General features: G+C 54.3%; 64 protein-coding genes and 1 pseudogene (1 of these 65 only partly in view). 30 read left to right on the top strand and 35 right to left on the bottom strand.

The window, feature by feature from the left end:
- Both EK22_RS22310 and EK22_RS22300 read left to right on the top strand, forming a co-directional pair.
- Positions 1–66: the end of a phytanoyl-CoA dioxygenase family protein gene (locus EK22_RS22310; RefSeq protein ID WP_036254595.1), read on the top strand. The gene continues 603 nt to the left of window position 1, outside the view; only the last 66 of its 669 coding nucleotides appear in the window; its start codon lies off the left edge, out of view; it ends in the stop codon at positions 64–66.
- A 620-nt stretch (positions 67–686) separates the two neighbouring features.
- Entirely contained in the window at positions 687–854 is a 168-nt protein-coding gene (locus tag EK22_RS22300; protein ID WP_332248871.1) for a replication initiation protein, read from the top strand.
- A gap of 423 nt (positions 855–1,277) precedes the next feature.
- On the opposite strand, the gene EK22_RS22295 is transcribed toward EK22_RS22300, so the two are convergent.
- Positions 1,278–1,808: a helix-turn-helix transcriptional regulator gene (locus tag EK22_RS22295; protein ID WP_020159924.1), complete on the bottom strand. Its 531-nt coding sequence runs from the start codon at positions 1,806–1,808 to the stop codon at positions 1,278–1,280.
- A gap of 103 nt (positions 1,809–1,911) precedes the next feature.
- On the opposite strand from EK22_RS22295, the gene EK22_RS22290 reads away from it, so the two are divergent.
- Together EK22_RS22290 and EK22_RS25395 are read left to right on the top strand one after the other, a co-directional pair.
- Complete coding sequence (locus tag EK22_RS22290; RefSeq protein ID WP_036254591.1) at positions 1,912–2,598, top strand: cytochrome b/b6 domain-containing protein; 687 nt, start codon at positions 1,912–1,914, stop codon at positions 2,596–2,598.
- A gap of 98 nt (positions 2,599–2,696) precedes the next feature.
- Positions 2,697–2,957 carry a VIT1/CCC1 transporter family protein gene (locus EK22_RS25395; protein ID WP_369798246.1) on the top strand — a complete coding sequence of 87 codons (261 nt, stop codon included), beginning with the start codon at positions 2,697–2,699 and terminating at the stop codon, positions 2,955–2,957.
- Between the two features lie 128 nt (positions 2,958–3,085).
- On the opposite strand, the gene EK22_RS22280 is transcribed toward EK22_RS25395, so the two are convergent.
- The 5 genes from EK22_RS22280 to EK22_RS22260 are packed head-to-tail and all read right to left on the bottom strand — an operon-like array spanning position 3,086 to position 4,897.
- A complete protein-coding gene (locus tag EK22_RS22280) occupies positions 3,086–3,274 on the bottom strand; it encodes a hypothetical protein (protein ID WP_036254588.1) in 189 nt (62 codons plus the stop codon).
- Between the two features lie 50 nt (positions 3,275–3,324).
- On the bottom strand, positions 3,325–4,023 hold the full coding sequence (locus tag EK22_RS23390; RefSeq protein ID WP_051962033.1) for an adenosylcobinamide amidohydrolase: 699 nt from the start codon (positions 4,021–4,023) through the stop codon (positions 3,325–3,327).
- Positions 4,013–4,240: a hypothetical protein gene (locus EK22_RS22270; protein WP_036254585.1), complete on the bottom strand. Its 228-nt coding sequence runs from the start codon at positions 4,238–4,240 to the stop codon at positions 4,013–4,015. The genes EK22_RS23390 and EK22_RS22270 overlap by 11 nt, the downstream gene beginning before the upstream one ends.
- Position 4,241: 1 nt before the next feature.
- Positions 4,242–4,667, bottom strand: coding sequence for a type II toxin-antitoxin system VapC family toxin (locus EK22_RS22265; RefSeq protein ID WP_020159930.1), 426 nt, complete (start codon positions 4,665–4,667; stop codon positions 4,242–4,244).
- A complete protein-coding gene (locus tag EK22_RS22260; protein ID WP_036254583.1) occupies positions 4,652–4,897 on the bottom strand; it encodes an AbrB/MazE/SpoVT family DNA-binding domain-containing protein in 246 nt (81 codons plus the stop codon). Before EK22_RS22260 ends, EK22_RS22265 begins: the two co-directional genes overlap by 16 nt.
- A gap of 143 nt (positions 4,898–5,040) precedes the next feature.
- Here EK22_RS22260 and EK22_RS22255 point away from each other — a divergent pair, with 143 nt between their 5' ends.
- Complete coding sequence (locus EK22_RS22255) at positions 5,041–5,907, top strand: hypothetical protein (RefSeq protein WP_235209477.1); 867 nt, start codon at positions 5,041–5,043, stop codon at positions 5,905–5,907.
- A 490-nt stretch (positions 5,908–6,397) separates the two neighbouring features.
- On the opposite strand, the gene EK22_RS22250 is transcribed toward EK22_RS22255, so the two are convergent.
- Complete coding sequence (locus EK22_RS22250; RefSeq protein WP_036254581.1) at positions 6,398–7,186, bottom strand: OBAP family protein; 789 nt, start codon at positions 7,184–7,186, stop codon at positions 6,398–6,400.
- A gap of 564 nt (positions 7,187–7,750) precedes the next feature.
- Between EK22_RS22250 and EK22_RS22240 the strand changes: the two genes are divergently transcribed.
- The 6 genes from EK22_RS22240 to EK22_RS22215 all read left to right on the top strand — a co-directional run bounded on the left by EK22_RS22240 (position 7,751) and on the right by EK22_RS22215 (position 13,844).
- Positions 7,751–9,109: an HD-GYP domain-containing protein gene (locus EK22_RS22240; protein ID WP_036254577.1), complete on the top strand. Its 1,359-nt coding sequence runs from the start codon at positions 7,751–7,753 to the stop codon at positions 9,107–9,109.
- Between the two features lie 197 nt (positions 9,110–9,306).
- Positions 9,307–9,969: a helix-turn-helix transcriptional regulator gene (locus EK22_RS22235; RefSeq protein WP_152565199.1), complete on the top strand. Its 663-nt coding sequence runs from the start codon at positions 9,307–9,309 to the stop codon at positions 9,967–9,969.
- 209 nt (positions 9,970–10,178) lie between these two features.
- Positions 10,179–11,234, top strand: a complete 1,056-nt coding sequence (locus EK22_RS22230) for a hypothetical protein (RefSeq protein ID WP_036254573.1) — start codon at positions 10,179–10,181, stop codon at positions 11,232–11,234.
- Positions 11,235–11,781: 547 nt separating this feature from the next.
- Positions 11,782–12,126 (top strand): YceK/YidQ family lipoprotein, encoded by a 345-nt coding sequence (locus EK22_RS22225; protein ID WP_036254679.1) that lies wholly within the window; start codon positions 11,782–11,784, stop codon positions 12,124–12,126.
- Between the two features lie 273 nt (positions 12,127–12,399).
- Positions 12,400–13,005, top strand: a complete 606-nt coding sequence (locus tag EK22_RS22220; protein ID WP_036254571.1) for a hypothetical protein — start codon at positions 12,400–12,402, stop codon at positions 13,003–13,005.
- 554 nt (positions 13,006–13,559) lie between these two features.
- Positions 13,560–13,844: a hypothetical protein gene (locus EK22_RS22215; RefSeq protein ID WP_036254569.1), complete on the top strand. Its 285-nt coding sequence runs from the start codon at positions 13,560–13,562 to the stop codon at positions 13,842–13,844.
- Between the two features lie 28 nt (positions 13,845–13,872).
- Here the strand turns inward: EK22_RS22215 and EK22_RS22210 are convergent, their stop codons facing one another.
- The 10 genes from EK22_RS22210 to nifH form a co-directional block, all read right to left on the bottom strand.
- The gene (locus tag EK22_RS22210; RefSeq protein WP_020159944.1) at positions 13,873–14,091 is read right to left on the bottom strand and encodes a Nif11-like leader peptide family natural product precursor; all 219 of its coding nucleotides are present in this window, start codon (positions 14,089–14,091) and stop codon (positions 13,873–13,875) included.
- An 83-nt stretch (positions 14,092–14,174) separates the two neighbouring features.
- Positions 14,175–15,146 carry a hypothetical protein gene (locus tag EK22_RS22205; RefSeq protein ID WP_051962032.1) on the bottom strand — a complete coding sequence of 324 codons (972 nt, stop codon included), beginning with the start codon at positions 15,144–15,146 and terminating at the stop codon, positions 14,175–14,177.
- A 2-nt stretch (positions 15,147–15,148) separates the two neighbouring features.
- Entirely contained in the window at positions 15,149–15,925 is a 777-nt protein-coding gene (locus EK22_RS22200) for a 4Fe4S-binding leucine-rich repeat protein (protein ID WP_036254567.1), read from the bottom strand.
- A gap of 12 nt (positions 15,926–15,937) precedes the next feature.
- Positions 15,938–16,204: a DUF6129 family protein gene (locus EK22_RS22195; RefSeq protein WP_036254563.1), complete on the bottom strand. Its 267-nt coding sequence runs from the start codon at positions 16,202–16,204 to the stop codon at positions 15,938–15,940.
- Positions 16,201–16,896: a dinitrogenase iron-molybdenum cofactor biosynthesis protein gene (locus EK22_RS22190; protein WP_036254560.1), complete on the bottom strand. Its 696-nt coding sequence runs from the start codon at positions 16,894–16,896 to the stop codon at positions 16,201–16,203. The genes EK22_RS22195 and EK22_RS22190 overlap by 4 nt, the downstream gene beginning before the upstream one ends.
- A gap of 4 nt (positions 16,897–16,900) precedes the next feature.
- Positions 16,901–17,101: a 4Fe-4S binding protein gene (locus EK22_RS22185; protein ID WP_020159949.1), complete on the bottom strand. Its 201-nt coding sequence runs from the start codon at positions 17,099–17,101 to the stop codon at positions 16,901–16,903.
- An 11-nt stretch (positions 17,102–17,112) separates the two neighbouring features.
- The gene (nifT, locus tag EK22_RS22180) at positions 17,113–17,331 is read right to left on the bottom strand and encodes a putative nitrogen fixation protein NifT (protein WP_020159950.1); all 219 of its coding nucleotides are present in this window, start codon (positions 17,329–17,331) and stop codon (positions 17,113–17,115) included.
- Between the two features lie 102 nt (positions 17,332–17,433).
- Entirely contained in the window at positions 17,434–19,005 is a 1,572-nt protein-coding gene (gene nifK, locus EK22_RS22175; protein ID WP_036254559.1) for a nitrogenase molybdenum-iron protein subunit beta, read from the bottom strand.
- Positions 19,006–19,206: 201 nt separating this feature from the next.
- Positions 19,207–20,691 carry a nitrogenase molybdenum-iron protein alpha chain gene (gene nifD / locus EK22_RS22170; protein WP_036254558.1) on the bottom strand — a complete coding sequence of 495 codons (1,485 nt, stop codon included), beginning with the start codon at positions 20,689–20,691 and terminating at the stop codon, positions 19,207–19,209.
- Positions 20,692–20,788: 97 nt separating this feature from the next.
- The gene (gene nifH, locus EK22_RS22165; RefSeq protein ID WP_020159953.1) at positions 20,789–21,664 is read right to left on the bottom strand and encodes a nitrogenase iron protein; all 876 of its coding nucleotides are present in this window, start codon (positions 21,662–21,664) and stop codon (positions 20,789–20,791) included.
- A 630-nt stretch (positions 21,665–22,294) separates the two neighbouring features.
- Between nifH and EK22_RS22160 the strand changes: the two genes are divergently transcribed.
- From EK22_RS22160 to EK22_RS22145, 4 genes are all read left to right on the top strand, one after another.
- Positions 22,295–23,158, top strand: coding sequence for an SIR2 family protein (locus EK22_RS22160; RefSeq protein ID WP_036254556.1), 864 nt, complete (start codon positions 22,295–22,297; stop codon positions 23,156–23,158).
- A gap of 328 nt (positions 23,159–23,486) precedes the next feature.
- Positions 23,487–24,416: a CDF family Co(II)/Ni(II) efflux transporter DmeF gene (gene dmeF, locus EK22_RS22155; protein ID WP_027147369.1), complete on the top strand. Its 930-nt coding sequence runs from the start codon at positions 23,487–23,489 to the stop codon at positions 24,414–24,416.
- Between the two features lie 389 nt (positions 24,417–24,805).
- Positions 24,806–25,903, top strand: a complete 1,098-nt coding sequence (locus tag EK22_RS22150) for a tryptophan 2,3-dioxygenase family protein (protein ID WP_020159956.1) — start codon at positions 24,806–24,808, stop codon at positions 25,901–25,903.
- Positions 25,884–27,083 (top strand): aminotransferase class V-fold PLP-dependent enzyme, encoded by a 1,200-nt coding sequence (locus EK22_RS22145; RefSeq protein WP_020159957.1) that lies wholly within the window; start codon positions 25,884–25,886, stop codon positions 27,081–27,083. The genes EK22_RS22150 and EK22_RS22145 overlap by 20 nt, the downstream gene beginning before the upstream one ends.
- A 218-nt stretch (positions 27,084–27,301) precedes the next feature.
- On the opposite strand, the gene EK22_RS22140 is transcribed toward EK22_RS22145, so the two are convergent.
- The 6 genes from EK22_RS22140 to EK22_RS22115 form a co-directional block, all read right to left on the bottom strand.
- On the bottom strand, positions 27,302–27,766 hold the full coding sequence (locus EK22_RS22140; protein WP_020159958.1) for a VOC family protein: 465 nt from the start codon (positions 27,764–27,766) through the stop codon (positions 27,302–27,304).
- 137 nt (positions 27,767–27,903) lie between these two features.
- Positions 27,904–28,326: a YciI family protein gene (locus tag EK22_RS22135; RefSeq protein WP_020159959.1), complete on the bottom strand. Its 423-nt coding sequence runs from the start codon at positions 28,324–28,326 to the stop codon at positions 27,904–27,906.
- Positions 28,327–28,438: 112 nt separating this feature from the next.
- Positions 28,439–28,831, bottom strand: coding sequence for a YciI family protein (locus tag EK22_RS22130; protein WP_020159960.1), 393 nt, complete (start codon positions 28,829–28,831; stop codon positions 28,439–28,441).
- 82 nt (positions 28,832–28,913) lie between these two features.
- Complete coding sequence (locus EK22_RS22125) at positions 28,914–30,167, bottom strand: RNA polymerase sigma factor (protein ID WP_020159961.1); 1,254 nt, start codon at positions 30,165–30,167, stop codon at positions 28,914–28,916.
- 278 nt (positions 30,168–30,445) lie between these two features.
- A complete protein-coding gene (locus EK22_RS22120; protein WP_036254555.1) occupies positions 30,446–32,710 on the bottom strand; it encodes a PAS domain S-box protein in 2,265 nt (754 codons plus the stop codon).
- A 116-nt stretch (positions 32,711–32,826) separates the two neighbouring features.
- Positions 32,827–33,570, bottom strand: coding sequence for an FAD-binding oxidoreductase (locus EK22_RS22115; RefSeq protein WP_051962031.1), 744 nt, complete (start codon positions 33,568–33,570; stop codon positions 32,827–32,829).
- A gap of 159 nt (positions 33,571–33,729) precedes the next feature.
- Between EK22_RS22115 and EK22_RS22110 the strand changes: the two genes are divergently transcribed.
- Positions 33,730–34,740, top strand: a complete 1,011-nt coding sequence (locus tag EK22_RS22110; protein WP_036254554.1) for an ornithine cyclodeaminase — start codon at positions 33,730–33,732, stop codon at positions 34,738–34,740.
- Here EK22_RS22110 and EK22_RS22105 read toward each other — a convergent pair.
- Positions 34,665–35,588, bottom strand: coding sequence for an arginase (locus EK22_RS22105; RefSeq protein ID WP_235209476.1), 924 nt, complete (start codon positions 35,586–35,588; stop codon positions 34,665–34,667). The genes EK22_RS22110 and EK22_RS22105 overlap by 76 nt on opposite strands.
- A 153-nt stretch (positions 35,589–35,741) precedes the next feature.
- On the opposite strand from EK22_RS22105, the gene EK22_RS22100 reads away from it, so the two are divergent.
- A complete protein-coding gene (locus EK22_RS22100) occupies positions 35,742–36,032 on the top strand; it encodes a hypothetical protein (RefSeq protein ID WP_036254552.1) in 291 nt (96 codons plus the stop codon).
- A 390-nt stretch (positions 36,033–36,422) separates the two neighbouring features.
- The gene (locus EK22_RS22095; protein WP_036254550.1) at positions 36,423–37,427 is read left to right on the top strand and encodes a cytochrome-c peroxidase; all 1,005 of its coding nucleotides are present in this window, start codon (positions 36,423–36,425) and stop codon (positions 37,425–37,427) included.
- A gap of 68 nt (positions 37,428–37,495) precedes the next feature.
- Here EK22_RS22095 and EK22_RS22090 read toward each other — a convergent pair whose 3' ends face one another.
- Together EK22_RS22090 and ppx are read right to left on the bottom strand one after the other, a co-directional pair.
- Entirely contained in the window at positions 37,496–38,770 is a 1,275-nt protein-coding gene (locus EK22_RS22090) for a YfiM family lipoprotein (protein ID WP_036254548.1), read from the bottom strand.
- A 9-nt stretch (positions 38,771–38,779) separates the two neighbouring features.
- Positions 38,780–40,279, bottom strand: a complete 1,500-nt coding sequence (ppx, locus tag EK22_RS22085) for an exopolyphosphatase (RefSeq protein WP_027147372.1) — start codon at positions 40,277–40,279, stop codon at positions 38,780–38,782.
- A gap of 141 nt (positions 40,280–40,420) precedes the next feature.
- Here ppx and EK22_RS22080 point away from each other — a divergent pair, with 141 nt between their 5' ends.
- Complete coding sequence (locus tag EK22_RS22080; RefSeq protein WP_036254545.1) at positions 40,421–41,350, top strand: ABC transporter ATP-binding protein; 930 nt, start codon at positions 40,421–40,423, stop codon at positions 41,348–41,350.
- Positions 41,347–42,111 (top strand): ABC transporter permease, encoded by a 765-nt coding sequence (locus EK22_RS22075; protein WP_036254542.1) that lies wholly within the window; start codon positions 41,347–41,349, stop codon positions 42,109–42,111. Before EK22_RS22080 ends, EK22_RS22075 begins: the two co-directional genes overlap by 4 nt.
- Positions 42,112–42,300: 189 nt before the next feature.
- Here the strand turns inward: EK22_RS22075 and glp are convergent, their stop codons facing one another.
- The 9 genes from glp to EK22_RS22030 are packed head-to-tail and all read right to left on the bottom strand — an operon-like array spanning position 42,301 to position 47,881.
- Positions 42,301–43,560, bottom strand: a complete 1,260-nt coding sequence (glp, locus tag EK22_RS22070; RefSeq protein ID WP_036254539.1) for a molybdopterin molybdotransferase MoeA — start codon at positions 43,558–43,560, stop codon at positions 42,301–42,303.
- Positions 43,557–44,420 carry a sulfur oxidation c-type cytochrome SoxA gene (gene soxA / locus EK22_RS22065; protein WP_036254537.1) on the bottom strand — a complete coding sequence of 288 codons (864 nt, stop codon included), beginning with the start codon at positions 44,418–44,420 and terminating at the stop codon, positions 43,557–43,559. The genes glp and soxA overlap by 4 nt, the downstream gene beginning before the upstream one ends.
- Positions 44,383–44,694, bottom strand: coding sequence for a thiosulfate oxidation carrier complex protein SoxZ (gene soxZ, locus EK22_RS22060; protein WP_020159974.1), 312 nt, complete (start codon positions 44,692–44,694; stop codon positions 44,383–44,385). The genes soxA and soxZ overlap by 38 nt, the downstream gene beginning before the upstream one ends.
- A gap of 1 nt (position 44,695) precedes the next feature.
- Entirely contained in the window at positions 44,696–45,166 is a 471-nt protein-coding gene (gene soxY / locus EK22_RS22055) for a thiosulfate oxidation carrier protein SoxY (RefSeq protein ID WP_020159975.1), read from the bottom strand.
- Between the two features lie 30 nt (positions 45,167–45,196).
- The gene (soxX, locus tag EK22_RS22050) at positions 45,197–45,541 is read right to left on the bottom strand and encodes a sulfur oxidation c-type cytochrome SoxX (protein WP_020159976.1); all 345 of its coding nucleotides are present in this window, start codon (positions 45,539–45,541) and stop codon (positions 45,197–45,199) included.
- Positions 45,538–46,170, bottom strand: a complete 633-nt coding sequence (gene thiE, locus EK22_RS22045; protein WP_020159977.1) for a thiamine phosphate synthase — start codon at positions 46,168–46,170, stop codon at positions 45,538–45,540. Before thiE ends, soxX begins: the two co-directional genes overlap by 4 nt.
- Positions 46,170–46,949: a bifunctional hydroxymethylpyrimidine kinase/phosphomethylpyrimidine kinase gene (locus EK22_RS22040; RefSeq protein ID WP_020159978.1), complete on the bottom strand. Its 780-nt coding sequence runs from the start codon at positions 46,947–46,949 to the stop codon at positions 46,170–46,172. Before EK22_RS22040 ends, thiE begins: the two co-directional genes overlap by 1 nt.
- Positions 46,950–46,951: 2 nt before the next feature.
- The gene (hemJ, locus tag EK22_RS22035) at positions 46,952–47,377 is read right to left on the bottom strand and encodes a protoporphyrinogen oxidase HemJ (RefSeq protein WP_020159979.1); all 426 of its coding nucleotides are present in this window, start codon (positions 47,375–47,377) and stop codon (positions 46,952–46,954) included.
- A 3-nt stretch (positions 47,378–47,380) separates the two neighbouring features.
- Entirely contained in the window at positions 47,381–47,881 is a 501-nt protein-coding gene (locus EK22_RS22030; protein ID WP_020159980.1) for a peroxiredoxin family protein, read from the bottom strand.
- A gap of 95 nt (positions 47,882–47,976) precedes the next feature.
- Here EK22_RS22030 and serA point away from each other — a divergent pair, with 95 nt between their 5' ends.
- The 10 genes and pseudogenes from serA to EK22_RS25065 all read left to right on the top strand — a co-directional run.
- On the top strand, positions 47,977–49,560 hold the full coding sequence (gene serA, locus EK22_RS22025; protein ID WP_020159981.1) for a phosphoglycerate dehydrogenase: 1,584 nt from the start codon (positions 47,977–47,979) through the stop codon (positions 49,558–49,560).
- Positions 49,557–50,198, top strand: a complete 642-nt coding sequence (locus EK22_RS22020) for an HAD-IB family phosphatase (protein ID WP_020159982.1) — start codon at positions 49,557–49,559, stop codon at positions 50,196–50,198. The genes serA and EK22_RS22020 overlap by 4 nt, the downstream gene beginning before the upstream one ends.
- A 68-nt stretch (positions 50,199–50,266) precedes the next feature.
- On the top strand, positions 50,267–51,022 hold the full coding sequence (locus EK22_RS22015; RefSeq protein ID WP_020159983.1) for a YebC/PmpR family DNA-binding transcriptional regulator: 756 nt from the start codon (positions 50,267–50,269) through the stop codon (positions 51,020–51,022).
- A 51-nt stretch (positions 51,023–51,073) separates the two neighbouring features.
- Complete coding sequence (gene ruvC, locus EK22_RS22010) at positions 51,074–51,574, top strand: crossover junction endodeoxyribonuclease RuvC (RefSeq protein WP_027147374.1); 501 nt, start codon at positions 51,074–51,076, stop codon at positions 51,572–51,574.
- Positions 51,571–52,170, top strand: coding sequence for a Holliday junction branch migration protein RuvA (ruvA, locus tag EK22_RS22005; RefSeq protein ID WP_020159985.1), 600 nt, complete (start codon positions 51,571–51,573; stop codon positions 52,168–52,170). The genes ruvC and ruvA overlap by 4 nt, the downstream gene beginning before the upstream one ends.
- Complete coding sequence (ruvB, locus tag EK22_RS22000) at positions 52,167–53,201, top strand: Holliday junction branch migration DNA helicase RuvB (RefSeq protein ID WP_036254532.1); 1,035 nt, start codon at positions 52,167–52,169, stop codon at positions 53,199–53,201. Before ruvA ends, ruvB begins: the two co-directional genes overlap by 4 nt.
- A 138-nt stretch (positions 53,202–53,339) precedes the next feature.
- Complete coding sequence (gene ybgC / locus EK22_RS21995; RefSeq protein WP_020159987.1) at positions 53,340–53,741, top strand: tol-pal system-associated acyl-CoA thioesterase; 402 nt, start codon at positions 53,340–53,342, stop codon at positions 53,739–53,741.
- Positions 53,731–54,408, top strand: a complete 678-nt coding sequence (tolQ, locus tag EK22_RS21990) for a protein TolQ (protein WP_020159988.1) — start codon at positions 53,731–53,733, stop codon at positions 54,406–54,408. Before ybgC ends, tolQ begins: the two co-directional genes overlap by 11 nt.
- A complete protein-coding gene (gene tolR / locus EK22_RS21985; RefSeq protein WP_020159989.1) occupies positions 54,405–54,851 on the top strand; it encodes a protein TolR in 447 nt (148 codons plus the stop codon). The genes tolQ and tolR overlap by 4 nt, the downstream gene beginning before the upstream one ends.
- A gap of 7 nt (positions 54,852–54,858) precedes the next feature.
- A pseudogene (locus tag EK22_RS25065) lies at positions 54,859–55,514 on the top strand (protein TolA); the annotation flags it as partial.

Raw genomic sequence — 55,514 nt, 5'->3', positions numbered from 1 at the left:
CGAAGGATATTGCACTTCGAATATTCAAGCTACAAATTGCCGGAAGGCATAACATGGTCGGCATAATGGCTTCTAATCCTGCAATCAAGCGGCTGCACAAAATCCTGCATGTCTATGAAATAATTCTCGGTACGGCGAAGAATCCTGTTCAATTGGGCATCAACAAGGCGTAGCCGTTCAACGGGTAAATGGATAAATCGGCGGCAAGGTCAAGGCCTGCTGCGGATAAACAGGTCGGCGCCCGATCGCATCAATATTTGGAGAAGTGCGGTATTGAAATTATTGGTCTGATGGCGTTGCCGGCAGGCATCATTTTTCAGGACGATAGGCGTAGCTGGCCCGTGAATTACCCGCACGATTTTCAGGTCCCCGGTCAGCATGTTGGACAATGCGAACAATAGAGCAATGCAGTTTTCTACCTACCTCCCGCATAATCCCCATGGATGGGGTGAATGCAGAGAAATGACGGGATCATTTCCTGTCCCTGGGGTCGTCTATGTCCTCTGTGGTTAGGATCTGGCTAAAAATGACTTCCTGAAATTGGAATCTTGCATGGGATGTGCCGACGACAGGAGGCGCATCCTATGTTTAAACAGGGACATTATTGACGACCAAATCCTAAGTACAGGCTGAAGCACGTCGACAGGTTCGAGAGCGTCCATTCGATCCGCTTGTATGAATTGTTAGTGCAATGGCTGAAGAATCAATTCCAGGTTAATGATAAATATGGCCGGATAGGGGATTTGAAAAAGCGAGTGATCGATCCGGCCATTGAGGAAATCAACAAACATTCCAATCTATGGGTGGCCTATGGTCAACGCAAGGTTGGGCGCACGGTAACGTATTTTCGGTAGCCAAGACAACAATTGACTGAGGAAGAAATAAACCGGCAGGCTAGGGCTGGAGAGACGAGGTCAGCTATGATTGCCCGTTTGACGGGAACGTCTGTAGCTGAATTTGCCAAACCCGGCGAGACATTTGACCAGGTTCTTGAGCGGAAAAGGAAATTGGCTGAAGTTAAGAAGTAATTGCGGTAAACGGTCAGGTATGTGCCATGACCCGACCCTCACTAGTTTCTCATGAACGACTGGTCATATTTTGAGAGCGGCCACTCATTAAGTGGGAGAATGGATGGCTTACAACTTTGAAGTAGTGGATGAGGAAGTCATGAAATTAAAAGACACAAATTTTATTCATTTTACGCTCCATCGAGCTTAATTACTTCAACCGTATTAATTACCTGTTTTTGTAGACTATGAATTGACTGTTAATTTTTACTATTTCTGACGTGGCAGTAGCAAATCTTCCAGAAAAAAAGCGGATAGCTCAGTGCGTCCTGTCACCCCGGATTTCCGGTAAATCGCACGGGCCTGGTCGCGTACGGTACGCTCGCTTGCGTTGCGCACATGCGCAATTTCACTATGGCTGAGGCCTTTTAACATCAGCATGCCGATTTCCGCTTCAGCTGGGGTTAGTTGCCAGCTATCAAACTGCTTTTGAATCTGTACAGCCAAGCCCGCGATAAGCTCACGATTTGCCTCACGCCACTGTTGAGCCTGTTGATTTGCTAAGGCCAAATCCTGGGTCAGCAAATTGATTTTGGATTGTGCAAATTGATAATAAAGCCGACCAAAATAAACAATACCCGCCAGAGAAAGCATCAGAATTAGCACTTCAGTGAGCAAATGCGTCCAAGGAACGCCATCCCGATAGTCACCAAGAAAATCAAGTGTAATCAGTACAAAAACAAACAAACTGAGAGCGGTAGCCCATTGGCTAAACTGTTTGTTATCGTTAATAAATGCCATAAATAACCGCCTATACGTCGGATGACGGATGCCAAAAAAGCAAGTTTAACGCAATATTAGACTTCACTTAATTTGTAACCGACAACTGATCCGGAGAAATACTATGACAAATGATAACAAAACCTTAAAGGTATGGGAGCCATTGATCCGTATTGGGCATTGGACTTTAGTGATTGCATTTTTTACGGCTTATTTTACTGAAGATGATTTCATGTCCCTACATGTGTGGGCAGGTTATGTCGTGGGGGCTTATTTACTCATTCGAATACTGTGGGGTTTTGTAGGTGGAAAGTACGCGCGTTTCAGTAATTTTGTCTATTCCCCGGTTAAGATTATTGGGTACTTGAAAAATATGATAACGCGAAAGCCGCAGCATTATATTGGTCATAACCCCGCTGGCGGTGCCATGGTGATCGCATTGTTATTCAGTTTGTCTGCAACTACCTTGACGGGTTTGAAATTGTACGCCGTGGAAGACAATAAAGGACCCTTCGCCATCTCCGAAAAACAAACCCTGACACAAATACAGGCATCTAGCCTGATTTCCGTGGCCAAAGCGGAAGATGACGAGAATGAAGGTGAAGAATCCGTGCTTATTGATCACGAACAAGAGACTGATAAGCAAGGTGAAGAGTATTGGGAAGAGCTACATGAGATTTTCGCTAATTTGACGCTATTGTTAGTGTTTTTACACATTTTTGGTGTTGTCGCTTCCAGTTACATCGATAAAGAGAAACTGGTTAAAGCCATGTTAACTGGAAAAAAAGACATCGATAATACTTACCAATAATACCCTTGTCCATAATGCTAAAATTCTAAAGGAAAGGAACTCATTTGAGACATTCTGAATTACATCGTGCACATCGTATCGGGTGGTTACGCGCAGCCGTGTTGGGCGCCAACGGTGGCATCGTCTCAACATCGAGTCTTGTGATTGGTGTCGCTGCCGCCCATGCCGACCTAAGGCGGGAAGAGCGAGAACTGGCGGAAAATCACCATCATGAGGTGCATGAACTAAAGGCCATTTATATCGACAGGGGACTCAAACCGGAACTTGCTCAGCAGGTTGCAGGGCAACTTATGGCCCACGATGCCTTGACAGGACCAGAGATCGGGGTCAAGTCTTGCAATCAAGCAACTGGATGCTGATTTGAACGAGAGGTATGACAGTCGCCTTTGTTTCGTCAAACCGACGCTCGAAATTTTGCGTTATATGACTCCTTAGGGTCGATAAGCCAGTCAACTTAGAAAAGCAGAGCTCAGTTCGCCCTACGGCTTTAATAATATGCAAAGAACCTGTCGGCAATATCGCCATTTATCCCTTCCCCATGGCGGATATCATGGCAAACCTTTAATTCCGGATGCCGTTTCAGCCAGGCTTTGAACTTGGCAAGGATGCCTTTGGTTTCCAGTTCCGGAACGGTGCAGTTGAACACTTCGCTGAGCTGGGTTGTGATACGGTACATGGGCTTTTTACTGAACAATTATCCGGGTTGCTTGATGGCAATAGGATAGATCATGTGGCTGCCAATTCCCAGCGGATCGAATCCGTCACAGCCTCGATCACTAATTGACCGATGACCTCGCCCATGAGTACGTGCTTGCCGCAAAATTCAATGCGAGGCTGTCCTGCTTCCGGGCAGGCCATGATTATGGCATCGGTACCGGTGCCCGTGGCAATGGCATGGGAGACAGCGCTTTTGATGGCAGCGTTTTGCAAGGCCGCGGCCTTGGCTTCGGTGGCGATCATGATGGCTTCGACCATGGCGGAAGGCGTAAACCGGGCGGTGCTGACCAGCATGATATTGATGGTATCGTGGTCCAGGCAAACCGGCTGCAGCGTTCGCCACTCCGCCGGATCGCCGGCCCGTCGGGCGTTGGATAGGCCGGTAGTGACCAACGCCATGACATCGACGCCTTCCATCCTGCGCTGCCGGATGCGCAGCGATTTCATCGAGGCCGCGGTCATCATGCCCGCCGCCGTGCCTTGCCAGCCTTGCTGAAGGCAATAGCGGGCCAGCGTCATCGCCGGCTCTTCATCGGTACAAGCCGCTTTGGGCACTTTCAGATTGACGATGTGATCCAATGTCTGGAAGCCGCCATTCAAGACTGCGCAACTCAGTGCGTTGAATGGCCTGCCGAACGCCAGGTGAACATGACGCGCTGTTTGATCAAAGCCTATCTGCGGCGGAAAAATAATGCTCTTATCGGGCAATCCGGGCCTCGCTGAAGCCAGTCTCGAACAGCACCCCCACCGCCGCATCCAGGCGCTTAAATATCCGCACTTGGCCGCGCGCGGTCTCCAGTACGGGGTTAAGCTTGTGCCTGCCGGCCAGCGTGACGGTCCAGCCTTCGCCGGCATCGTGTTGCTTGATAACGGGAACCTCCAGAGCACCCGCTTGAAACAGTAGTTCAGCTTCCTTCAGGTTCACGTCAGTTCAGCCCGTCGGTTGACTCGGGCAGGATCAGGTCCACGCTCGGGAAGTAAGTGCTGAAGCGGCCATTGTCGCGCGAGACCAGCCGGTAGCCGGCCACGGCGGCATGGGCGCCGATGAAGAAATCGGGCAGCACGTTGCCTTTCCGGCCCTGGCGCCGGCGGTACTGCAAGAAGGCCTTGCCGGCCAGGAACAGCGCCTCCCGGGGCAGGGGCCGCATGGCGAAGCCCAGATGCTCGAACAGGGCCTCCACCTCTTCGATGCGCTCAAAGCCGACCGAGCTCTCGGCGTAGACGATCGGGTTGATGACCAGCGTGTTGTCCCGGTCCAGCCTTTCCAGCGTCGAGGCGCTCCATTCGAACCAGGCGCTGTCCGGGGCGGCCAGGTCGGTGACCACGCAGCTGTCGATCAGGACGACGGCCATGACTCGCCCCGCGTCAAGGCCATGATTTCGTCGGTGCTCATGGTCGGCTTGGCTTTATGGTGGGCGGTGCGGAAGCGGCTGGCTTTCTTGCGGCGGGACTGGGCCTTGGCGATATACCAGCGCCCGTTTTCGTCCTGAAGGAACTCGATCTCGGTTTCGGCAGGCTGGATGCCCATGCTTTCCCGGACATTCTGGGGAATGGTGACTTGGCCCTTGCTGGTGACGCGCATTGCGATTTCCGGTTAGTTGGTAATACCTGAATAGTAATACTTCTTTGTAGGTCAAGTAAAGTTTTAAGCGATCGTTCCTGTTGTTGCATAATTTTATTTTTGTTATAACAAAACTTGATTTTTGTGTTTTCAAAAAGATACTTATGAAAAGAATCGCGGGGTGGGGCAAGCTCAACGACGAGGACGCCCTGACCGCCAAGGTGGACGTGCTGGCCAGGACGCAGCGCTACAAGCAGGTATGCCGGCCCGAAAGAGCAGGATCTGCCGGCGGAATACCACGGCACGCCGCCGGCGGCAATCGACTGGCAGGCGATCAGGAACCGCGTCAACCGCATGAGCATGCGCGACTTGACGCAAGCGATCATCCCGGCTTGCTGTCGCCGACGCAAATGGCCTTCTGGCTGATCATTTTCGACCATGCGCAGGTAGCCGGCTGCGCCTCCGAGAAAAAGATCCGCGTGCGCAAGCTGTGGTGGAAAATGAGGGAGGTCCCCGTCAAGCCCTTGCCGCCGGACGTGATCCGCGAGATCGTCAGGAAGTACATCGAGGCCAAGGGCATTTTGATCGAGTCGCCGGAGCTGTACATTTCCCGCGTCGTCAAGCAATCGGGCGGCGTGCCGCAGGCGATCCATGACATGCTGGACGAGTCGGGCAAGGAGCGCATCATCGACAAGCGCAGGGTTAGGGAAATGCACCACGAGATCGGGGTCCGGTATCTGGACTTCGCGCCCATGGTCATGATCGTCGGGGCGCTGATCATCTCGATGCGCTATGGGGGCATGGGCACCGGCGATAAGACGCTGTACATTCTCGGCGGCATGGGGGCGGCGCTGTTTCTGACCTTCCGCTACTTCATCTTTAAAGGCGTGGGGCGGCAGTCGTCTGATACCGGAACGGCGTCAATTGAATACCAAAACGGTACCAATCATATGCCCCTAATTTATACCACTGATGTTACGCAAATCATTGCCTTCGGCATTGGTAGTGTCGAATTCACTTGTGCCCTTTAAAGTACTTGTGCTCCAAAGGGCTGTTCGACCCGAGGCAATGCTGACATGCTGGCCTTGACACGCCGTGCGCATAGTGCGAATAAATTCGCACCTACAATTTTCTGATTTATTCCATGCTCATTACTAAGCAGACTTTGCCTTTCCTGAATACCAGATTTAGAAGGCCGCTATAGTGCAGTAACTATCGTTCGCTGCTTCGGCCCGGCCGTCGAGTTTGGGTCGGCTCCGGTCAGTCGATATAGCTCACGTTGAAGCCGATTTTTTACATCCGGATTAAGTCACTGATATTACGCATCAGTTGAATTGCGACGGGTTTAATAAAGTATCGCCAGCGCGACGGTAAACTGTAGGGTCGAATTAATTCGACCCGAAACGCTTTCTCGAAGTATGGGCATTAATAACAAAACTCAATTTTCACAACAGTCGTTGCTTTCAGGTAAGGGTGATTGCTCCTTACTATTGCGTATAGCATTTGAATAGTGAGATGAGGCTATTTCAGCCTCGCGGCCTTTTTATCCACGACACCGGGAAGGTCGCGTGTAGGTCGTGGAAATTTGCCTTTCAGCGCATCAACGCCGGACTGCGGCTTGGCCAGCGCTTTCAATTCAGCACGCTGACGGCGTTTCTCGCTAGTGCTGATCCCCATCCTTTGATCCCGCTGATCGACCAGGCCGGGCATATCCTCGCCGTCCCGGTTGAACGACCATTCCAGTGTCGGTTCGCCCAGCGGCATCCGGTCGCCGGTTGCGCCAAACGGGGCAGAGTTCCAGACATGCCAGGTCTTGCCGTAACTGTTCATTTTGCCTTCCATCAGCTCCATTTCGGCCGCGCCGGGAATGCCGGGCGCTACGAGTTGCCCGGACAGGATCTCGTAATTATGCGGGTGCCAGTATTTTTTCTCTTTTTCGGGCAGGGACTCGAACAGCGCTTCTGAAATAATATATTCAATGCCGATCAGGTTTGCCTGCCGGGTATTGCCGTCGAACAGGACGCACTGGGCGAAATCCTGATTAACCTGGCGGCAGAAATGATGAGCCTCCATTTGATGCGCCGGATCTTCCTTGGAGGCATGGAAACCATCCAGATAGATGTTCATGGGCTCTAAAGGCGAGTCGGTCTGTAACATCGCGGCCCCCGCCTCGAGTACTTCGGTTTTGGTCTTTTTTTCCTCGCCGAGCGGAACCAGGGGCGGGTTGGCCGACGAACTACAGGCTCCCAGCAGGCTGGCGGTGATGAGGGTAAGGGTCATGCGAGAAGCGGAATGAAGCTTTGGTATCATCGATTTCTCCTCTTCCTATGTGCGCAATTGGCCGTCAGTCCGGGCTGGGCTGAACGGCCGTCTGGCTGGCGGATACGGCAAGGACAGAAATTAACGGTCTCGTAACCGGTTGAGGCGAGCATTTCCGGCCCTTGCCCAGCGTTGCGGCTGGTTGGATTCTATTATCAGCGGCTTTTAGCTGTTTGAGCCGTTGGATAGGCTTCGTTCATGCAAGTTCCGCCTCGCAAAGAAGGCGCCTCGGCCGGATGCCGAGCTGATTTTGCGCAAAAAACCTGCTGGCGTCGGCAACCACACCGCGTACAATGAAGCTTGACGCCTGTTGGATGCCAGCCAAAAATTCTTTAAATCGGCACTATGCATGCTGGAGCGGGCGGGCATTTCCCTGCCGCCAGTGCCCGCTTCCCGACAATTTCAATCCGGCCTTATGTAAGGCGGTAAGAGGTAGGCAATGATGACTGAAACCTGGCCAATAGTAACGATAATGGCGGATGCCCGTTCCGCGAAGCGGCGCAGTCTGGCACCGGCGGTATAAAACATCCGGCATTCGGCGGTCAGGACGGCGGTATGAGCGATTCGAAAATCAGAGTGAGCAAGGGCAATCAAGCCATGGCCGACTCGGAAGCCGTGCTGGCCACAAGCCGGTTCATCCATCGGAAAATCCTGGTTCGGCTGTTTCTCGGATGGCTGTCGCTCAGCCTGGTGATCGGCGGTCTGTTCCTGTGGCTGGAACTCGAACGTATCAAGCAGTCCGTCCACGAACTCGCGCTCAGGGAATCGGCGATATTCAACGGTGAGTCCGCGCACAATCTGGATCGGCTCGACTCCGCGGCTTACCAACAGTTGATGGATCTGGCGCGGCAACTGGTCAATCAGCATTTTCTGGTTGTCGAGCTGTATGACCGCAATAAACAGCTCAGGCTGGAAATCATCAGGCCGGGACATGAGCTTGCCGAACAGGACATCAATCGCTATCGCCACCGCTTTCCAAAGGTGGGTGAATTTTCCCACGAGTTTCATTACATCCGTGGTGAATTGCTGCTGGTCATCCTGGTGCCTTTGCGTGATGCACGGGATTCGCTGGCCGGTTATTTCGAGGGGGTTTATCAGGTCGACCGCGAGACCCGGGATTCGATCATGGAAGATCTGGGCCGCAGATTGGTGTTTGTCACCCTCGGCATCACCTTTACGACGCTACTGATGTATCCGATTGTGCTGACACTCAACCGGGGGCTGATCAAACTGTCCGGCGATCTGCTAAAGGGCAACCTGGAGCTGATAAGCGTGCTCGGTTGTGCCGTTGCCGAGCGCGACTCCGCTACCAACAGCCATAACTACCGGGTAACGTTGTATGCGTTGCGACTGGGTGAGGCGATCGGGCTCTCCCGAGAACAAATTCACGACCTGATCACAGGCGCGTTGCTGCACGATGTCGGCAAGATCGGCATCCGCGACCCCATCCTGCTCAAACCCGGCAAACTGACGCCGGAAGAGTTCGAGATCATGAAAACCCACGTGCCGCTGGGCGTGGAGATTCTAAGCAAATCGAGCTGGCTGGAGGGGGCGAGGGATGTGGTTGAATTTCACCATGAGCGATACGACGGCAGCGGTTATCCGCAAGGACTCCGAGGCGAGGCAATCCCCCTGAATGCGCGGATATTCGCCATCGCGGATGTGTTCGATGCCTTGACTACCAAACGCGCTTACAAGGAACCGTGGCCGGTGCTCGATGCCATCGCCAGACTCGAACGGGACAGCGGCAGTCACTTCGATCCGCGGTTGGTGCAGGTTTTCGCGACCATCGCGCCCGGTCTTTATCAGGAAGTGAGCGGTCTTGATGCGTACCGGCTGGAGGCGATGCTAAGGCGCCGCATCGCCCGGTATTTTCTGGCTACCGCCATCGGAGCCGGCGTCAGGGATGCCTAGGCATTATTCGTGAGAGGCGGGTTGATAGCAATCAATTGATCATCATGTTTTCTGATCGGCTGTCGGCTTTTGTTTTAATATCCGCTGCCACCGACATTCTGCATCTTTGCTTTCTGGTACTCTTCGGACTGTGCAAGAAACAGGGCATTTCCATAGCGGGAAATGGCAGTACCCATAGCACTATAGGAGACTTTGGAGTGACTATTTCCACGTTCAAAGCCGAACGCCGTGAGTTGCCGCGCCGGATTGCGGACCGAGCCGCTAACGATTTGTACAAGACCTTTTCAACCGCGCATTGCCATTCGTGCCTGGAGCGCGCGGATGATGCCGTGCTGTTGCTGGATAATAGAAGGCGGGTCATGTATGTCACCTCGCAAGCGGATCAAATTATCAGGCGTTCCAGCATACCGTTCATGTTGCAGCCGAAATTCAGCCTGCCGCCTTCGCATAATGCTGCCCGCTTCGCGGCTTTCGTAAACGGGGAAGAGACCGAACCGGGACCGCTTATCCTGCTGCTGTCCGGCGAGCAGGACCGGGACAGGCTGCTGCTGACCTGCTTTCGCCTGCCCGAGTCCTCACTTCCGAATATGCCTGTGGCCCGGTATAGGGTCACGCTGCGGGACCCGAATCATTATCATGCCAGGCAATGGCATTTTTTCACCGAGCAATTCAATCTGACGCATGCCGAAGCCCGGATCTGCCGTGCGCTGTCGGATGGTTTGACGCTCAACGATTACTGCGCCCATTGGCGCGTCGCGATCAGCACCGCGCGCAGCCAGCTGAGCAGCGTGTTCGCCAAAACCGCCACGCGGGGGCAATCCGATCTGTTGCGGCTGATTTATTTGTTCATGCGGGCATAGACCGATGAATTTCTCCTCCATTTGAAGGATGCGCGGCGTTAGCGTCAGCCGATAAACTGCGCTCGCTTATTAATAATCTGACGGCTGGCCCGTGGGGGGCGGGATATGAAGGGTTTGAGTGTCGTGCCTGTCTCTTCGTCCCGCTTGCCGCGGCCTTTGAGTAATTGAATTGACAGGGATTGTTCCAAACCAAGGCTTTTGGAGGAAAGATGAAAGAGGTAAAACACACCAGACTGGCTATGACAGCCATGACATCCATTTTGGCGCTGGGGCTCGGCAGCGGAGCTATGGCTGCTGAACCGCAAGAAGGTACTGCAAGTGCCAGGATATCCGACGGAGGCATTACGCCATACATTATTTTTCCAGACAGAGCAGGAGAGTTAAACAACGGAGGTAACCGGACTTGCGAGGGTGTAGGCGACGCTTTTTTTGGCAACGTCAATTACTACAGTTGTAGTAGCGCCAGAGCTAACTATAGTGAGACAAGTGACACGTTCGATGCTACCTTCACTGACGTCAGCGGAAATCCGGGCTGCGATAGCAATGCGATCGATGTGACTGTTACCGATGGCACTTCGGTTGCCTTTACCGCGAATCCGGACGGTGTTGGCGCGGCGATTGTAAAGGGCGGCAATGACGCCAATGTCTACGTGTATGACCCGCAAAAGAACAGCGATTCCGGCCTAACATCTCCGGTGAACGAAAGCGGGAATCCGGCTGGGCTGAGCAATCTGACCTTCTGCTGGAACCCGGTTGGCCAGGAGACGGAATGTTTTGAAGATGAAACCGCCTGGGCTGCCGGGGCCAGATATACGCCCAAAGGCAACTGGGCGACTTACACGTCGTATGAAGGCGTTGCTAAAACAGTCACGTTATTTGCCGGCCAGACCATGGAGGCGGGCACCGTTCAGTTCTCCGAGCCTAATGCGGGGGGGCTTGTAACTATTACGATCACCCTCAATGAAGGCTGGCGATTCGCGCTTAATCCCGCAGGTGAGAATGAATTCGGCTCTGTATACGATAATAATATCAAGGTTCAGGATTACGCGACCGCACCGAGCGGCAATCCAGCCCCCGGCCTGTTCCAATGGAAGACGATCGCCGAAGGGCAGACAGGCAGCATTACTGTGAACGCCAACAATTTTTATGGCGTGCATGTGGATGTCGAGCACCAGGTCGACTGTCCGGTACCTGAAACGCCCGAAGCATCCACAAATCCGACTACATCCTCAACGTCCATGTCATTTTCAAGTTCCGGGCAGTAACCTTTCAAACCGTAAGGCGGATTCGCGTTAGCAATCCGCCTTGAACGGAGCGCACCCAATCGACCCTCGCCCGGATTTTTCCAGGCGAGGGTTTTCTTTTGGAAGTGCTTTGGTGTTCGGCTTGAATAGCGCCGGGTTGGCAAATCCAGCTTTTCGAAGCCGCCCCTGCCGGGCTTTATCAGATGGAACTCCCGGCCTGAAATTTCACATTCACCATGACATCGCTCAATTTTTAATGGATCGCATCGAACTGACACCGTGACTGACCGGTCTCATAAAACAGATAATCGTGCCCTGGTTCAGGACAGCCGCTGGTCGCGCCTCGGGATAGTAATTAGTCAGCCTTGTTCTGACGAGTAAAATTTGCAGAGTATTCATATAGTGCGAATACCCTGAAGGGCATAAATGAATTCGCACCTACAATTTACCCGTCATGATTAAATTGACTGAGTCCTATGTTCCGGATGGCCTGATTCCGGTCGACTTACGCTGTAAGTTTGGCTGGTCCGCAAGGGTATCACCTCGATTGGTTGAAAGGAAAAAAGCGATGAAATCCAATGTTGGAAGATGGGTTGTGGCGGTAGTCCTGAGCATTTTTTTATCCGGTTGCTCAAGCATACGCGCGAGGGATGAAATCTCCGGCCAGGAATGGACAGCCTATCCCGGCGTTCAGCAGGACCTGAAAGAAACGGGCGAAATCTTTACCGGGAAGCGGTCGGAGCCGGGATGGATTCAGGGATTGATAGCATCCATGCTGATCGTCGACCTGCCTTTCTCGATCGTCTTCGATACGCTTGTGGCGCCCTATGATGTGTACCGCATCTACAATCCCGAGGCATTCGAGGAGGCGGACGAACCGCCGGACCAGCCTGAGGACCTGGACGCCGAATAGGGCATGCGCCACATGCTCTGGGGCACAAGTATCCAGAGAGCATAAATAAATTCACACCTGCAATTTACCCGTCATAAATTGACGGACCCTCCCTTATCCGACGCGACCTGATAAAACCACTGAAATCAGAGAGGCGGGCAGTATGCAAACGCGGAATCCGCGCGTGATGATTTGAACAAAACAGCCGGCATTGATGACTAACAGTCAGAGCTGATTTCCCTGCTTGAGTGCGCTGAATAATTACATAAAATTAATGTTATTGGGAGAGTCATCATGAGAAAAGCCTGGGCCATATTGTTAGCCTTTATTTCCGCAAGTTCCTCCGCATACGCCGAAACACCGGTTTCCCTTCCCGATTTCCTCTCTCCGGTCATTCTCAATGAAGCCATGCTGGATTTTGTTACCGCTGGCGCTGTTTCATCAACGATGATGACCAACGCCTTTGCCTCGGGGCTAACGCATGCGGCGGCAAAAACGGATGTCATGACCTCTGCCGACCGGCGAGGCATCTGGCAAACCGCGGGCAAGGGCGTTTCAGTCGCGCAGGCCGATGGCCTGGCATTTGCCGAAGGGACAGGTGTTTCCAGCGCGGACACAACCGGAGTCAGCATTGGTGGTTCAGCCATAGCCTTCAGCGATACAGCCGACGCTTATATTTCCGTGCGGACCAAAGCCATCGATACGCGAAATGCTGAAATCGCCATTGGGCATGTCCGTGCAATCGCCTGTTGCGGAGCGGATACCGATACCAGCGTGCAGGCTACAACCTTTACAGGGCAGGATTTTAATGCAGGGCATATCACCCTTAAGGAAATCAATACGCCACGGTTATCTTATTCTTTAGGCAATGCGGTGATTGTTTCGGTTTCGCATCCGTAGGCTGATGTATCAAGGATTTGGTCGTCAATAATGTCCCTGTTTAAACATAGGATGTGCCGACGCCAGGAGGCGCATCGTTCGTGGGCGATGCGCTTCGCTGCGCCGCCTGGAGCGCCTGCTTTTGGCCGGCATATCCCATGCAAGATTCCAGTTTCAGGAAGTTATTTTTAGAACACTGCCCGTGCATCACAGGCCTCGAACACAGGTACGAGACTGTGAAAGTATTCAATTTAAAAGATTTAACCACGAAGGACACGAAGCACACGAAGTTTTAAGTTATTGATTAATTTTATTTTTTCTTCGTGTCCTTCGTGATCTTCGTGGTGAATAAGGCTTTTTATGACGCTTTTCACTAATTCTTTCACAGTCTGGTACGCACTGCGTACCCTACGGGTTTGCCTTTCCGGCAGCATGCGCCAAACGGGATAAAAAACATGCCCGACATCGGACAGGGATTCAAATCGAGTCTTTCAACGTTGTAATGCCGGGTTCCGCTAAAGCGTCATTCCCGCTATCATGGGTTTTGCCTTTGTTTGTTTTTGAGAGACGCGCGGATGCGAGATAAACGTAAAACTCATCCTGAGGCCTCATCGACCCGTTTATTTGACCGGTTGGCTGTTTCTTATCTGAGTGGCGTCGTGGCTTTTATGACGGGTGTTCTGGTCTGGGGCGCACTGGCCGGCTTTAACGCCTTGGGCATATACGCGCCGCCTCTGCCATTCGGCTTTGTGGTGCTGTTCACTATTGCGGTGGGCATTCTCGGTTTCTTTCTTAAAGAAAACCTGGTGTTGACGGTGCTCGCCAAACTATGGCGGTTTCTTGGAATGATGTGGAGATAGGGCGGCCGAGTGGCCGCCCCGTTGCCGTTTAAACCCTGAGCAAGGCCTTGCACATTCTTTCGGAAAGCTGGTCTTCCGTGAATTGCGGCTCGTTGGGTGGATACAGTTCCACTTCATCCAGTTCGAAGCCGTATTCTTTGGCCAGGTTGAGGATTTCCTTCAGTTTCATGCAGGCAAGTAACTTGTCCTTTAATTCAGGGTCAGCTTTCGCCTTTTCTGAAAATGCTTTGATGTCTGCAATTGCCATTGTGTTTTTCTCCTATTGAAGATGATGATTGTGAGTGCTGGCAAGCACTCGGTATAAAAAATCGTTCCTGTTTCCAGCCCGGCCTATACGCTATAAGGCATCTCTATCCAGTCTTTGAGCACGGCGGCATCGCGCGCGGGCAGATAGGCGAAATCGCCGCTGATGTCCTGGAACACGGCGATGCCGGTGCGAGGGGAGACCAGTTGGCCTTTCAGCATGTGAAAGAACCAGGCAAACGGGTAGCCGGCTTGTCGGTCGAAGCGCTTTAACGTGTTGTTGAGAGCATTGCCTTTCTTGCCCGCGACATCGTCCAGCCGGGGGATGTTCTTGTTCTGGGTGTTGAAGATTTCCACGCTGATGATCTGCTCGCCGAAGCGGCCGGTAGTCTGGCGCGGGCGGATGATCCAGTCGTCGGAAAACACGGCTTTTTGGCCGGCGCTGCTGCGGTTCCAGTCGTGCATGAAACGCTGGGCCGGGTGTTCGTCGGTGTGGTATTTATTGATTTCATCCATGAAAACCGGCACGTCGGTTTTACGTCGATAAGTGTAACGGGCCGTACCAATGCTGAATGTCTGCAGCCATTCAGGCTCCAAAGGATCAATAAATTCTTCCAGATCTTCCGGCGGCTTGCGCGGGCTGACCAGCAACCGGTCGGATACTTCGTACGTCTTGTCGATTTCCAGCTGGATGAAATCCTCGGCTTTGCTTCCGGTCTGGATGACGACGTACAGGGTGTTGCCGGTCTGCCGGGTGGCGATCAGGTTTTGTGCCAGCGTGTGATCAATCAGGGTTTGCAGGTCCCGGCCGCATTCGATGAAGGTGCGCTCGGCCCATTCGATCAGGTTGGCGGCAATGCGCTTGCCGGTGATGTCGACGATGCCGCCCAGGCGGTACCATTCTTCGCCGGTCGTTGCCAGGCGTACCGGATAATCGGGTATCAGCTCCTGGATTTTGGCCAGCAGGAATTCGTCGTCGGGCAGGGTGGTTTTGCAGATTTTCGCAAGCTGCTGCCCATCCAGTTGTGGTTTGTCGAAGTGCAGGGGTTGCTTGGACATGCTTAAACTTCCGGTTTCTTATTCCCACACGCAGCCTGGGAATACTGGTTTAGTCGTTGTTGCGCGGCCTCCCGGACGTCCGGCTCCGGATCGTTCAGCAGGCCGGTCAATGCTTCCGGGGTCACGCGCTGGGCAGCCGTGTAGCGCACGACCCAGTCGGGATCTTCGAGCAGGATAACGGCATCGGCGGGGCTCATGCGCTCTGCGACGATGCGCCGGACATCCGGAGCTTCGTCGTTCGCCATCAGCCCCAGGCTGACTTCGGGCAGACGTTCGGCGACGATTTTGCGCACTTGCAGGTCTCGATCGCGGATAAAACGGAACAGGCGGCCCTGCGGCAGTCTTTTGGCGATGGTCAGCCGGACGATATAGTCCCGGTCCTCGGCCATTTTTTCCAGGTCCTCGGGCGCGATGCGGTCGGCGACGGTCATCCTGACTTCCCGGTCCGGGTCGTCGATCAGCTGGTGCAGTTGGGTGACGGGCAGGCGATAGGCCACCGCGCGCCTGACGACTTCGTCTTCGTCATGGATCAGTTCGACCAGTGATTTTTGCGGTGCATAGCGCACGGCGATGGCGCGCCGCTCCCAGAATCTGTCGTGCAGATAATGTTCGGCATAAATGGGGTTTACCCTGAAAAAACGGTCGATCTGCCGGCCGCTCTGGGCAAGCACGCAGGTATCTCCGGGCATGCAGCGGCCCCTGAGCAGCGTTTTGCCGCGGAAGGGGCACAGGCTGCAATCAGCGATCGGAAGCGTGACGGGAGTATCGCGGTCGGACATAGGCGGGCCTGGCTAATCGGGTATGATTTCGGCGACGACGATGCCGGTGGCTACGTCATGGTTATTGGTCAGGCACAGGCAGTGATCGCGCCCGTCAACCAGGTAAATATTGAAATCGTCACGCTCCAGTACCGGTTCGTTATTGGGCAGGTCATCATCCATGCAGTAAGTGAAATGAACGCCAGGGTATTCCTGCCTGAGCGCGGAAAGCGCGATTTCATCGACGCCCATTTGGGCAATTTTTTCGGCAATTTCGCGGGTTTGTTCAACGGTTATCATTCGCTAGCTCTCCTTTCGAATCGAATGCGGTCGGTGGCTTGCACACCCATGGCTTTCGCCAGCCAGGGCGGCGGCGTCTCGGCCAGGACAGCTTGCAGTTTGTTTATCACGGTAGGGATTTCATCGCGTCCGGCCAGCTTGATCGGGTGGATGCCAAGCTTGACGATTTTGGCGGCGGCGGGTCCGCCGACCGAGGCGACGTACAGTAACTGGCAGTCTTTGATCAGTCCGGCGCGAAAAACGTTTTTATCCTCGACTTCGAAGCCGTCCGGCATGGCTGTGTCGCGCAGGTCGATCAGCCGGCTTTCGTCGGCATTGACCTGGTAAATTATGAATCGGGTGCAGGAGCCGAAATGGCCGTCGATATGAATGCCGTCGTCGCTGGCGCAGGCGATGCGCACGGAGCCTGGCATATCGCCATCGGCATAGGCTTCGGTTTCAGGCTCGGCCGGCACTCCCTTGAGCGCGGCTAACCCCCGTTGCAGCACGCTGTCGTCGAAACCTGATAATTCGCCGTCGCAAAGCGTCTTCATATCGGCGATGGTCAGCGCCGCAATTTTTTCTTCATCAATGGGCTGGCCTGCAAACGCAGTCAGTGCGATCAACAGGCGTTTAATGTCGGTACCGGGCATGGCGCGTGCCGCCAGCCCGATACGCAAAGCCAGATCCCGTGAAATCGCGTTCCGGCTCATGGTCTTACGCCGTCAGCGGCAGGATGCAGTTATCAATCGGGCAGACTTTGACGCATTGCGGCTTGTCAAAATCGCCTTCGCATTCGGTGCAGGTTTTGGCATCGATTTTAAAAACAACGGCGCCTTCGGAAATGGACATGGTCGGACAGACCGGCTCGCAGTCGCCGCAGGAAATACAGTCAGCTTCAACTATATATAAGGCCATGGTTAAACTCCTCAATCATCTATACGTTTTGCACGTAGGGTAATAGGAAAGACAGGTGGCACGTCCATCGGCTCGAAGTAGTATTTCGAGCCGTCACTGAGCACGACTTCGCCGCCCCATTTGTCGGGGCTGTCGAACTCGACCGATTCGGCCACTTCTTCCAGATCTTTTTTGGGTACATAGAAGACCAGTTTGCCTTCTCCGTTTTTCTTCAACATGACGCTGGGCATCAGAGTCTCCGTTTAATTTAGGTAGGTCGGGTTAGCGTAGGTAGCGTAACCCGACACAATTGGCATGGATTGTCGGGTTACGCTACGCTAACCCGACCACAATTAACGGATCAAATCGTAGTTGTAGTCCGTGGTTCCCATGCCTTTGGTTTCCTTGTCCAGTTGCTCCAGCACGGCATTCACCAGCGTGGTCAGCATGTAGATGGCGCCTTCGTAACCCAGCGTCGTCATTCTGTGCAGGTGGTGACGGTCGAAAATCGGGAAACCGATGCGGATCAACGGCACTTCGTGCTCTTCGCCTTTGTAGAAGGTGTCGCGCTGGATGAACTTGCCGTAGGAGTTGCCGATCATGAAGTCCGGTTTGTTAGTGAACATCAATGAACGGAAATGCCACAAATCCTTGCCGATATGAACCTGAGTGTTGACACCGTAAGGTGATTCGGCCAGCATTTTGTTCATGGCTTTTTGCCAGCGTTTGTTGGCATGGTTGCACAGCACATCGCTTGGTTCGGCGCCTACTTCGAGCAGGAACTTGGTCATGCCCATGACGAAATCGGCGTCGCCGTACAGGGCGAATTTCTTGCCGTGCAGCCAGGCGTGCGAGTCGGTCATCATGTCAACCAAGCGGCCGCGTTCCAGTTCCAGTGAAGCGGGGATCGGCTTGCCGGTCAGTTCGGAGACTTTCATCAGGAACTGGTCGGTCCATTCCAGGCCCATCGGTATGTTGATGGCGGTAGCCGGTTGATGCCAGGTGTTCTGTACGAACTTTTTGGTTTTGTCCAACTGCCAGGGTTGCAGCAGCAAGGTGTCGATGGCGTTGGGCGCATCCTTGATTTCATCTTGCGTGGTGCCGCCCGCGTACATGCGGAAGGTGCCGTCGGCCGGCGTGTCGAGCACTTCGGAAGGGTCACTCAGCAGCGAGTAGTCGACGCCCATTTCCTTCATCATGCGGTGGATGACGCGGAAGTTGCCCAGATAGGTTTCAAAGCCGGGGACCAGGTTGATCTTGCCGTTGGAGCCGACTTGCTTGTCATCCATGTAGTTCAGGGTGAAATAGCGTGCCATGCCCTCGAACATGTTGTCCCAACCGGTGGTATGACTGCCGACGAAGCTGGGCGTGTGCGCGAAAGGCGTCGGATAATCCTGTTCGACATGGCCGGCTTTTTTGGCGTTGTTGATGAAGGCGTTCAAGTCGTCACCGATGACTTCCGCCATGCAGGTGGTCGATACGGCAATGATGTCGGGGTTGTACAAGGCTTTCGCGTTTTCCAGGCCGGCCATCATGTTTTTCTGGCCGCCGAACACGGCCGCGTCTTCGGTCATGGAATCGGATACGCAGGCAACCGGTTCCTTGAAATGACGGTTGAAGTAAGTGCGGAAATAAGCCACGCAGCCTTGCGAGCCATGCACATAAGGCATGGTTTTCTCAAAACCCAGTGCGCATAATACGGCGCCCAGTGGCTGGCAGGCTTTCGCGGGGTTGACGGTCAGCGCTTCACGATTGAAATTGAGTTCTTGATATTCCTTGGTGGTCGTCCACTCGAATACTTCGTCAATTTGTTCCTGTGGATGGCGTTCTTCGTAGAGCGCGCGCTTGTTGGACAGGTTATCCTTGTATTCATCGTTTCTGAACAAAGGATAACTCGGTTGTATGTTTTCGACTTCTTGACTCATGATAATCTCCTACGCGCCACTAATCTGTGGACGACGTGTTGAAGGATGGCGGTCAAGTGAGGAGACTTGACCGCCAGCTAACATTGTTGGGCTGTTAAAACGCTTGCAGCCGTAGAGTACGCATCCATGGCCTGGCGGCTATCGCGTACCAGTTGATAAGGTGGGCAATACCTGAGGAGCATTGCCTACCCTACCTCCGTATCAAGCGCTGGCAGCCACTGCTACCGCATCGCTTTCCGCTGTTTTCCAGGGCACTTTCACTTGCTTCCAGCACGGGTTGTTCAAGGTCATGTCCATATCGCGGGCGAAGATGGCGAAGCCGTCATAACCGTGGTAAGGGCCTGAATAATCCCAGGAGTGCATTTGCCGGAACGGAATGCCCATTTTCTGGAAGATGTATTTTTCCTTGATGCCGGAGCCGATCAGGTCAGGTTGTACTTTCTTGACGAATTCCTCGAACTCGTAGCCGGTGACATCGTCGTAGAGCAACGTTGCATTGCCCATTTCCTTGATCGTGCGGTCATAGTCGTCGTTATGGCCGAATTCATAACCGGTGCCGACCACTTCCATGCCTAGGTCTTCATAGGCGCCGATCACGTGGCGAGGGCGCAGGCCGCCGACGTAAAGCATGACGCGCTTGCCTTGCAGACGTGGCTTGTATTTAGCGATCACAGCGTCGTATTCAGCCTGGTATTTGGCGATAACCTTTTCCGCGCCGGCCTGGATGGTCTCATCGAAGTGCGCGGCGATTTTGCGCAACGATTCGGCGATTTTGGTTGGGCCGAAGAAGTTGTACTCGATCCAGGGGATGCTGTACTTTTCTTCCATGTGCCGAGCGATGTAGTTCATCGAACGGTAGCAATGGATCAGGTTCAGTTTGACCTTGGGTGTGTTTTCCATTTCCGCGATGGTGCCGTCGCCGGACCATTGAGCGACAACGCGCAGGCCCATTTCCTCGAGCAATGTGCGTGAAGCCCAGGCATCGCCGCCGATGTTGTAATCGCCGATAACCGCCACGTCATAAGGGGAGACTTCATAGCCGGTTTCCTTGCCTTCGTTACCGTCGAGAACCCAGTCACGAATGGCGTCGTTGGCGATATGGTGACCCAATGATTGCGATACGCCGCGGAATCCTTCGCAACGCACTGGAACAACGGGTTTGCCGATTTCCTTGTTGGCTTTTTTAGCGACCGCTTCAATATCGTCGCCGATCAAACCGATCGGGCATTCCGACTGAATGCTGATGCCTTTGTTGAGCGGGAACAGTTCCTCAATTTCATTCATGATCTTCGCGAGCTTTTTATCGCCGCCGAACACGATGTCTTTTTCCGTGAAATCAGAGGTGAAGTTCATGGTGCCGAAGGTATTGACGCCCGTGGTGCCGACGTAATAGTTACGACGGCCGGCGCGCGAATACTGGCCACAGCCGACCGGGCCGTGGGAGATGTGGATCATATCCTTGATCGGGCCCCAGACCACCCCTTTTGAGCCGGCATAAGCACAACCGCGGATAGTCATGACGCCAGGTTGGGATTTACGGTTCGAGGTGATGCATTTGTTGGATTTTTCAAGCGACTGGTCGTTGACCGCTAAATGCTTGGCGCGGTCTTTCTTCGCTTGTTCCGGATAGACTTCAAGCACTTCCTGTATGAGCGCTTCGGTCTCTTCTCTTGTCATTGCTGCCATGTTGTTTCTCCTACTTATGCCGTGGGCAATCCCCCAACAGACAAGTTTTAGGACTGGAGAGCGGCGGCACCGCCCTCCAGTATTTCGTGACGGATTTTTACGCTTCTGCTACCGCGGTTTGGCCGATGATAGACTCGTCTTCTTCGTCCATCAGACCGAATTCCATCATTAACTCTTCCAGTTCATCCATGGAGATCGGTTGCGGAATAACGAGGTTTTTGTTATCGCGGATTTTCAGCGCCAGTTGACGGTACTCGTCGGCTTGTTTAGCTTTTGGATCGTATTCGATAACGGTCATGCGGCGGATTTCAGCGCGTTGCACAACGTTGTCGCGTGGTACGAAGTGAATCATTTGCGTGCCGATTTTTTCGGCCAGCGCCATGATCAGTTCGTCTTCACGAGCCGTGTTGCGAGAGTTGCAGATCAGACCGGCCAGACGCACGCTGCCTGAGTTGGCGTATTTAACGATGCCTTTGGCAATGTTGTTGGCTGCGTACATGGCCATCATTTCGCCCGAGCAAACGATGTAAATTTCCTGCGCCTTGTTTTCACGGATTGGCATGGCAAAGCCGCCACACACAACATCCCCAAGAACATCATAAAAAACGAAATCGAGTTCATCATCATAGGCTCCTTCTTCCTCGAGGAAGTTAATGGCCGTGATTACACCGCGGCCGGCACAGCCGACGCCGGGCTCAGGGCCGCCTGATTCAACGCATTTGACGCCGCCGAAGCCGACTTTCAATACATCTTCCAGTTCAAGATCTTCAACGCTGCCGGCTTCAGCCGCCAGACTCATGATGGTTGTTTGCGCTTTAGAGTGCAGCATCAAGCGTGTAGAATCGGCTTTCGGGTCGCAGCCGACGATCATCACTTTGTTGCCGGCTTCTGCAAGCGCGGCGACCAGGTTCTGTGTTGTAGTGGATTTACCAATTCCACCTTTACCGTAAATTGCACATTGACGTAATGCCATGATTTTCTCCTTACATAGAACGTTGTTGTTGGTTACGCAAGAGATAATGAGCAAAGCCCGTGCCAAACGCTAAAAACAATAATATGTTGTTGATTTGACAGTAAAAAGTCGAGTGCTTGGCAGATTGTGCCTGCGTTGTATTACGGACATTTTGTAGGGTTTATGTCGGCTTGTTCACAGTGGCGCGTTTGTAGCGCGGCTGACGCCTTAGCGGCAATTTGGCCTTGAAGCCTTCGCTCCGATATCCCTTCAGGTGAAGGCCGTTTCCGTGGGCGCGATGCCTTTAGGGTACACATCGCGACTTGCCGGGCGATTTTGATCGCGATGCAGGCATCGCCCGTACCACCGTTACCCGCATTTAGAAAACAAGGCCATTATTCAATGACCAATCCTGAACGGGTCGGCATAACCATCTGTCTGTGACGTAACGTCTGGTATTAAAAAAAGAAAAATGGACAATTTGTCGGAAATGTCGGGAACAGCACAATCGGTGTTGAATGCAGAGGCGTTATTAAACAACCCTGAAGGCAATAAGTGATTGTTATTTATAAGGTCGGGAGTGTTTGGCGGCAATTGGAGTGATTTTTGCTTTAGTTACGGACATACCTATCAGTCATAAAGGAGTTAACCATGTCTTCCGATGTATTTTCCGAAATATTAAGCGGTCTTTACGATAATAAAGTCGTGCCTTATTTAGGCCCCGGCGTGCTTTTTGATGCCACCAATAAGGCAACCGGCGAGCCGATGCCGGCCGACAGCACCAGCCTGATTCTGGCCATGAACAATGGCCAGCCCATGGCGCCCAAGCTTATGTACGAATTTCCCAGGGCGGCCATGAATCAGGAATTGAAACGGGGCAGGAATTTTCTGGGCCAGTTCCTCACCAAGGTTTATGGTGAAACGGAATGGACGCGCGCCACTTTGCATGATTGGCTGAACGAATGGCGGCCGGCTTATGTGATCGATATCAATCGGGATACTCAGTTGCAGGACAGCTATGCCGACGAGGAACATACGTTGATTACGGGCATAGCAAGAATCGCGGCCCAGCCGAACCGTTATAAGCTGTACCATTATGATGGCAGCGATTATTTCGAAATTCCGGAAGAACAAGTCGATCGGCGCTTGCCGATTTTGTTCAAGCCGATGGGCACGCCCAGGCCCGAGGCCAACTATATTGCTTCGGATGCCGATTATGTCGATTACATCACCGAACTGATGGGCGGCTTCGCTATCCCCGAGTTCCTTAAGGAGTACCGCAAGCAGAAGCAGTACCTGTTGATCGGCATGCCTTTAAACCGCGATTCCGAGCGCATGGTCATGAGCGATATCGTGTATGCCGCGGCCGAGCCTAAAGGCTGGGTTTTAAACAAAAATCCGACCGACAAGGAAAAACGCTTCTGCAAGAAAATGGGCCTGGAAATTATCGATGCCGGTGTGGAAGACCTGCTCGATGCGGCCGGTTTTCTGGCGCCTTATAAAAAAACGGCTTAGAAAGCGTTCGTGATCTTCGTAGTGAATAAGGCTTTTATGTTGTTTTTACTCATTCTTTTATAGCCCCGTTCGCGGGCGAATCCGCCTATCTAAGTATACAAAACGACGCAAGGCACAGAGGGTGAAGTCCCCCTGTGCCTTGCGTCGTTTTTTTATAAGGCTTGCGTGGCAATCGTTAAAAATTAATGATTATAAATCATAAGGGTACTGTTTATCGTTCAAGCGGGTCTTGACGCTGATGCCTGAAAAATTCATAGTGAGGTTTAATCTTTATCACCGGCAGCGATTGCCGGTTGTTCAGTCGTTATCAGAAAACAGGTATATCAGCATGCATGCTCGCGCACTTAAACTCTTGCAGCATCATCATGATTTTGCAGTGATTCATAAAAAAGGCGAAAGACGGACCAAACAGGTACTCGTTCTTACCTTCCTGACCATGGTCGTGGAAATTACGGCCGGCACGGTGTTCGGGTCGATGGCGCTACTCGCCGACGGTTGGCACATGGGCACGCACGTGGCCGCTTTCATGATTACGATCATCGCCTACCGCTATTCCCGCGTCCATGCCCATGACGATACTTTTGCCTTCAGTCCCGGCAAGGTAGGGGTCCTGGGCGGTTTCGCCAGCTCTATTGCATTGGGCGCCGTGGCCCTGATGATGATCGTCGAGTCGACGGAACGCCTGCTGGAACCGCGCATCATCCACTTCGATGAAGCCATTGCCGTCGCGGCTTTCGGTTTGATGATCAACCTGATCAGCGCCTTGTTGCTGCGGGACCATCATCACCATCCTCATGGTCATGCTCATCATCACGATCAAAACCTTAAGGCCGCTTATATGCATGTGCTGGCCGATGCGCTCACGTCCGTGCTGGCCATCATCGCGCTGGTATCTGGGAAATATTACGGGTGGAACTGGCTGGATCCGGTCATGGGTATGGTCGGCGCGTTGGTTATCGTGCGCTGGTCCTATGGTCTCATGAAAGAGACCAGCCCGATCCTGATCGATGAAAGCATCGATGCCCGCTATAAAATAGCGGTCAAGAAAAAAATAGAAAGCGACGCCGATAACCGCGTGTCAGACCTGCATATCTGGCGTGTGGGCCCCAACCACTTCGCCATCATTTTATCGGTGGTCTCGCACACGCCTAAAGCCCCGCAATATTACAAAGCGCTGCTGAAGGATTTCCACAAGCTGTCGCATATTACCGTTGAGGTCAATAAATGTTACGGGGATGATTGCATAGTCGAGGAATAATGCGTTGCCGGGATGAATGGATTTGGCCCGGAACGCCCCGCTTAGTAATGGGCATGAAATAAATCAGGGAATTGTAGGTGCGAATTCATTCGCACAGTGCGAATACCCTAAAGGGCACAAGTACCCATAGGGCATAAATGAATTCGCACCTACACCGGAAATTCTCCGCGCACTTGAGGAAGTTATTTTATGCGCGTTCCTTAGCAGGTGTTATAACATTGCAAGGCATGCCATTTCCATAATTCGCCGACTCAGTCTGATTCCGAAAAGGTGCGCGCTGCGCACCCTGCGTTAACGATTGCCCAAACCGGAACCTATTCGTTCAAACAACGGCCAAAGCGTTAACGATACCAGAGGTTCGAGATTCCCTATTCACGGGTAAGGCTATTATGAAAATCCATCCCCCGCTTTATTACGGCGACTATCTGCAACTGCCCAAAATCCTGAATGCCCAGGCGCCTGAAAGCGCGAAATACGGGCAAGAGGTTCACGACGAGACGCTGTTCATCGTGATTCATCAAACCTACGAACTCTGGTTCAAGCAGATCCTGCATGAGCTGGATTCCATCCGCCAGATCATGGCCCGGCCGTTCGTGCCCTCCACGGACCTGTACATCATCAATGCCCGCCTGAAAAGAGTCACGACCATTCAACAGATTTTGATCGATCAGATTCAGGTCATGGAAACCATGACCACGCTGGATTTCATGGAATTCAGGGATTATCTGGTGCCGGCTTCCGGTTTTCAAAGCCTGCAGTTTCGTCTGGTGGAGGCGGCGTTAGGCATCAGGCCTGAACACCGGATGGATATTGAAAAGCAGTTCATCAATTCCCGCCTCAAACCGGAAGACAGGAAAACGCTGGCACAGGCGGAAAACAACACCAGTATCTTCGAGCTGTTGGAGGAGTGGCTGGCGCGCATGCCTTTTTCGCAATTTGAAGGCTATGATTTCTGGGGCGAGTATTCGCTGGCCGTGCATAAGATGCTCAAACAGGATTATGAGATCATCTTGAACAATCCGGGCCTGGACGAGCCCTTGCGGGCGATGGAGCTGAAAAACCTGGAAACGACGCGCGAAACCTTCGCGACACTGCTGAATGCCGATAAATTCGCCGAACAGCGGGCGCAGGGCAAAATCAGGCTGTCGCAGAAAGCGATGCTGTCGGCCGTGTTCATTTTTCTGTACCGCGATTATCCGGCCCTGCAAATGCCTTTTGAAATTCTCAGTGCTCTGGTCGAGGTGGATGAAAAGTTCACGACCTGGCGCTTTCGCCATGCGCTCATGGTGCACAGGATACTCGGCATTAAAATCGGAACCGGCGGCTCTTCGGGGCATGAATACCTGAAACTGACGACGGAAAGAAACCGCGCGTTTCTGGACCTGTTCAATCTGGCTACCTTTCTGATGCCCAAATCCATGGCGCCGGCATTGCCCGGGGCCATTAAGGACCAGCTGGATATCGTCTATGACGCTTTCCAATCCTAAGCGCTACTACAGGCGTTTTTTGCAAGGCCATGCGGGGAAACTGCATTTTCGCGCCCATTCCCATCATTTCTGGCCCGATGTCAGCCGCGAGGCGCAAATCGCCTGCTGGGACGACTGCGCCAGCCTGAGCGATGAAAAATGGGGCAGGATTTTTTCCGAGACGCTGCCGAAAACGCAACGCCACATCGCGAGAATCCTGGGCCTGAAAGATACCCGGCAAATCGCCCTGGCACCGAACACTCATGAGCTTTCCGTCCGGCTGCTGTCGCTTTTCCTGGGCCGGACACATTTAAAGATACTTACCACAACCAGCGAATTTCATTCCTGGCGTCGGCAATTTCTCAGATTAATGGAAATTCCCGGAATTAGCATTCATCAGGTTGATGCGGCGAATTTTCCTCGGGAGAGAGCCGCTTTCCTGGACGGCATGCGTTCAGCGCTTGCCGACAGGCACGACCTGGTTTTTCTGAGCCAGGTTTTCTTTGATTCGGGCGCGGCCTTGACTGATGCCGATATGGCGTCGCTGGTTGACGCGGCCCCTGATTCGACGCTTTTTGTCGTCGACGGCTATCACGGCTTCGCGGCCATTCCCTGTAACCTGTCCAGTCTGGAGGGGCGGCTTTTCTATCTGGGCGGCGGCTACAAATACGGTCAGGGCGGCGAGGGCATAGGCTTTATGGTCATCCCGAAAGGCCACTGGCGGCCGGCCGACACGGGCTGGTATGCCGAGTTCGCGCAACTGTCCAGGCCGGCCGGTATGACCGTCGGTTACCCGGACGATGCCATGGCCTTCATGGGCTCGACGCAGGACCCGAGCGGTTTTTATCGGTTTAACGCCGTCTGGGATTTGTTCGAGTCCGATGGCATCGACACGCGAAGCATTCACGATTATGTCGTGAGGCTGCAAAAGACCTTTCTTGACCATCTGCCACAAACCTTCTGCCAGGGCTGGTCACTGACGCCGTTGTTTGATCCTGCCCTGGACTGGCACGGGCATTTTCTGACCTACGAGGCCTGTTCCTTGGAAAGCGCCGAAAAGTGCCTGCAAATTCTGGACAGTAACGGTATCCTGATCGATCGCAGGGGAAGGCGGTTGAGGTTCGGGTTCGGGCTTTATCAGGATGAAGCCGATGTGGTTGAGCTTTGCCGGCGGCTTCGGAAATCGGCGGTCAATGGCTGATGGCGCGGCGAGCGGCATAACCCTCTGTCTGTGCGTAACGTCAGTTAATTCACGAGAACTGATTGGGTTGCAGACATGCTGAGCCATAAACTCCACGCCGAAAAAATATTGGATTGCGAGACCTGAGCCCATTGAGATGCCCTTTGCATTGACTTCGGCGGGCCATCCTGGATCGCCGCAACGACTATCCAGGACGACACTCGTACAACCATGGACGACTATTGGCCGAATGCCTTCAGCGCCGCCTCCTGCAATTCCTCCATACTCACATCCCGTATATGCGTGGCGATCGACCAGTGATGACCATACGGATCTTCAAGATAGCCGTAGCGATCGCCCCAGAACATCTCTTCGACCGGCATCCGGATAGCGGCACCCGCTCTGACGGCCTGTTCGAAGAGCGCATCCACGTCTTCGACCTGAAGATGAATGGCGACCGGCGAACCTTTGAGCGACTTGGGTCCGAACGAGCCGCAGTCCGGGAACTCATCGGCCAGCATGATTGCCGAATCGCCAATTCTGATGCAGGCATGGATGAGTTTGCCCTGAGGCCCCGACAGACGCATCATTTCGACGGCATTGAATGCCTGTTTGTAGAATTCAATGGCCTCGGCGGCTCCGGCGCAAACCAAATGCGGCGTTACCGTGCGCAGCCAATCTGGGATAGGGTTTACTTGCGGCATGTGTTTTCTCCTTCCGGTTTCAGTTTAGTTTTCAAAGTCGGGATGTTTTTAAGAACAGATTCGACTGTCTGAGTCCAGCCTTCGCCACATAATCGAACGGAGAAGTGCGAATTCGACAGTATTTTTAAAGCCAACACTCATACGGTCCTAGCCTCAGCCTCCTCCAGCGTGCGGAAGCATTCGATTACCTCGCTGTCGCCGAAATCATCCAGCTCAAACAACTGACGCACCTCGATCTCCGCATCAGCGCCATCTCCGACGGGATTGGGAAAGCGCAAGGTCCACTCGATCGCTTCCGCCCTCGAATTCGCCTGAATCACCGTATAGCCGGCGATCAGCTCCTTGGTTTCCGCAAACGGCCCGTCGATTACACTGCGCTTTTCTCCGGAATACTGTATGCGCCACCCGTTTGAGCTCGGCTTTAGTCCCGATCCATCGAGCAGCATGCCGGCTTCCGCCAGTTCCTCGTGGAATTTCGCCATGCTGGTTAACAGTTTCTCTCCGGGCATAACGCCGGCTTCAGAGTCTTGAGTGGCCTTGACTATAATCATGAATCGCATTGTTTATTCTCCTGGTGACATGGGTTTTGAACCGGGTTTCTTACGTTTTTACTGCGGTTCTGCCTATTAGTCGAATGAGGCGAAGCGAAATCGACACGATGATCGACAATTTTTACGGCAGGGGCGATATATCTGCGTTATGGTGTCTTCCGGCCTCGACCATTTCCCGGATCGGCCGGATGGGCCGAACCTCGATACTGCCCACGCGCGCCGGCGGGATCTTCGCAGCAAGCTGGATCGCTTCATTCAAATCCCTGGCCTCGATGAGATAAAACCCGGCCAGTTGCTCCTTGGTCTCGGCGAAAGGGCCATCGGTAATGGATACCTTGCCATTGCGAACCCGCACGGTAGTGGCGGTTTCGATCGGCTGTAGCGCCTCCGAGGCAATACAATGCCCGCTTTTGCGGAGCGCCACGTCGTAAGCCAGACATTCCTCATCCTTCGGACTTTCGGGCAAGGCGTGCAGTTTTTCTTCCTCGCTGTAGACCAGGCATAGATATTTCATGATTGCCTCCTTATTCATAATCGAAAAAACTTGATGACACCCTATAGTCGATCGGCCTGTCCCGAAATCGACAATGCGCCGATCAATTTTGCAGCTCGGCCAGTCGCCGCGCCAAAAAACGCCGCTCAGGTTCCTGGCGGGCAAGATTGAGGGCTTGCCGGTAAGCCGTTCTTGCCTGTTCCATCCGGCCGAGCCGGCGACACATGTCCGCTCGCGCCGAATGCGCCAGGTGATAGTCGGCAAGATCGCCGCGTGCAAGCAGGGCATCGATCAGATCAAGGCCCGCTTCCGGGCCGTCCCGCATGGCTATCGCCACCGCACGATTCAGTTCAACCACCGGCGAGGACGTTGCCTGTAACAGCAGATCGTAAAGTCCGACGATTTCCCGCCAGTCGGTTTCGCCGGTATTGGGAGCCTGCGCATGAACAGCTGCAATAGCCGACTGCAGCGTGTAGACGCCGATGCTTTTCGATCTGAATGCCCGCATAACCAGTGTCAGGCCCTCTGCAATCTGCCCGCGGTTCCAAAGCGAGCGGTCCTGCTCGTCCAGCAGGATCAGATCGCCTTCCGGCGATGTGCGGGCGGCGCGGCGCGAGTCATGCAGCAGCATCAGCGCCAGCAGGCCGACTGCTTCCGACTCCTCCGGCAGGAGTTCGGCCAGGAGCCTGCCGAGACGGATAGCCTCGCCCGAGAGATCATGCCGCGTCAGATCGCTGCCGGCAGAGGCCGAATAACCTTCGTTGAATACCAGATAAATTACCCGCAGAACCGCATCCAGCCGGTCCGGCAACGCCTCGTGCGCAGGCACTTCATACGGAATGCGGGCATCGCGGATTTTCGCCTTGGCGCGCACGATGCGCTGCGCCACTGTCGTGGGTGAAACAAGAAAGGCGCGGGCGATTTCTTCCGTCGTGAGGCCGCATACTTCGCGCAGGGTTAAAGCAATCCGGGAATCAAACGTTAAAGCCGGGTGGCTGCAAATAAAAATCAGTCTGAGATGATCATCCTCGACACCCTCATTCTGCCTCGCCGCCGCGTCGTCGACGGCTATGCCGGCCTGCTCATCAAGGCCATCCAGCGTATCGAAGCGGGCATGACGCCGCCTGTTGTCGATGGCTTTAAAACGGCCGGCCGACACCAGCCAGGCCCGGGGATTGGCCGGCACGCCGTCTTGCGGCCACTGTTCCAGCGCGGCCCGGAATGCATCGTGCAAAGCTTCTTCCGCGAGATCAAAGTCTCCCAGCAGGCGAATCAAGGTCGCCAGTACGCGCCGCGACTCGGTCCGGTAAACCGCTTCCAGGGTTTTGCTCAGGTTGGGATCGGTATTTTTGCTCAAGGGTGCTACCTGGTCTTATCTTCTTTTTGGCGAGCGAACAGTCAATATAGTATCGGTTTGAGAATGGTTGTCACCCTGAAATTTGGCAGCACACCGTCATCGCTGGTGATGGCGGTGTGCTGAATTGGGCTTGTAGGTTACGACGTTTAAAGGCGGGATATTCTATTTTGAGCTGCAGTATAAATCGTCACGATCAAATCCTTATTCGAATTCAATCTAAGGAACTGAGTTTTATAGAACTCGACGGGATTTGCCTGCTTTTTTATGAAATATTCGGGCTAGCCGCACCTGAAAATCATCAAGGTAATGTCGTCTTTAAACGATTCGGTCTGGCAGAATTGTTTCAGCTGTTTCAGCAGAATTTCGATAATCATCTGCGGGGACTGATGCGCGTATTTAACCAGAATATCATTGACGCGTTTCAGGCCGAAAAACTCGCCATGGATGTTTTCGGCCTCGGTTAATCCGTCCGTGTACAGCAAGATCAGATCGCCTGGCGAAAGTGCCGTGGTTTTTTCCTCAAATTCGACATTTTCGCGTATTCCCATGATCAGGCCGTCGGCATCGAGCTGGCGGCATTCCGATTCGTAAAGGCTGAGCAGCAAGGGCGGCGGGTGGCCGGCATTGGCAAAGCGCAACAGGCGCTCGCGAATGTCATATTGCAGGTAAAACAAGGTCATGAAGTAGTCCGAATTATCCAGGTCCTCGTAAAGAAAGGTATTAAGTAGGCTGAGCGTCTCGGCCGGGGTCTCCGGACCGTTGGCCCGCGTCCTGATGGCGCTGCGGGCTTCGACCATGAACAGGGCGGGGCCGATGGAATGGCCGGAAACATCGGCGATGATCATGTCCAGGCGGTCTTCATTGCGGATGAAATAGTCGAAATAGTCGCCGCCGACCTGATTGGCCGGCAGGCAAAAACCGGTGACTTCAAAATGATCCGATTTGATCGAGGCCGTCGGCAGCAGGGAGGCTTGTATCTGGCGGGCGATTTTTATTTCGCTCTGCGCGATCGCCAGCTTGACCTGGGTCTGGCGAATCTGCAGTTCAGCGGCTTTGCGGTCCGTGATGTCGTTTATGAAACCACTGAAGATATAGGTATTACCCAGTTTCAATGGAGCAATGCTGAGTTCGACGGGAAATTCGGAGCCGTCGCGGCGCATGGCGACGTGCTCGACCTGATGATTCAGCAAGGGGCCGGCGCCGGTCTGCAAAAAATGCTCCAGGCCCTTCTGATGCGCGCCGCGAAACCGCGGCGGGATGATCAGGTCTTTGAGCGGCTGGCCGATGGCTTCGTCTCGGGACCAGCCGAAGGATTTTTCGGCGCGCTGATTCCAGTCGGTGATGATGCCGCGCTCATCCATCAGCACGATGGCATTGATGGAGCTTTCGATGATCAGGCGCGTGCGCTTTTCGCTGTCTATCAGGGCATCCTGAAAATGTTTCTTGGCGGTGATGTCCCTGTCGACGCCGCGCCATTTGATCAGCTTGCCATCGGCGTCGATGATCGGCAGGCCGGTCGATTCGGTCAGCACCTCATGGCCGTCTTTATGTTGATAATGGTTGATCAAGGCGTGGAAAGGCTGGCGCATGGTGACGAAATGCAGCTGGTCGGCTTTGTCGTTGGCGGTTAGCAGTTCGGTATAGTGCTTGCCGGTTACTTCCTCGGGCTTGAAGCCGAGAATCTGGTTAACGGCCGTACTGCTGTAGATATAGTAGCCGCGGGGGTCTTGTTCCCACAGCCATTCGCCGGTGATTTCCGCCATTTGTCGAAAGCGCTCTTCGCTTTCGCTTAACGCCGATTCGGCCTCCTTGCGCAGCGTGATGTCTTCCGCCACGGAGACGAAATGGGTAATTTCCCCCAGCCGGTTTCTAATGGCGCTGATGCTTTCATAGGCCCAGTATATGTCGCCGTTTTTCTTTTTGTTTCTGATTTCGCCGTGCCACTCGCCCGTTTTGAACAGCATTTCCCACATGGCTTGATATTGCTCCGGAGTAGTTGATCCGGATTGCAGTATTTTGGGATTCCGGCCCAGTACCTCCTGCGATGTGTAACCGGTGAGTTCGGTGAACTTCGGGTTGATGTATTCGATGCGGCCTTCCGTGTCGGTGATGACGACGGCGCTGGCGCTCTGTTCCAGGGCCCTGTGCATCATGAACAGTTCCTTGTCGATGCGCTTTCTATCGCTGATGTCGTGAATCAGCAGGATGATGTCGGCTGCTTTGGCATCCTGCGGGCCGGGCAGGACAGACGGCGAAACCAGAGCCTGTATTCTGCTGTTGGCTTTGGTGATGATTTCGACTTCAAGGTTTTTAGCCGGATGTCCGTCGTTCAAGCCGTCCAGAACGGTTTGCCGCAGTTCCGGGATGGCTTCGGGAGCGTAGATAAGATCCAGCGGTTTATTAATCAGCTCCTGTTTGCTGTAGCCTAGAAGGGTGGCGGCCGAGAGGTTGACTTTCTTGATACGCGGCATGCCTGTCGCTTTAGAGTAGTCCAGCTCAATAATGACGAGATTGAAATTGAGGTTGTCTAGGAGTCGATGCATTATTGTTTGTTGGGTGAGCTATAAGAAAAATGATGTTGCCAATGGCCCATAATAAAGGAACTATAACCATTTCCGTCATGGACCTGCGTATTTTTCCACTCATGCCTGAACGGCCTTCATTCGCCCGGCAGGGTAAAAGGCATTTCAAAAATGTTTTTCTCCTTGGCGCCCAATAAAAAGGCATCCTGCTTGACCTCTTTGATTACCGACGGATCGCCGCAGAGAAATAACTGCCAGTGGGATAACTGTCCGATCGTGCCGAAAGCCATTTCGCTGGTGGATCTGGCGGATACATCAATATTAACGGGATTCTTGCAGTGAATAAAATGGGTGTAGCTGAAATTAGGGTATTTCGCCTGCAGCGCCATTAATTCCTGAATCAGGTAATATTCATCGGGGCTGTGCGTTTGATGGAACAATCGGATGTCGCCCTTATGTTTGTTTTTTATCAAGGCATCGCGCAATATGCCGTACAGGGCGGCCAGCGCGATACCGGTGCCGATCAGCATGATGGGTTGGCGGTTATTGCCGGGCAGATAGAAACAGTCGCCCGACGCGGGGCTGATCCTTACTTGATCGCCGGCCTTGAGTTCCCCGTAAATCCAACTGGTCAGCGCGCCGTGCGGGGTCAGGCTGATCTGCAATTCAAGAAAATCATCCAGTCCCGGTAGGCTGGACAGGCAATAGGTGCGCCCGACGCCTTGATTATTGTAGAGCGTCAGGTATTGACCGGCATAATAGTCGTAGCCTGTTTCAGGAATACCCAAACGCAAGCGGATTATCGTGTCGTTTAAGCGGTCCTTGGCAATCAGGCAGGTCCTGATTTTTTCAGCAGTCAGTAAAACCGCAGGCGTCTTCATGATTTATTGGCCTCATTTTTAAGCATTAATATTTTTTCATGTTAGGTGTCGATTGCTTTAATTTTCATTGGCTGCGGCGTATAACCTGAAACGAACTCGAACTACAGCATGACATTTATAGTCCCACCGACATGTGACCAAAAACGAATGAGCCGGTTCATGAAAATTCTGACTGTCAATGATATACAAAGACTGATAGCGATCGTCGGTATTGAAGCATTTTTCAACCAGCTGATGAGCGCGTTGAAGCAAGATTTTGCCCGCTGGCATGCGTTTTACAAGTCAGCGCGCCATGCCACGCATTACGCGCATGGGGTCATCGAATTGATGCCCTGTTCGGATGACCGTTTATACACGTTCAAATATGTGAACGGCCATCCCGGCAATACCTCGGAAGGCAAGCTCAACGTTATCGCCGTCGGCCAGTTAAGCGAAGTGGTGTCGGGCTATCCGCTCATGATCTGCGAAATGACGCTGCTGACCGCCTTCCGGACGGCCGCGGCCGGTGCCCTGGCGGCAAGCTATCTGGCCCGACCGGAGTCCGGCACGCTGGCCATTATCGGCACCGGGGCGCAGGCGGAGTTTCAGGTGCTGGGGTTTAACGGCGTGTTTCCGCTGCGGCGGATACGCTTCTTTGATGCGGATGCCGGCGCCATGCGCAAGTTTGCCGGGAATCTCTCGGCTTATCCGTTCGAGCTGATACCGTGCCGCAGTATTAAAGAGGCCGTGCGGGAGGCCGATATCATCGTCACGGCAACGGCGGCGAAGCAGCGCCAAACACTGTTCACGCTGGATGATATCGCGCCCGGCACCCATATTCAGGCCGTGGGCGGCGATTGCCCCGGCAAAACCGAATTGGGCCACGCCTTACTGTCGGCGACCAAGCTGGTTGTCGAATACACGCCGCAGGCCCTGGTCGAAGGCGAAGTGCAGCAGTGCGACGCGGACGATGTGTATGCCGAGTTATGGGAGCTGGTCGGGGGGCTCAAGCCGGGCCGGGAACGCGCGGATGAGATCACCGTGTTCGATTCGGTCGGATTTGCCCTGGAGGATTTCTCGATCTTGCGTCTGGTGTATGAACTGGCCTGCGAGCATCATCTGGGCACGGACATGCCGTTGATTCCCGAAGTGCAGGATCCCAAGGACTTGTTTGGCCTGCTGTCGCCATAGAACGCTTCAATAATGGCTCTGATCAGGTCCAGCGTTTTATTGTCCTGGTCATTTTCAGGATTGTATTCGCTGATTTCCAGGCCGCATATCCTGGCGTCGCGCTTGATTGACCTGAGCGCCGACATGAGTTCGTCCGCCCGGAGGCCGTCCGGGGCCGGCGTTTCGACGCCGGGCGCATCGGCGGGATCAATAAAGTCCAGGTCTATGCTGATGCCGATCAGGCTGCAGGTCCGGCTCAGCTGTGCTATCGCCGCCTGTAAGGTCTGGGCGAGATGGCTGATTTGATCGGCAAAAATAATCCTGACGCCCGCCTCTTGCAATAACGCATACTCCTCCTGCTCGTAGCTGCGGATGCCTATCTGGATCAGGTGTTGCGGCTTGATGAAGTGGTCGGCCGGGTACAGGGCCGACAGCCGGCTGTCGGCCTTGCCCAGCAGGGCCGATACAGGCATGCCGTGAATATTGCCGGAAGGGGAGGTTTCAAAGGTATGGGCATCCATATGTGCATCGATCCAGATCAGCCCCAGGTCCTCTGTTTCCGGCAAGGCTTGCAGAACGCCGGGCCAGGTGCCCATGGCGCAGGAATGATCGCCGCCGATCACCAGGAACGGGCGGCGGGCTTTGGTCCAGTTCCGGGTCAGCCGGCTGGCTTGCCGGTTGAGCCGATACAACTGGTCATCCTTTGAGCCTCGATTGTCAGGCTGCAGGATATGCCATTGCAGCTGCAGGCCGCTATCGTGCAAGGGCTGCAGCACCAAATCCTCGCGCAGCAATTCAGCCGCATAACCGCATGACTGCATGGGGCCGCCCAGGCAAGAGGCAATCCCCAGTGTCTGTAATTTGGTCATAACCGTTTCCTCCTGAAAAAAGAATCGAAACATGAGTTGATCCGGGGCGATTTTAGCGGATGGTAACACAGGGGAGGATGCTTGGGCTCACGGATAGCCAGTCATCCGAGAACGGCAGGGGGAGATATCGATTTTCAGGTCGGAAATACCGGTATGGCAGGGCGTGTCTTTAGTGCAATCAGCCGTTACCTGAAAGCAACGGCTGTTGTAAAAATTGACTATTGTTATTGGCAGGCCTGCCTGAAAAATACCGTAGGGTACGCATTGCGTACCTTCTCCAGCGGTTCCGGTGAAAGTCATCCCAACAGGTACCAGACTGTGAAAGAATTAGTGAAAAGCATCATAAAAAGCCTTATTCACCACGAAGATCACAAAGGACACGAAGAAAAAATAAAATTAATCAATAACTTAAAGCTTCGTGCTCTTCGTGTCCTTCGTGGTTAAATCTTTTAAATTGAATACTTTCACAGTCTCGTACGCGATGCGTACCCTACCGGATTTATGAAAACCTCTGACGCCCTATCGGTCAGTGGATAGCTTGTCTTTCATGGCGACGCATGCCTGAAGGTAATGTTTCCGACTAATGAATAAATGCCCTAGCCACATGGTTGCCGGGACTGACATGCTACAGGCTTTGCTACAGGAAAGCGGATGCTTTTCCGCGCGTGCCGTCAGGGGTGTGTATCATATGGATCAGAAAGGGTAAGAATTGATTGAACCTTGTTTGTTTGATACCTTACAATTTCGCTGGGTGAATTATAAAAAGAAAGTCATCGGGTGATTTCAGTTGCCCCGCAGTCGCCCTTATGGTTAATAATAATTTTGGAGTATGGTATGTTTAAAATTCGTTCGCTGGTTTCAGCGTTGATGCTTGCTGGCAGCGTTTCTGTTGCTTCAGCCTGGGAGGCTTTGCCTGCAAAAGCGCCTGAACCGGCTGATAACCCTTCCTCGGAAGCTAAAATAGAGCTCGGTAAAATTCTATATCACGATCCGCGTTTGTCTTCGACCGGTACACTGTCCTGCGCATCTTGCCATAACACCATGTTAGGCGGCGAGGACAACAGAGCGAATTCGATAGGCGTCCATGATCAAACAGGCGGCCGCAGTTCACCGACAGTCTGGAATGCGGCGTTCAGCAAAGTCCAGTTCTGGGACGGCCGGGCGGCAAGCCTTGAAGATCAGGCGGCAGGCCCTGTGACCAATCCTATTGAAATGGGCATGAAGAGTTGGGATGACGTCGTGGCGCGCCTGAAAGCCATCGAGGGTTATCAAGGGCTTTTCGAGAAAGCATTCGGCAAGGATTCGATTTCCAAGGATAACGCGACCAAAGCGATCGCTGCTTATGAAAGAACCCTGATTACGCCGAACAGCCCTTATGACAAATATGTCAATGGCGACGAATCCGCTTTGACGGCCCAGCAAATCAGCGGTATGCAGAAATTCCAGGAAATAGGCTGTACCAGTTGCCACAGCGGCCCTGCCTTTAACGGCGAAGGCGCGTTCCAGAAGTTCCCTATCAACAGCAATGGTTATTTTGAAGCGCAATATCATTTCAAGAAGGATAAAGGGGTAGCGGAAGTCAGCAAAAATGCCGCTGACGAGCATATGTGGAAAGTGCCTACCTTACGCAATATCGCTTTAACGGCGCCTTATTTTCACAATGGTTCGGTTAAAACGCTGGACTCAGCCGTAACCTTAATGGCGAAACTGCAATTAGGCAAGGATTTGTCCAAGGAAGAGGTGGCTGATATCGTGGCTTTCCTGAATGCCTTGACTGGTGAATTCCCCAAACAAACAATGCCGGTTCTGCCAGGTACGCCCGGTACCACTTTAAACTAAGCCGTTTTCGGCAAGGGCGGCCGGTCGGCCGCCCTCATTTGCAAAGGGGAGCTTTCTGGCTCCCTTTTTTATTGCCCGCGGTAAATTGGCGCCGCCGCTATGCGCCTGTCAATCAGCTCGATGATTTTTTGATAAGCCGGACTGTTGACGGACTCGAAGCGTCTTTCGAATTCCGCCAGATCCATATTTTCAGGCAGATCCCGGGGATCCGGCATAAAGTCCCGGTAATCGTTTATCGCGGCCATGGCTTTCTGCATTCTGCGGGCGTTTTCAGGCGATGAGGTAGCCATTTCGCCAAAGTAGGTGCCGGCCTTGTCGGCGGCCAGGTCGATAAAGCTGAAGCCACTGCCTTCCCGGGCATCTCTCAACTCTTTTTCCTCGCCTATGGCCTGGGCAATCTGGCCGTTGGCCGATGCGGTCAGTGCCGCGGAACCGATAAAGTGCTTGGCCAGGTCTATTCGTTTATACATGAAGGCCGAATACTGTTGTTCGGTAACCGGCAAGGGCTTGGACGCAGGCAGGAATTTTTCGGTTTCCCGTTTATTGACGTATTCATTGACGGTAAAAATAACGATCCTGTTTTCTTCGATGGCATTTTCCAGGCTAGAGCGCTGACAGGCCAGTTCAAACAGCGGTTTTAGCAACTCCGCCAGCGACAGGCGCCAGGCCGGGTCATGCCGGGCAACGATCTCGGCCAGTTTTTGCTGGTAGACATTGTACGTCTGGCTGTCGCCGTCATGCCCCTGAGTCAGGAAATTTTTGGCCTGTATCAGGGTTTTCGCGTCGGAATTGTAAGCGATGGTCAGTTTTTTGCCTTCAATTTGCACGGCTTTAATGGGCCGGGTCGCCAGGATGAAATAGTCATTCAACGATGAATGCTGAATTACCTTGTCGATAACAAACGCGGCGAGTTTGGCTGGCAGCAATAGCTTTCCGGCTTTAAATTTCGTGATGCCGGGCAGGGGCGCGTCGTTTTCACTGCCTAATCTGAAGCTGATATTCAAATATTTGCCCAGGCCGTTTTCAGGCAGGGTTACCGTGACGTTGAATCTGACTTTGTTGTCTTTCAGTTCAATTCTGACGGCGCTTTTACTGTACCGGTTCAACAGATAATTGCCGGCGAGATTGAGGTCGGCTTCGGTCAGTTCAATCGTATGGATTTCGTCTGGCCGGGTTTTAGCGCCTTCATGCAGGATTTTTTTTGCCCTGACCACATCCTCGTGCGTCAGCGACCAGCCCAACTCGGTTTCAGGCGTGTTGCCGACCGCAAACAGGACCAGCATGACGCAGAAAAACACTAATGCACACAGGCAATAGCTCAAGGCACGGAATAAAGTTTTCATAAGGATAGCTTATAAAAACTCCAGCTTGAAGCCTGAGGACTTTAAATAGTCGGCTTCCTGGATCAAATCGGCATAGGTGAGCGGCGACTGGGCCAGCCAGTTATCCGGAAACTGTAAACTGATTTTGGATTTTACAATGGCGATCTTAAAGTCCGGTAACTGGTGCTCGTGGCGGTTGCGGCGCAACAGGACGGCCAGGCGCAGAATAATGGCCAGATAGGGGGCGTCGATGTCCCAGGGAAACGGCAAGCCGCTGAAACGGCTATGCGAGAATTTACGCCGATGCGATCTGACAATCGTGGCCAGCAAAATCTGGTCTTGCCTGGAAAAGCCGGCCAGATCGCCATTCTCGATAATATAGGCGCTGTGTTTATGGTATTGGTTATGGGCGATATCATGGCCGATCTCGTGCAGGGAGGCCGCCCAGTCCAGAAATTGCGCGCTGTTTTCATTGTTGAAAAGACATACGGCGCTGTTGAGCTGAGCCAGCATGTAGTGAACGGTCTGCCTGACGCGCTCCGCGTGTTCCTTGTCGGTATGATAACGCTCGGCCAGTGTCTGCACGGTCGCCGAGCGAATGTCGCGGTCATAAATCCGGCCCAGTAAGTCCTGGATCAGGCCTTCCCTGAGCGCGCCGTCGGAAACGGTCATCTGCTCGATGCCGAGGCTTTTGAAGGTGGCGTAGACGATTGCCACGCCGCCCGGGAATACCGGCAGGCGCTCCGGGTCGAGTCCCGGCAAAGCCAGTTGGTTAATATGGTCGCAGCGGTTGATATGGGCGATCAGTTGTTCCAGGCCGTCCAGCGTGATGCCGTTGTTGCTCCAGTTCTTGATCTGCAGGACTTTGTCGATGGCGCGCAAGCTGCCGGAAGCGCCGATGGCTTCGTCCCAGTTTTTGCGCTGGAACTGTTTCGCGAAGGGTTCCAATTGCTGCTCGGCAAACAGGACGGCTTGGGTAAATGCGTGTTTGGACAGCCTGCCGTTCTTGAAAAAGCTATTGCTGACCGAAACGCAGCCCATGGGCAGGCTCTCTTTTTTCCTGGGCGTGGCATCCTGGCCGATAATATATTCGGTGCTGCCGCCGCCGATATCCATCACGAAGCGAAGGTTGGCGTTGGTGCCCAGACTGTGCGCGACGCCCAGATAAATCAGGCGCGCCTCTTCTATGCCGGAAATGATGTCGATAGGATGATTCAGGGCTTTTTCGGCTTTGGCCAGAAACTGCGCGGCGTTTTTGGCCGTGCGCAGGGTGTTGGTACCGACGGCTCGGACACTGCCGGGCGGAAAGTTGCGGATTCGCTGGCCGAATCGCTGCAGACACTCCAGCGCCCTTTTTTGCGTGGCGACATCCAGATTGTGCTTCTTGTCCAGTCCGGATGCCAGTCTGACCATCTCCTTAAGCCGGTCGATGGTTTGCAGTTTGCCATCGGCCAGGCTGCAAACGATCATGTGAAAGCTGTTCGACCCCAGGTCTACAGCGGCAACGATTTCAGGCGGTTTCTTTGGCACAAGCTATCCGGTTTTAGTCTACGAAACTTTTAAAGATCTGATAAAATTACAAACTTTTTAGCTATCCATCTCATAGTGTTCTAATGGATGCGACGCTTAATTTAACTTATTTGAAGGCTTCCGTTAAGTGTTAGTTTTAGCATGAAGGCATTATCAATTCGAAATCTCAAAAAAATCTATAACAATGGATTTATGGCTTTAAAAGGCATTGATCTTGATGTCGAAGCCGGTGATTTCTTTGCGTTGCTAGGACCTAACGGGGCCGGAAAATCCACCACCATCGGCATTATCAGTTCCCTGGTCAATGCCACCAGCGGTTCGGTCAGTATCTTCGGACATGACCTGCGGCACGATCGGGCCCGGGCGAAAAGCTGCATCGGCCTGGTGCCTCAGGAAGTCAATTTCAACCAGTTTGAAACCGTCAAGAATATCCTGCTCAATCAAGCCGGCTATTACGGCACGCCGCGCAAAATCGCCCTGCAGCGGACCGAGCAATGCCTCAAGCAGATGGATCTGTGGGATAAACGCGACATGGTATCGAGGCGTTTGTCGGGCGGCATGAAGCGCCGGGTCATGATTGCCCGCGCGCTGGTTCATGCGCCCAAGCTGCTGATTCTGGACGAGCCGACGGCAGGCGTCGATATCGAAATCCGTCGCTCGATGTGGAAAATGATGCAGGAAGTCAACCGGCAGGGCACGACCATCATTCTGACCACGCATTATCTTGAGGAAGCCGAAAGCCTGTGCCGGAATATCGCCATTATCAATCACGGCCTGATCGTTGAAAATTCCGACATGGCCAGTCTGCTGGCCCGGCTGAACATCGATTATTTTGTGCTGGATCTGGCCGAACCGATCGATGCGGTGCCGGTTATCGAGGGCTATCAGATCGAGCGCGTTTCGGACAAGGTGCTGAACGTGGGCGTGCCCAAGGAGTACGGGCTGAATACCTTGTTCAAGTTGTTGACGGAACGCAATATCAAGGTGATCAGCCTGAAAAACAGGACCAACCGGCTGGAACAACTGTTTATGGATTTGATTGATCAAGAATCCGACGAGTCACTGCAATGAATCATGCCATAGCCCTTAGAACCATTGTCAAAAAGGAAGTCCAGCGCTTTATCCGCATCTGGCCGCAAACCCTGCTGCCGCCGGCCATTACCACGGCGCTGTATTTTCTGATTTTCGGCAAGCTGATCGGCGACCGGATCGGCACGGTCGGCGGCGCCAGCTATATGGATTATATCGTGCCGGGCGTGATTCTGATGTCCGTGATCAGCCATTCCTACGCCAATGTCGTGTCCTCGTTTTATTCGACCAAGTTCCAGCGCAATATCGAGGAGTTGCTGGTTTCGCCGGTGCCCAACTGGGTGATCCTGTCCGGCTATGTCAGCGGCGGCATTATCCGCGGTTTGCTGGTGGGACTTGTTGTGGCGTTAATATCGCGTGTCTTTGCCGATATCGCCATCAACAACATTGCCGTCACTTTATCGATAGCCGTATTGACGGCTACAGTCTTCTCGCTGGCCGGGTTTATCAATGCCGTGTTCGCGGACAGTTTTGACGATATTTCCATCATCCCGAACTTCATATTAACGCCGTTGAGCTATCTGGGCGGCGTGTTTTACTCGGTCGACATGCTGCCGGATGTCTGGCAGACGGTTTCCCTGGGCAATCCGATCCTGTACATGATCAATGCCTTTCGCTATGGCCTGATCGGCGTAACCGATGTGGACGTTACGATTGCCTTTGTCATGACCGGCGGCTTCAGTGTTGTCTTGATTCTTTTCAGCCTGTTTTTGCTGCATAAGGGTGTGGGGATTAAGAATTAGAGCACGCGTCACGCGTAGGCGGGTTGGCGCTTTAGCGGAAACCCGGCATGGACGGCTAGTTCAGGGTGTAGTACCAGTTTTCAAAATGTTCAGATGAATGAAATTCCAAAAGGTACGCAGTGCGTGCCCTACCGCTGTTAAAAGTGCTGGCGCTTGACCCGGCAAACGGGCTCCCCGACCCGTCTTTAATTAAAACATCCCCGAAAAAGGCTGCACCGTCACCCATTCGCCGGCTTTGATGTCGGTGCTGTCATGGGCCAGAATGATGAACGCGTTCGCCAGGCTCATCGAGCTTAAAATCCCCGAACCCTGCTTGCCGGTCGTTTTTACGCGCCATTCCCCGTGTTCACTCTGTTCGATGATACCGCGATAGATTTCCGTGCGGCCGGGTTTCTTGCGCAGGTTTTCGCAGGCTTTGGCCAGGAAGGCCGGGGCGATCGGTTTGTCGGTGATGCCCAGCATTTTTTCCAGGGCGGGCAGCACAAACTGATAAAACGTCACCATGACCGCCACGGGATTGCCGGGCAGGCCGAAGAACGCGGCCTTGCCGATCCGGCCGAAAGCCAGGGGCCGCCCGGGCTTGATGGCGACTTTCCAAAAGTCGACCTGGCCGGAACCCTGCAGCGCCGTTTTCGTGTAATCGGCTTCGCCGACCGACACGCCGCCGGAGGAAATGATCACGTCGGCATAGGCGCCGGCTTCCTGGAAACGCTTCAGCAGCGTCTCGGGGTCATCTTCCAGTATCCCTAAATTGATGACTTCGATATCGGGGCGGTCCAGCGCCGCCAGCAGGCTGTAACGGTTGCTGTCGTAAATGCCGCCGGTGCCCAGCGTCTGGCCGATGCCGAATACTTCGTTGCCGGTCGAGGCGATGGCGACTTTAAGTTTCCGGCATACGTTGATTTCGGCGATGCCGAGCGAGGCGCACAGGCCGATATCGGGCGGCGTCAGGTATTTGCCCGGCTGCAGAACACTCTGCCCCTGGCGGATGTCTTCGCCGGCCTGGCGGACGTTCTGGCCGGCTTTGTGCCGGCTGTCCAGTTCGATGGAATTATCGGACAGCTGGACCTGTTCCTGCATGATTACGGTGTCCAACCCTGCCGGCATGGGGGCGCCGGTCATGATGCGGACGCATTGGCCGCGTGCCGTGTCGCCGGCATACGGCCTGCCGGTAAAGGCCTGGCCAATGATTTCCAGCCGGCGCGTGCCCTGGCCGGGCAGGTCTTCGGCATGCAGCGCGTAACCGTCGACGGCGGAATTGGTATGCGCCGGCACATTGACGGCCGAGATGACCGATTGGTAAAGCGTGCGGCCTCTGGCATGCTCGATATTGAGGCGCTCATAACCGCTGACTGCGGGCACGGCGGCCAATATCCGGGCCAGGGCGTCCTTGACGGGGATCAGGCCGGGTTCATGGATATCGTTGCAGCTGGGTTGGGTCGTAATCATTTTCGCGTGCTGGGTCCGTTGGTGGGAATGCCGTTGCTCATAAAGCTCAAAAAATACTCCAGGTTCCTAAACTCCGGGCTTTGGGCGGGGATGGGCCGGGCTTTGATCTGTGCCAGGCATTCCCTGAAGCGCCGGTGAAGGGTGCCCATTTCGCCCCATTTTAACCGATAAGTCGGCCAGTGGCTGGTGTGGCCGAGGGACGGGCTGAGGATTTCGGAGCGCAGTTGACGGCCTGCGTTTTGCACATGGCAGGTGGCGCAGGCGAAATTCAGCTGGCCTCGGCGCTGGTAGTAAAAATCCTTGCCCTGCTGGTAGGCGGCCAGGGCGCGCGGATCGTCGGCCGGTATCGTGACCGTGATCGGCTTTTCGCGCGAGGTAAACGCCAGATAGGCCAGCAGGCTGGCTATGTCGCCTTTTTCATAGGGCAAGGGATCTTCATGATTGTCCGTGCGGCAGTCATTGACGGCGCGAGCCAGGGTGATGACTTCGCCCTTGGCGCGGTCCCAGCGAGGGTATTCGTGCGCGATGGCGATACCTTTATCGGGCAGGCAATCGGCATAACGGCGGCCGTTTTTAAAAGGCGTGTTGAATAAGACTTCGCCTTGCTCTATGGCCGCCTCATAAGGCGGGAATTCCTCGATCGCTTGCCAGGACTGGCGCGCGATCGGATCGATCGCATATACGCCTTCGGCGTAATCGGGCAGTGTCAGTCCGGGGAACAGTTGCCGGTAATGCTGCCGGAAATCTTGCTGGTCCTGCAGCGGATCGGCATGCGAAGGCGCCGCCGGCAGCAGCCAGAGCAGGCCGCCGAGCAGCAGGGCGCTACTTGATAATGTGCTGTTCAGAGTCTTTGCGGCCAAGATTGTCCACCCAACTGATAACGATTTTGTCCCCGGGCTCGCCGCCTTTCAGCATAAAGGCGAAATAGGGATCCTTGGAAATACTGCCGCCCATGGTGCAGTTGGCAATGATCCTGCCGTTATGCGTGACGGTCAACTCTTGAATAAAGTGCGCGGGGATCGGCTGGTTGGTTTTTTTGTCGATGTTGCGGCCGTGCTCCATCGGGTGCGCGATCAGGGTTCTGATCTGGGTCTTGCCGTCGATGCGTTTGCTGCGGATCTTGATGCTGCCCATGTTAGCCTCCGCAGCCGCCGATGGTGACTTTGACCGTTTCCCTGGCGCTGTACAGGTTATTGCCGGTCTGCGCAATGACGATGACATCGGAGGTCTCAGCCATCTTTAACCGGGCCGATACAAACGGCTCAAGTTCGGGCGACAGGTCGAACCGGGCGGCCAGCGGCACGGGGTTTTTTTCGACCAGAATGGAAATGTTTTCGATGCCGTCAAGACTGCTGGTGACGGTAATGGGGACCACGGCGCCGTTCTCCGCGATTTTCGGGATTTTGATATTGATTTTGTCGGTTTCGATAAGCTTTTGGTCCTTGAACAGGTTTTTCAGCGTTTCTTCCAGTATGCTCGGGGCAAAGTTTTCGGCGACCCATTCCGCGTTGGCCGATTCAGCGCTAAGCAAGCCGCTGGCCGCCGCCACGGAACAGGCGCCGAACGAAATAGACTTTTTCAGGAATTCCCTGCGATTGACGGACATATTGATACTCCGGTCTGTGTTACTGATATGTCATTCCAGACTCCAGAGATAATCGACGACCTTGTCGATCTCCTCGGCGTCGAGAACGTTGTTTCTGCCAAAGGGCGGCATGCTGGTTTCGGGGTTAAAGCGCGTCGCGTCCCAGATCTGTTCGCGCAGTTGCCGCTTGTCTTTAAACCGGCTCGGTATCGCCGACAAGGCGGGGCCGATATTGCCCGGCGCTTCGCCGTCTTCAATCACATGACAGGCCAGGCAGTTGCCTTTGTTGCGGTCGAATGCGATTTGCCTGCCTTCGTCCAGCCGCTGTTCAGGGATGCCGGTCATGCCGGTGCAGGACAGCAGCAACAGCGAGGGAACAATGAGGCGGATGTTCATGACGGAATGGGGGCGCCTTTGAACAAGGGCTGGTAGGCGCGGGCCGATTGCTCGGGATGCCGGTCAAAAATGCCGCCGATGACGGCCAGCATATCGGCGCCGGCCGCCAGCAATGGCGCGCCGTTGCCGGGCAGGATGCCGCCAATGGCCACGATGGGGACACGCAGCGCGCGCCGGGCTTGCGCAAGCGTCTCAATGCGCGCGGGCGCGGCCAGCGGCTTGGATGAGGAGGGAAAAAACCGTCCGAAAGCCACATAGGTGGCGCCTGCTTGTTCGGCTTCGACGGCGCGTTTGAGCGAATCATAACAGGATACGCCGATAATGGCGTTCGCGCCCAGCCGCTTTCTGGCCTCAATGATATGGCCGTCTTCCTTGCCCAGGTGAACGCCGTCGGCACCCGACTGGACAGCCAATTCGACGTCGTCATTGATAATCAGCGGCACGTCATGGCGATGGCAGAGTCCGGCCAGTTCGCGGGCCAGCCGCACGGCATCGATGGGGTTCTTGTCGCGATACTGCACGACGGCCGCGCCGCCCCGAATGGCGGCCGCGACCTCGTCAATAATCGTGTCGATGGCTTTGTGGTCGGTCTGGGTGATCGCGTAAAGCCCGGTAGTCGGAAATTTCATCAGTCGTCGATCCAGAAAAAACGGTTGGGGTTGTGCTGGCCCTGGCCGGGGCGATAGGCGGCCTGAAGCGCATTCCAGGTGTACTCCTGGGCTTCCATGACGGCCTGGAAAGGCGCAAGCCCTTGCGCGACCAGCGCGGCCACGGCCGAAGCCAGCGTGCAGCCGGAGCCGTGGTAGCTGTCCGGCAGCCGGTCCCAGGTAAAGGTTTCGAGCAGGCGCCCGTCATGAAACAGTTGATTGCTGACCGCGGGTGAAGTTTCATGCGTGCCGGTAATCAACACGTACTCGCAACCTTTATCGAGCAGCGCCAGGCCGCAGTTATGCAGGTCGGTCAGGCCGGTCAGCCGGCGCGCTTCCATGCTGTTGGGCGTCAGTACGGACGTGCGGGGCAGCAGCTGGTCGGTGACGGCGGCGATGAGCCGGTCGGTCGACAGCTCGGCGCCGCCGCCCGCCGCCAGCACCGGATCCAGCACAACCGGAATCCGGGGATGGCGGGTCAATATCGCAGCAATGGCAGCGGCCGTGTCATGATGCCCGATCAGGCCGATTTTGATGGCCTTGACCGGCAGGTCGGCCAACAGGGTGCCGGCCTGGCTGATGATGTCGTCCGGCCGTTGCGGAATCAGCTTTTTGACATTGCGCGTATCCTGTTCGGTCAGGGCCGTGATCACGCTGGCGGCATGGCACCGGTGGCTGACCAGGGTCTCGATATCGGCTTGCACGCCGGCGCCGCCGCTGGGATCGTGGCCGGAAAAACAGAGGACGACGGGACGGTTCATGCTCAAAACGGCTTGACGACGGCCAGAATCACGATGCCGAGCAGAAACAGCACCGGCACTTCATTCATCCAGCGGTAAAAGACGTGATCGCGCTGGTTGCGATCGTGTTTGAAGTCGAGCAGCCAGATCCCGCAGAAAACGTGATAGACCACCAGCAGCGCCAGCAGCGCCAGTTTGGCATGCAGCCAGCCGGCCGACCCGTACAGGGCCCAGGCGTAATCGGCCAGCATCCAGATGCCGAAGATGAAGGTCAGGATCATGCCCGGCGTCGTGATGCCGTAATACAGTTTGCGCTCCATAACCTTGAAGCGCTCGTTGCTGATGGCGTCCTCGCTCATGGCGTGATAGACATACAGGCGCGGCAGATAGAACAGGCCGGCGAACCAGGTGACCATAAAAATCAGGTGAAATGCTTTTAACCAGAGCATGGCTTATCCTTTCAGCAGGGTTTCAATACGGGTTTTCATGTCGTCCGGGTCGAACGCGCCGATTTTTTGCAAGGCAATCGAACCGTCCGGCGTGATCAGGAACGTGGTCGGCGTCAGCCGGACATCGCCGAATGCCCTGGCATGCTCCGCCTGCAAATCCAGTGCAACATCGTAAGGCAATGCGTTGTCTTTGGTGAAGGTGACGACATGGTTTGGCGGGTCGTAATACATGGCGACGGCGATAATTTCTAGTCCCCGGTCGTGATAGTTCCGGTAAAGATCGATCAGGTGTGGGATCTCCTCCATGCAGCCGGGGCAGTCGGTGGCCCAGAAGGTGACCAGCACGGGCTTGCCGCGCAGTTCATGCAGGGCGATTTTTTTGCCGGTGATGGTCGTGAAAGTCGTATCGGGCGCCGGCGTCACGGTTTTGCCAAAGCCTATCCAGAGCACGGCCGAAATCAGCACCAGTAACGATAATCCTAAGAGCCGGTCTTTGATTTTCATTATTTTAAAATGTCAACTATTGGTAATATCGGGATTATAGCAAAGCTGTTAAGCTATAGGTCTTTTTAGCGCATAGTCTTTCGGAGATTGTCTCTATGAAAAAAATCCTTATTTCAGATAAGTTGGCGGAAGCGGGTATCAATTATTTACATGATCAGTCCGATATACAGCTGCATATCGAGACAGGATTGAACGAAGAAGGGCTCTGCGGGATTATCGGCGATTATGACGCGCTGTTGATACGCAGCGACACCAAAGTCACGAAAAAAGTATTGCAGGCGGGCACGCGCCTGAAGCTGATAGGCCGCGCCGGCATCGGCGTCGATAACGTCGATCTGGCTGCCGCCACGGAGCAGGGCGTTATCGTCATGAACACGCCCGATGCCAATGCCACGACCACGGCTGAGTTGGCCATCGCCCACATGATGTCGCTAAGCCGGCATTTGCCGGCCGCCGACCGCTCCATCCGCTCGGGCAAATGGGAGCGCGCCAGGCTGATGGGCTCCGAAGTCGCGCACAAGACGCTGGCCATCATCGGTTTTGGCACCATAGGGCGGATCGTCGCCCAGCGCGGTTTAGGCCTGAAAATGCGCGTGATCGCGCATGATCCTTTTGTCACGCCGGAGATCTTCGAGAATCTGGGCGTCGAGTCAATGGAGCTCGATGAGCTCTTGATCCAAGCCGATTACCTGACCCTGCACTGTCCCTTGATCGAGAAAACACGCGGCCTGATAGGCCGCACCCAGCTGACCATGATGAAGAAGGAAGCGATGCTGATCAACTGCGCCAGAGGCGGACTGGTCGATGAAGACGCGTTGTACGAGGCCCTGAAGACCGGTCAGATCGCCGGCGCGGCGCTGGACGTCTATGAACATGAACCGCCCGCCAATTCACCCTTGCTGGAACTGGATAATATCGTGTTTACGCCGCATTTGGGCGCGTCCACGAGCGAAGCGCAGGTTGCCGTCAGTGTCGAGATCGCCAGACAGGCCGTTACCTTCCTGAAAACCGGCGAAGCGGTCAATGCCTTGAACCTGCCCAGATTGTCGGCGGAAGAACTGAAAAAATCACGCGAATTCATGACGCTGGCCAATATTCTGGGCAAAGTGCTGGTTAATCTGGCTACCCATCCGCTGGAAAAGATAGAGGTGGCGTTATTCGGCAGGGCGGCGGAAGTCGAGGCGCGTCCGGTTTCGGTCGCGGCGCTGATCGGCGTGCTGAGCGAGCATGTGTCAACGCCGGTCAATCGCGTCAATGCCGAGAATATCGCCCGGCGCCAGGGCATTTCGCTGATTGAGTCGAAAACGGAGGAAACGCAGGATTACCTGTCGCTGATCAAGGTGACCGGGCACTATGCCGACCAGGGCATTACCCTGGCGGGCGCCTTGCTGGGCGGCCGTCATCCGCGCCTTGTTTCCATCGATCAATTCGACCTTGAAGTCGTGCCTCAGGGTACGTTGCTGATTACCCGCCACGAGGACCGGCCGGGCGTGATTTCGGCCATCAGCGCCGTATTGGGCGATGCCAATATCAATATCACCCGAATGGAAGTCAGCACGGCCGATGAGCAGCAGCAGGCGATGGCGGTGATCAGTGTTTCCGAGCCGTTAACGGATGATTTGTTGCAGCAGCTGTGCGGCATCGGGGCCGTGCATAAAGCGACCCAGATCAATTTATGAGTTTCGATATTGTTTGTTTTGATTGCGACAGTACTTTAAGCCGGATAGAGGGGATAGACGAACTGGCCCGGCGCATCGGATTGGGCGAGGAAATGTCCAGGCTGACCGAGGCGGCCATGAACGGCGAGTTGCCGTTGGAAGCGGTCTATGGACGGCGCCTGTCGCTGATCAGGCCGGACCGGGCCGGCGTTGACTGGCTGGCGGACCTGTATGTCAAGGAAATTGTCGAAGGCGTCAGGGAGGTGTTTGCCGCGCTGTCGGCGCAAGGCAAGGAACTGCATATCATCAGCGGCGGCATCCGTCAGGCCTTATTGCCTCTGGCCAGGTATCTGGATCTGCCGGAAAGCCATGTGCATGCCGTCGATGTTTATTTTGACGAGGATGGCCGCTATCGCGATTATGACCAGGCCTCGCCTCTGGCCAGAACCGGCGGCAAAGCGGATTGCTGCCGGCAGTTAAGCAGGCCGCAAGCATCCCTTGTTATGATTGGCGACGGCAAGACCGACATGGAGACCAGGCAGGCAGGGGCTTATGTGATCGGTTTTGGCGGCGTGGCGGACCGGTCCATTGTGCGCGAACAAGCGGATATTTATATTGTCGAGCCTTCATTGACCGCCATTCTGCCGTATATTTTATAAAGTGTATCGATTAGCGCCGGACAGAATGTTAAAATCGTTAAATTTTAAACTGTTACTAGAGAGAGACAATGGCTGGACATAGTAAATGGGCTAATATCAAACACCGCAAGGCCGGACAGGATGCCTTGCGCGGCAAGCTTTTCACTAAAATCCTTAGAGAAATTTCAGTAGCGGCAAGATCCGGCGGCGGCGACCCGGCGACCAACCCGTCTCTACGGACAGCGATAGACAAAGGCCTGGGCGCCAATATGAAGCGCGATACCATTGACAATGCCGTCAAGAAAGCAACCGGCACGCTGGAAGGCGTTAATTATGAAGAAGTGCGCTACGAAGGCTACGGTCCCGGCGGCACGGCCGTCATGGTCGATTGCTTGACCGATAACCGTAACCGTACCGTTGCCGAAGTCCGCCATGCGTTTTCCAAAGCAGGCGGTAATCTGGGGACCGACGGCTCCGTGGCTTATATGTTCAATAAGGTCGGCATTATCACTTATGCCGATTCGGTTGACGAAGACGCGCTGATGGAAGCGGCGCTGGAAGCCGGCGCGGAAGATGTGGTCACCAACGATGACGGTTCGATGGATGTCATGACGACGCCGGAAAGCTATCTGGAAGTCAAGGATGCCCTGGTTGCGGCGGGCTTTCAGCCTGATAACGCCGAAATCACCATGCAGGCAACCACCAATACCGAACTCGACGCTGAAACCGCGGAGAAAATGATGCGCCTGATCGACCGACTGGAAGACCTGGACGACGTGCAGAATGTCTATTCCAACGCCGACATCAGCGAAGACATCATGGAGCAGTTGTCTGAAAAGGCATAAGACCTATTGGCTTTTCAGCCTTTCCATTACCACTTGCAGGCACCATTCATTGTGACGCGCATTTTAGGGATAGACCCCGGATCAAGAATTACCGGTTACGGCATTATCGAGGAATCGCCGCGCGGTTATCGTTATATAGCCAGCGGCAGTATCCGCATCAGCGCCGATTATTTTCCTGACCGGCTCAAGCAAATATTTGATGGTGTACTGGAAATTGTCGATTTATATCAACCTGAGCAAATGGCCATAGAACAGGTCTTCATGCATAAAAATGCCGATTCCGCGCTTAAGCTCGGGCAAGCCCGCGGCGCGGCCATTTGCGCGGTTCAGGTCACCGACCTGCCGGTATTCGAATATGCCGCCCGGCAGGTTAAACAGGCGCTGGTGGGCAAGGGCAGCGCCGAGAAACTTCAGGTCCAGCATATGGTGAAGATTCTGCTCAATCTTCAAGGCGAGTTGCAGATCGACGCCAGCGATGCCTTGGGGATCTCTCTGTGTCATGCCCACTATCAGCAAACCGCGCGGCGATTGCAGCAGGGCGGGGCGCGATGATAGGTTTCCTGCGCGGCAAACTGGTGCTCAAAGCGCCGCCGATGCTGTTACTTGATGTGCACGGGGTCGGCTACGAAGTCGAAGCGCCGATGACGACGTTTTACAATCTGCCGGCCATCGGTGAGGAAGTCCAATTGCATACCCACCTTGTCGTTCGCGAAGACGCCCATATTCTGTTCGGGTTTCTGGCCGAATCGGATCGTCTGATGTTCAGGAACCTGATCAAGGTCAACGGCGTCGGCCCCAAGCTGGCGTTGACGATTTTATCCGGGCAGAGTGCCGAGGAATTCCGGCATTGTATTCATAATAATGACACGCAGGCTTTGGTCCGCTTGCCGGGGGTGGGTAAAAAAACCGCCGAACGCCTGATTATCGAGATGCGCGACAGGCTGCCCGATCTCGGGGGTAGTTCCACAATACAGGTCGATACTTCGGTTTTCCCGGCCGCCAAGGATCCCCGGCAGGAAGCGATCAGCGCTTTATGCGCATTAGGCTACAAGCCGCAGGATGCCAGCAAAATGGTGCAAGGCATCAGCACCGAGGACAAAAGCTGTGAAGACATTATCAGGTCGGCATTGCAGGGTGCCGTAAGATGATAGAGAGAGATCGCATGATTACCGCGCACAGTCTTTCGGATGAGGAACGGCAGGACCGGGCCATCCGGCCCAAGCGCCTGGTCGATTATGTCGGGCAGAAGGAATTATGCGCACAAATGGAGATTTTTATCCAGGCGGCGATAGCGCGCCAGGAGGCATTGGATCATGTCCTGATCTTCGGGCCGCCGGGCCTCGGTAAAACCACATTGGCCAATATCATCGCGGCCGAAATGGGCGTTAATATTCGCCAGACCTCGGGGCCGGTGCTCGACAAGGCCGGCGATCTGGCCGCGCTGCTGACCAATCTTGAAGCGCATGATGTTTTGTTCATTGATGAAATACATCGCTTGAGCCCGGCGGTTGAGGAGATCCTGTATCCGGCCATGGAGGATTATCAGATTGATATCATGATCGGCGAGGGGCCGGCCGCGCGTTCCATCAAACTGGATCTGCCGCCGTTCACGCTGGTCGGCGCGACCACCCGGGCCGGCTTGTTGACCTCCCCGTTGCGGGACCGCTTCGGCATTGTGCAGCGGCTGGAGTTTTATACCATCGAAGAACTGGCCAGCATCGTCGCGCGCTCGGCAAACGTATTGGGCATCAGCATGGAGCAAGGCGGCGCCCACGAGATTGCGCGCCGGTCGCGCGGCACGCCCCGCATCGCCAACCGCTTGCTGCGCCGCGTGCGTGACTATGCGGAAGTGAAGGGCAACGGCATCGTGACGGAAGAAGCGGCCAGCCAGGCGCTGGCTATGCTGAAAATCGATAATAACGGTTTCGATGCCCTAGACCGCAAATTGCTGCTGACCATGATTGAAAGCTTCGCCGGCGGCCCGGTAGGGCTCGATACGCTGGCGGCGGCGATCAGCGAGGAGCGCGGCACGATTGAAGATGTATTGGAGCCTTATCTGCTGCAACAGGGCTTTATCATGCGCACGCCGCGCGGGCGCGTGGTGACTCAGCACGCCTACCTGCACTTTGGTCTGCAACCACCGCAACAACAGGGCGTATCGGAAGACATATTTACATAATAATTAATTGGTTAAGTTAAGAGCGCAGTGGCATGAGGGTGACTTTTTAGTCGCCCTTTATGCTTTAAAGAGTGTCGGCTCACGGTTTTTTGATAGCGGCGTGGTTCCAGAGGGCTCACCAATGAGGGAATAAACATAATGAAAAGATTTATCTGGCCGGTACGGGTTTATTACGAAGACACCGATGCGGGCGGCGTAGTGTTTCATGCCAATTACCTGAAGTTTTTCGAGCGGGCAAGAACTGAAATGTTGAGGGCGATGGGGCATGAACAGGATCGATTGATGGCGGAAGGGACGATTTTTGTCGTGCGGTCCGTACAGGTCGATTACCTGCTCCCGGCCCGGTTTAATGACCAGTTGCAGGTCAGTGCCGAAATAAGTTTTATTAAAAAAGCCAGTTTCGATTTTGAGCAACAAATAACACGGGGCGATGAGGTTTTGTGCAGGGGCGTCATTCGCATTGCCTGTCTGAATGCAGAAACCATGCGCCCTAAAGTAATCCCTGAGAGTTTACAAGAGCAGTTAAAGAATGAATACTGATTTATCCATTATCCACCTGATTACCGAAGCGAGTTTTGTCGTTCAGTTTGTCATGCTGATATTATTGACGGCTTCGATAATATCGTGGACATTTATCTTTTCCAAACGCAAAGTGCTTAGCCGGGCCCTGGAAATTACCGATGAATTCGAAGAGCAGTTCTGGTCCGGCGTGCCGCTGGCCGATCTCTACAGAAAATTGACATCAAAAGACTTCGAGCCGGAAGGCATAGAGAAAATCTTCCTGGCCGGCTATAAGGAATTCTCCCGCATGCGGCAGGCCGGCAATGTCGAGCCCGGCGTGCAGGTGGAAAGCGCTCAGCGCACCATGCGCATCGAACTGTCGCGGGAACTGGACCGGCTTGACGAGCACCTGCCGTTTCTGGCGACCGTCGGATCGACCAGCCCTTATATCGGCCTGTTCGGTACGGTGTGGGGTATCATGAATTCCTTCCGTTCCCTGGGCAATGTCCAGCAGGCGACCCTGGCGCAAGTGGCGCCCGGTATTGCCGAGGCCTTGATCGCAACCGCTATCGGCCTGTTTGCCGCGATACCGGCCGTTGTGTCCTATAACCGCTTTTCCACGCACCTGGACAGATTGACCGGCCGTTATGAATTATTCGTTGAGGAGTTCGTCGTATTATTGCAAAGACAGGCGCACAACAAATGAGTCCACAAACAAGCAATCAACGCGGCCGCGGACGAAGAAAACCGATGGCTGAAATCAATGTCGTTCCCTATATTGACGTCACCCTGGTATTGCTGATTATTTTTATGATCACGACACCGATGCTGCAGACGGGGGTGAAAGTTGATTTGCCGAAAGCCGAATCGGCAACGGTAGAACAGAAAGATGATCCGCCGCTCGTCGTTACGATCGACAAGCAGGAACAATATTTTATCAGCAACGGCGACGGCAAGGATGAGCCTATACTGGCTGAAGAGATAAGCGCGCGGGTGGCGGCCATCCTGAGCAATAAACCGCAAACCCAGGTTCTGATCAATGCCGATGAGACATTGGGATACGGCAAAGTGGTCAGGGTAATGGCCGAGCTGAAAAGAACCGGTTTGTTAAGCAATGTAGGGCTGATGACTAAACCTGATGGGCAATAGAGAATAGATGGATAGTCAAAAACGATTCGTATGGCCGTTTATCCTGGCTTTAGCGCTGCATGTTGTGCTTTTCGGCCTGTTTACGCTGAGTTTCGACATCAAGCCTAAAGAAAGCAAGGAGCCGACGCCGGAAATTATCCAGGCTTCCCTGGAAGAAATTGACGTGCCTCCGGAAGCCGACGCTCAGCCTGAAAAAGAGGATGAGTCCCGGGCAGAGCAACAGCTGGCAGAAGCACTAGAACGGCAGCAACTAGTAGAGCAACAGCGGGCTGAAGCTGCCAAAGCGGCTGCCGAAAAGGCCGAAGCGGAAAGAGTTGCGGCGGTCGAGAAAGCCGCGGCAGAAAAAGCGGCCGCCGAGCAAGCTGAAACTGCTCGGGCTAAAGCGGCGGCCGAGAAAGCCGCCGCAGAAACAGCCGAAGCGGAAAGAATCGCGGCGGCTGAAAAAGCCGAAGCAGCCAAAGCCAAGGCTGCCGCCGAGAAGGCGGCGGCAGAGAAGGCGGCCGCGGAGAAAGCAGCAGCGGAGAAAGCAGCAGCGGAGAAGGCAGCAGCGGAGAAGGCAGCAGCGGAGAAGGCAGCAGCGGAGAAGGCAGCGGCCGAGAAAGCAGCAGCAGAGAAAGCGGCGGCGGAGAAAGCAGCGGCCGAGAAAGCGGCGGCAAAGAAGGC

The organism is Methylobacter sp. BBA5.1 (genome assembly GCF_000746145.1).
In the GTDB taxonomy this organism is placed as follows: domain Bacteria; phylum Pseudomonadota; class Gammaproteobacteria; order Methylococcales; family Methylomonadaceae; genus Methylobacter; species Methylobacter marinus.
This window is presented reverse-complemented; position numbering and strand designations above follow the sequence as displayed.

Bases quoted from the DNA above. Each gene is read 5' to 3' on its own strand.
- EK22_RS22295 (WP_020159924.1), bottom strand. From the start codon at position 1,808: ATGGCATTTATTAACGATAACAAACAGTTTAGCCAATGGGCTACCGCT.
- EK22_RS22290 (WP_036254591.1), top strand. From the start codon at position 1,912: ATGACAAATGATAACAAAACCTTAAAGGTATGGGAGCCATTGATCCGT.
- EK22_RS22280 (WP_036254588.1), bottom strand. From the start codon at position 3,274: ATGTACCGTATCACAACCCAGCTCAGCGAAGTGTTCAACTGCACCGTT.
- EK22_RS22265 (WP_020159930.1), bottom strand. From the start codon at position 4,667: ATGGCCGTCGTCCTGATCGACAGCTGCGTGGTCACCGACCTGGCCGCC.
- EK22_RS22260 (WP_036254583.1), bottom strand. From the start codon at position 4,897: ATGCGCGTCACCAGCAAGGGCCAAGTCACCATTCCCCAGAATGTCCGG.
- EK22_RS22255 (WP_235209477.1), top strand. From the start codon at position 5,041: ATGAAAAGAATCGCGGGGTGGGGCAAGCTCAACGACGAGGACGCCCTG.
- EK22_RS22250 (WP_036254581.1), bottom strand. From the start codon at position 7,186: ATGATACCAAAGCTTCATTCCGCTTCTCGCATGACCCTTACCCTCATC.
- EK22_RS22240 (WP_036254577.1), top strand. From the start codon at position 7,751: ATGAGCGATTCGAAAATCAGAGTGAGCAAGGGCAATCAAGCCATGGCC.
- EK22_RS22230 (WP_036254573.1), top strand. From the start codon at position 10,179: ATGAAAGAGGTAAAACACACCAGACTGGCTATGACAGCCATGACATCC.
- EK22_RS22225 (WP_036254679.1), top strand. From the start codon at position 11,782: ATGAAATCCAATGTTGGAAGATGGGTTGTGGCGGTAGTCCTGAGCATT.
- EK22_RS22220 (WP_036254571.1), top strand. From the start codon at position 12,400: ATGAGAAAAGCCTGGGCCATATTGTTAGCCTTTATTTCCGCAAGTTCC.
- EK22_RS22215 (WP_036254569.1), top strand. From the start codon at position 13,560: ATGCGAGATAAACGTAAAACTCATCCTGAGGCCTCATCGACCCGTTTA.
- EK22_RS22210 (WP_020159944.1), bottom strand. From the start codon at position 14,091: ATGGCAATTGCAGACATCAAAGCATTTTCAGAAAAGGCGAAAGCTGAC.
- EK22_RS22205 (WP_051962032.1), bottom strand. From the start codon at position 15,146: ATGTCCAAGCAACCCCTGCACTTCGACAAACCACAACTGGATGGGCAG.
- EK22_RS22200 (WP_036254567.1), bottom strand. From the start codon at position 15,925: ATGTCCGACCGCGATACTCCCGTCACGCTTCCGATCGCTGATTGCAGC.
- EK22_RS22195 (WP_036254563.1), bottom strand. From the start codon at position 16,204: ATGATAACCGTTGAACAAACCCGCGAAATTGCCGAAAAAATTGCCCAA.
- EK22_RS22190 (WP_036254560.1), bottom strand. From the start codon at position 16,896: ATGAGCCGGAACGCGATTTCACGGGATCTGGCTTTGCGTATCGGGCTG.
- EK22_RS22185 (WP_020159949.1), bottom strand. From the start codon at position 17,101: ATGGCCTTATATATAGTTGAAGCTGACTGTATTTCCTGCGGCGACTGC.
- nifT (WP_020159950.1), bottom strand. From the start codon at position 17,331: ATGCCCAGCGTCATGTTGAAGAAAAACGGAGAAGGCAAACTGGTCTTC.
- nifK (WP_036254559.1), bottom strand. From the start codon at position 19,005: ATGAGTCAAGAAGTCGAAAACATACAACCGAGTTATCCTTTGTTCAGA.
- nifD (WP_036254558.1), bottom strand. From the start codon at position 20,691: ATGGCAGCAATGACAAGAGAAGAGACCGAAGCGCTCATACAGGAAGTG.
- nifH (WP_020159953.1), bottom strand. From the start codon at position 21,664: ATGGCATTACGTCAATGTGCAATTTACGGTAAAGGTGGAATTGGTAAA.
- EK22_RS22160 (WP_036254556.1), top strand. From the start codon at position 22,295: ATGTCTTCCGATGTATTTTCCGAAATATTAAGCGGTCTTTACGATAAT.
- dmeF (WP_027147369.1), top strand. From the start codon at position 23,487: ATGCATGCTCGCGCACTTAAACTCTTGCAGCATCATCATGATTTTGCA.
- EK22_RS22150 (WP_020159956.1), top strand. From the start codon at position 24,806: ATGAAAATCCATCCCCCGCTTTATTACGGCGACTATCTGCAACTGCCC.
- EK22_RS22145 (WP_020159957.1), top strand. From the start codon at position 25,884: ATGACGCTTTCCAATCCTAAGCGCTACTACAGGCGTTTTTTGCAAGGC.
- EK22_RS22140 (WP_020159958.1), bottom strand. From the start codon at position 27,766: ATGCCGCAAGTAAACCCTATCCCAGATTGGCTGCGCACGGTAACGCCG.
- EK22_RS22135 (WP_020159959.1), bottom strand. From the start codon at position 28,326: ATGCGATTCATGATTATAGTCAAGGCCACTCAAGACTCTGAAGCCGGC.
- EK22_RS22130 (WP_020159960.1), bottom strand. From the start codon at position 28,831: ATGAAATATCTATGCCTGGTCTACAGCGAGGAAGAAAAACTGCACGCC.
- EK22_RS22120 (WP_036254555.1), bottom strand. From the start codon at position 32,710: ATGCATCGACTCCTAGACAACCTCAATTTCAATCTCGTCATTATTGAG.
- EK22_RS22115 (WP_051962031.1), bottom strand. From the start codon at position 33,570: ATGAAGACGCCTGCGGTTTTACTGACTGCTGAAAAAATCAGGACCTGC.
- EK22_RS22110 (WP_036254554.1), top strand. From the start codon at position 33,730: ATGAAAATTCTGACTGTCAATGATATACAAAGACTGATAGCGATCGTC.
- EK22_RS22105 (WP_235209476.1), bottom strand. From the start codon at position 35,588: ATGACCAAATTACAGACACTGGGGATTGCCTCTTGCCTGGGCGGCCCC.
- EK22_RS22100 (WP_036254552.1), top strand. From the start codon at position 35,742: ATGGCAGGGCGTGTCTTTAGTGCAATCAGCCGTTACCTGAAAGCAACG.
- EK22_RS22095 (WP_036254550.1), top strand. From the start codon at position 36,423: ATGTTTAAAATTCGTTCGCTGGTTTCAGCGTTGATGCTTGCTGGCAGC.
- EK22_RS22090 (WP_036254548.1), bottom strand. From the start codon at position 38,770: ATGAAAACTTTATTCCGTGCCTTGAGCTATTGCCTGTGTGCATTAGTG.
- EK22_RS22080 (WP_036254545.1), top strand. From the start codon at position 40,421: ATGAAGGCATTATCAATTCGAAATCTCAAAAAAATCTATAACAATGGA.
- EK22_RS22075 (WP_036254542.1), top strand. From the start codon at position 41,347: ATGAATCATGCCATAGCCCTTAGAACCATTGTCAAAAAGGAAGTCCAG.
- glp (WP_036254539.1), bottom strand. From the start codon at position 43,560: ATGATTACGACCCAACCCAGCTGCAACGATATCCATGAACCCGGCCTG.
- soxZ (WP_020159974.1), bottom strand. From the start codon at position 44,694: ATGGGCAGCATCAAGATCCGCAGCAAACGCATCGACGGCAAGACCCAG.
- soxY (WP_020159975.1), bottom strand. From the start codon at position 45,166: ATGTCCGTCAATCGCAGGGAATTCCTGAAAAAGTCTATTTCGTTCGGC.
- soxX (WP_020159976.1), bottom strand. From the start codon at position 45,541: ATGAACATCCGCCTCATTGTTCCCTCGCTGTTGCTGCTGTCCTGCACC.
- thiE (WP_020159977.1), bottom strand. From the start codon at position 46,170: ATGAAATTTCCGACTACCGGGCTTTACGCGATCACCCAGACCGACCAC.
- EK22_RS22040 (WP_020159978.1), bottom strand. From the start codon at position 46,949: ATGAACCGTCCCGTCGTCCTCTGTTTTTCCGGCCACGATCCCAGCGGC.
- hemJ (WP_020159979.1), bottom strand. From the start codon at position 47,377: ATGCTCTGGTTAAAAGCATTTCACCTGATTTTTATGGTCACCTGGTTC.
- EK22_RS22030 (WP_020159980.1), bottom strand. From the start codon at position 47,881: ATGAAAATCAAAGACCGGCTCTTAGGATTATCGTTACTGGTGCTGATT.
- serA (WP_020159981.1), top strand. From the start codon at position 47,977: ATGAAAAAAATCCTTATTTCAGATAAGTTGGCGGAAGCGGGTATCAAT.
- EK22_RS22020 (WP_020159982.1), top strand. From the start codon at position 49,557: ATGAGTTTCGATATTGTTTGTTTTGATTGCGACAGTACTTTAAGCCGG.
- EK22_RS22015 (WP_020159983.1), top strand. From the start codon at position 50,267: ATGGCTGGACATAGTAAATGGGCTAATATCAAACACCGCAAGGCCGGA.
- ruvA (WP_020159985.1), top strand. From the start codon at position 51,571: ATGATAGGTTTCCTGCGCGGCAAACTGGTGCTCAAAGCGCCGCCGATG.
- ruvB (WP_036254532.1), top strand. From the start codon at position 52,167: ATGATAGAGAGAGATCGCATGATTACCGCGCACAGTCTTTCGGATGAG.
- ybgC (WP_020159987.1), top strand. From the start codon at position 53,340: ATGAAAAGATTTATCTGGCCGGTACGGGTTTATTACGAAGACACCGAT.
- tolQ (WP_020159988.1), top strand. From the start codon at position 53,731: ATGAATACTGATTTATCCATTATCCACCTGATTACCGAAGCGAGTTTT.
- tolR (WP_020159989.1), top strand. From the start codon at position 54,405: ATGAGTCCACAAACAAGCAATCAACGCGGCCGCGGACGAAGAAAACCG.